Source organism: Microvirga arabica (genome assembly GCF_016811235.1).
GTDB lineage: Bacteria > Pseudomonadota > Alphaproteobacteria > Rhizobiales > Beijerinckiaceae > Microvirga > Microvirga arabica.
This window is the reverse complement of sequence record NZ_JAFBID010000011.1, coordinates 1-54,799: the sequence shown is the minus strand read 5'-3', so window position 1 is coordinate 54,799 and position 54,799 is coordinate 1. Positions and strand designations below refer to the sequence as shown.

Here is a 54,799-nt window from a genome sequence, read left to right as displayed (position 1 = left end):
CATAGTCCAGGGCCTGTTCCGTCAATGTCCAGAACGGTTCGTAGCGGCCGGCCAGCGACAGCACCCATGAATATTCGAGCTGCTTCGTGCGCCAGATCTCCGAGAAACGCACCGCATCTGGCCCGACCTGAGCCATATGGCGGCCAACGGCCGAGTGCACGTCGAACAATGTTCCATAGGCGTCGAAGATGACGGCCTTGGTTTGGGCGGGGATAAGGCTAGGGCTGCTCATGAAGGGGAGATTTTCACTAGGCGCGGACGATGGCAAGCCGGCCAATGATCAGCCCTTCTCATGGAACCCATCACAAGACTTCATGTCCCAGCCCCGAGCCCGGCGATTGACGGTTGCAGGCGCAGGCGTTTCGATAGGGCAGAATTTCTGACCGATTAAGGATGGGACACGTGGCTTGGTATTCACAAACCTGGAACTGGTTCAACGGCGCTTGGCATGAGGGCAATCCGCCCCTGATCGGGCCGCGCTCGCACGTGTCCTGGCTCGGCTCCTCGGTGTTCGACGGCGCCCGCGTGTTCGAGGGCGTGGCGCCCGACCTCGACCTGCACTGCGAGCGCGTGAACCGCTCGGCGCTGACCATCGGGCTCAAGCCCACCATGGAGCCTCGGGCCATCATGGATCTCGTCCGCGAGGGCGTGAAGAAGTTCGCGCCCGGCACGGCGCTCTATGTGAAGCCCATGTACTGGGGCGAGGCCGAGGGCTTGTCCACCATCGCGCCGGACCCGGAATCGACCCAGTTCTGCCTGTCCCTGTTCGAGGCACCGATGCCGGTGCCGGGCGGAACCTCGCTGACGAAGTCGAGCTTCCGCCGTCCGACCCTCGAATCCATGCCGACCGATGCGAAGGCCGGCGCCCTCTACCCCAACAACGCCCGCGTGATCCGCGAGGCGAAGGAAAAGGGCTTCGACAACGCGCTGGTCTGCGACGCGTTGGGCAACATCGCCGAGACCGCGACATCCAACGTGTTCATGGCCAAGGACGGCGTTGTCCATACGCCCTATCCGAACGGCACCTTCCTCAATGGCATCACCCGCCAGCGCGTGATCCAGCTCCTGCGCGACGACGGTGTGCAGGTGGTCGAGGGCACCCTGCGCTACGAGGATTTCGCCAGCGCCGACGAGATCTTCATCTCGGGCAACTATTCCAAGGTGATGCCGGTGCTGCGCATCGATTCCCGCGATCTCCAGCCCGGCCCGTTCTACCGCCGCGCCCGCGAGCTCTACTGGGCCTTCGCCCACGACAAGGGGATCCTCAAGGCGGCCTAATGGCTTTGGGGAGTTCTTCCCCAGCGTCATCAATCCGTCGTCGATCTGTCAACGGACGGACATCGGGCTTCTGCAAGAGCAGCCTCGCTTCAACAAGCAAACGAGGTTTCCCCGATGTCCGTCCGTCTTCTCGCGGCCCTGCCGCTCACCGTGCTGCTCGGCACAAGCGCCTTGGCTCAGCAGCAATTCCCGGCCGTTCTCGCCGGCCACGCGGTTCTGCCCGCCCTGAGCTTCGTTGATGCGCCGGCGGATGCTCCCGCGGATCTGAAGGTTTCGGGCAAGTTCACGACTGGCAAGCGCGTCGAGGCTCTTGGAACGATCGAGGGCACCTCGGGCGACCGGCCGACCGGCGTAAAGCTGCCTTTTCGGGGCCAACCGCTCCAGGGTCACTCAGGAATCAAGTCCGTGGGGGACGGAACGTTCTGGGTCGTCGTAGACAACGGTTTCGGCTCTAAGGCCAACTCGCCCGATGCGATGCTTTATCTCAACCGCTATCGCGTGGACTGGAACCAGGGTTCGGTCGAGCGCCTCGAAACAGTGTTCTTGCACGATCCGGACAAGAAGGTCCCGTTCCGCATCGCCAACGAGGCGAGCGAGAAGCGCTATCTCACGGGCGCCGATTTCGATCTTGAGAGCTTCCAACCCATCGGCGACAAGATCTGGATCGGCGATGAGTTCGGGCCGTACCTGATCAAGGCCGACCGCACCGGCAAGATTGAAGCCGTCTACGAGACGCTGGTCGACGGTAAGCCGGCGCGCTCGCCCGATCACTATGCGGTCACGACGCCGGCAATCCCCACCGGCGCCGTGAATTTCAACGTGCGCCGCTCCAAGGGCTATGAGGGCATGGCCGCATCCAAGGACGGCAAGTTTCTCTACGCGCTTCTCGAAGGCCCCGTCTGGGATGCCGAGAAGAAGCAGTGGGAGATCGTCGACGGTCGCGAATATCTGCGTATCTTCGAGTTCGACGTCGCTTCTGAGAAGTGGACGGGCCGCCATTGGAAATATGCTCTCGACCAGAATGGTCTCGCCATCGGCGACTTCAACATGATCGACTCCACCACGGCGCTCGTCATCGAGCGCGACAACGGCGAGGGAACTGCGGACAGGGCCTGCCCGCAGGGCGAGAAGCGTCCCGACTGCTTCCAGGACCCGGCGAAGTTCAAGCGCATCGTCAAGATCGAGCTGTCGGACGCCAACGTGAACAACGTTGTCCGCAAGATCGGCTATGTCGACCTGATGCAGATCGCCAATCCAAACAAGAAGGCCAGGAAGCCCCTCAACGACACGGTGCTGACCTTCCCGTTCTTCACCATCGAGAACGTGGATTTGGTGGATGACCGCCACATCGTTGTCGGCAACGACAACAACTTGCCCTTCTCATCGAGCCGCGAGCCGACCAAGCAGGACGATAACGAAGTCGTCCTGCTCGACGTCGCGGACCTCCTGAAGGCGCGTTGAGCGGATCCCGGCTCAACATATTTGTGATCGTGTGAAGCGGCGGTTTCCGCCGCTTCATGCCCTAAATGGCTTCGGCATCGTGCCCCACGACGGAGCCCCCGATGCGGTTTATCCTGCGAAGCCTCGTGGCCTTGAGCCTCCTGACGGCCCCTGCCGCGGCGGAATCGGTCGACTTGGAGCTGGTTTTCGCCGCCGACGGGTCCGGCTCCATCGACAATGAGGAACTGCGCCTTCAGCGCCAGGGTTGGGCCGATGCACTGACCAGCCCCGACGTGCTCAACGGCATCAAGGACGGCCCCCTCGGGGCCATTGCGGTCGCCTTCATGGAATGGGGCGGGCCGAGCTCCCAGGTGCTGATCGTCGACTGGCACGTGATCCGCGACGAGGCCAGCGCAAGGGTGTTCGCCGACAAGCTCCTGAGCGCTCCCCGAGGCGCGACCGGCTACAACTCCATCTCCAACGCCATCGACTTCTCCGTGCGACTCGTCGAGGGCAATGCCCATGAGGGCACGCGCAAGGTGATCGACGTGTCGGGGGACGGTCCGAACATGAACGGCCGCTCCCTGGAGCAGGTGAGGGCGGAGGCCCTGGCCAAGGGCTTTACCATCAACGCGCTCGCCATCCGCCGCCCCGGCAGCGGTCGTCCAGGCGGACCCGGCGGCATGTCGCTGGAGGATTATTACGCGCAGAATGTCATCGGAGGTCCCGGCTCCTTCGTCGAGATCGCCAACGAGACGCAGCCCTTTGCGCTGGCCGCGCGCCGCAAGCTCCTGACGGAGATTGCCGGCACGGGAGGCACGACGCGCCACGCCAGCCGCTAGATGGCGATGGCTTGAGGACAAGCCTGCCTGAACTGCTAGAGTTGGCCCATGGCGAATCTCGAAGACTGGATCATCGATCAGGGGCTGCACGGGTCGGACATGGCCACCCTGCTCTCTGGGGTTGCCGAGCGGCTGGTGGGCGATGGCATTCCCCTGGTCCGGGCCTATATCGCGCTGCCGACCGTCAACCCGACGATCCGCGTCTATACCCATCTGTGGACCCGCTCCGCCGGCACGGTCGTGGAAGGGGTCTCGCACGAGCGCAACGCGGATGCCTTCGAGGTGAGCCCCTTCGCCTACATGATGCGCACCGAGCAGGAGAGCTGCCATTGGCTCATCAACGGCGCGGATGCAGACCTGTTCGGCGTGTTCGAGGATGTGAGAGCCTTAGGGGGTACGGATTACCTGGCGCGTCTCATCAGCTTCGGCAACACCAGCGCGCCCGACCTGCGGGGCATTGGGGCTGCCTTCTCGACCAGCCGTCCCGAAGGCTTCCGACCGGAGGAGATCGCCCGGATCGATGCGCTCCTGCCGCTCCTGGGCCTTGCAGCCTACCGCATGACCCTGTTCGACCTCACGGTGGCGATGCTCGACACCTATGTGGGCCTCTCGGCCGGCCGGCGCGTGCTCAGCGGGGCGATCCGGCGCGGCTCCGGCACGACCATCGAGGCGGCTTTGCTCTTTGCCGATCTCAGGGGCTTCACGACACTCGCGGACACGGCGGGTCTGGATCTGATCGCCCGGCTCGACCGGCACCTGGAGGCTATGGCGGATCCGGTGGCGGAGCAGGGCGGCGAGGTTCTCAAGTTCTTGGGCGACGGTCTCCTGGCCGCTTTCCCGATCACAGAGGAGCGGTCGCATGAGAGTGCCTGCGCGGCGGCGATCCGGGCGGCGCAGGCGGCGCTCGAGCGCAACGAAGCCGTCAACCGCGAGCACGAGACGCCGCTCAGCCTCGACATCGCGCTCCATTGCGGAGACGTGTTCTACGGCAATATCGGGGCTGCCGGGCGCCTCGATTTCACGGTAATCGGTCCTGCGGTCAATGAGGCAAGCCGCACGGAGGCCCTGTGCGGCGCCCTCGATTGTTCGATCATCCTGTCCGACCGGGTTGCCTCGGTGAGCCCGGTGCCGGTCCGCTCCCTCGGCAGCCACCGCCTGCGGGGTATCGCGGCGGAGCGGGAGCTGTTCACGCTGGCAGACGTCAGCGGCGCGACAGCCTGACGCCCAGCACCTTCAGGCCTGCGAGTAGTATGCCGCCATAGAGGAGCGCGCCGGCCGTCCCGAGGATCGCAAGCAGGATCTCGCTGTTCCAGGCAGGGAGCCGGACGGTCCACTCCGACAGCGGGATCGGGGCGAACCAGGCAAAGGCCCCCAGCAGCAGGCTTGCAACGGCGACGGCGGCTGCGGTGCGGCCCAGGGTGCCGCCCGGAGCCATCCAGTCCCGCCGCAGGGCGAGAAGCACGAGGAGACCCAGATTGACCCAGATGCCGATAGCCGTGGCAAGCGCCAGGCCGACCACGCCGTAGGGGCCGGTCAGGACGATCTTCAGCGCCACGTTGACCGCCACAGCCGTGAGCGAAGCGATGAGCGGCGTCACCGTGTCGGAGCGGGCATAGAAGCTCGCCACCGCCGAGCGGATGAGCACGGCCGGGGGCAGGCCGAGGGCATAGGCCGCGAGCACCGCGCCGGAGCGCTCGGCGGCGGCGGCATCGAAGGCGCCGCGCTGGAACAGGGCCGACATGATCAGGTCGGGCATGATGACGAAGGCCACCACGAAGGGCGCCGCCAGCGCCAGGGTCAGCCCGACGGCCCTGTTCTGCGCGCCGTGGGCGCCGGTCACGTCACCGGCGGCGATGCGGCGGCTCATCTCCGGCAGCAGCACGGTGCCGGCGGCGATCCCGATCACCCCGAGAGGGAGCTGATAGATGCGTTCGGCATAGTAGAGCGAGGCGACCGCGCCTGTGGGCAGCAGCGAGGCGATGATCGTGTCGGCGAAAAGGGCAAGCTGCACGCCTGCCGAGCCGATGACCGCCGGCCCGAGCACCTTGAAGAAGTGCTTCATGGCCGGATCGAAGCGCGGTGCCGCAATCGTCGGCGCGACGCCCAGGCGCTTCGCGGAAAACCAGACCAGCAGCAGTTCGAGCACGCCTGCGACTGTGACGCCCCAGGCCGCGGCATAGCCCGCATTCGGGAAGAGGAACGCAACCGCCAAAGCCACCACGATGGAGACGTTGAGGAGCACGGGCGCGGCGGCCGCTGCTGCGAAGCGCTCATGGGCGTTGAGGATACCCGACAGGATTGTCACCAAGGTGACGAAGAGAAGGTACGGAAAGGTGATGCGGGTCAGCGTCACCGCCAGGTCGAATTTGGCCGGATCCTCCGAGAAGCCGGGAGCGAGCAGGCTCACCACCACGGGCATGCCGATGAGGGCCGCCACCAGCAGCACAACCTGCACGATCAGCATGAGTGTGCTGATGCGGCTCGCGAATGAGCGGGCGGGCGCGGCGCCCCCCCGTTCGAGCACGCCCGCATAGGTGGGCAGGAAGGCGCTGTTGAACGCACCCTCGCTGAAGATCGCCCGAAAGTGGTTGGGGATGCGGGAGGCGACCACGAAGGCGTCGGCGATGGGACCTACGCCCATGACGGCCGCCAGCACCACGTCACGGATGAAGCCTGTGAGACGGGAAACGAGCGTCCAGCCGCCGACGGAAAGGATCTTCTTGAACATCGATCAGGCCCGGCGCAGGCGATAGGTGTCGGGAACGATGTCGCTCGACACCTCCGCCGCGCCGCCGACCCGCTCGGCCACCACATAAAGTGGCCGCCGCTTCACCTCGGCGAAGATGCGGCCGACATATTCGCCGACGATCCCTAGCGACATGAGCTGGATGCCGGAGAAGAACATGATCGACACGATCAGGCTCGGAAAGCCGGGGAGGTCGGTGCCGAACAGGAGCGTGCGGACCATGAAGAACAGGGCGGTGGCGATCGCCAGGAACGAGACCAGGAAGCCGATATAGGTCCAGATCCGCAGCGGCACGGTGGAGAAGGCTGCAATGCCGTCGAAGGCGAAGCGGAAGAGTTTGCGGAAGCTCCATTTGGTGGTGCCGAAGCGGCGTTCCTCCACCACGAAGGGTACACCCGTAGCCTTGAAGCCGATCCAGGCATAGAGGCCCTTCGAGAAGCGCGCCTTCTCGCCGAGGGTCCTGAGAGCGTCGACCCCCTTCCGGTCGATGAGCCGGAAGTCGCCTGCGCCCTCGGGCAGTGGGATCTCGCCGAAGCGGGCGAAGAGCTTGTAGAAGGCCTGGGCGAAGCCGCGTTTCGCCCGGGTCTCATCCGAGCGGTCCGTGCGCTGGCCGTAGACCATGAGGAAGCCCTCCCGCCAGCGTTCCACGAAGGCTTCGATCATCTCCGGCGGGTGCTGGAGGTCGGCATCCATGATCACCACCGCGTCGCCGCGGGCATGGTCGAGCCCCGCCGCGATGGCGATCTCCTTGCCGAAATTGCGGCTGAAGGAGACGGCCCCGATCCGGGGCTCGGTGCGGCTGACGTCCCGGATGAGGTCCAGGGTGTCGTCCCGGCTGCCGTCATCCACGAAAACCACCTCCCAATCCTGGGTGATGCGGCTGAGGACCGGCAGCAGGCGCTCGCAGAGCGGCGCGATGTTGGCGCTCTCGTTGTGGACCGGGATGATGACGCTGAGCTTGGGCGACGCCACTGGAAAAACCCTTGATTGTCGGGCCGCATCAAGAGCCGAGTTTGCAGCTTTGCTCAAGAGCCTCCGCGTAATTTTGCAGCGAATCGAAGCGGATGGGCGGCCTCTTATTGCCGCATGATCTATCCAGAAAACCGGTTCCCACTTTTCTGGATCATGCTCTAGGGTGCGGCAAAGCCGATTTCAGGTACATTCATGAGATCCTCACGCAACGTCATCCTCTGCGCTGACGATTTCGGCCTTGCCGATGGGGTGAGCCGGGGCATCGTCGAACTGGCCGAGATGGGGCGCCTTTCGGCCACGGGGGCCATGACCAACATGCCCGGCTGGCGGCGAGCTGCGGGCGATCTGAAGCCCCTTCAGGACCGGATCGCGATAGGCCTCCACCTCAACCTCACGGCGGGATTGCCCCTGGGGCCGATGCCACAACTGGCTCCGTCCGGTGTTTTTCCCAATCTGAAGGACCTGCTGCCGAAGGCGCTCAAGCGCCAACTTCCGGCGGACGAGATCGCGCAGGAGATCGAGCGTCAGCTTGACGCCTTCGTGGAGGTTCTAGGCCAGCCGCCTGCGTTCGTGGACGGCCATCAGCACGTGCATGTTCTGCCGGCGATCAGGCCCGCGTTGATCCAGGCTCTGGCGAAGAGGGGCTATGCCGAACGTGTCTGGCTGCGCGACCCTTCCGACAAGGTCGCGGCGATCCTGCGCCGCCCTATCGGGCGCAGCAAGGCGCTGGTTGTCAAATCCCTGGCCCGCGGCTTCGCCAAGGCGGCTCATGCGGCAGGCTTCGAGACGAACAAAGGCTTCTCGGGATTCGCCCCGCTTGATCTCTCGGTGTCGGCTGAAAGCGTCTTCGAGGAGGCGTTCTCGACGCTTGGGCCTCGTCCCCTCGTTATGTGTCATCCGGGCTATGTGGACGAGGAGCTGCGGGCACTCGATCCGGCGGTGGAGAGCCGCCTTGCGGAGCTGGAATATCTGAAATCCGATGCCTTCGATGACTTGCTTGCCGAGCGGCGTTTGAGGCTCGCTCCAGCCTTCTGAGCCGGAATAAGGCCGCAATTTCCCATGAAATTGGGGAGATTACCTGTGGTCAGAATGTGTAGCCGTGCAGGCTTATCCGAGGGCTGAGGGGCCAAGGGAGCAAGCCGATGCAGGAGGCGTCCTCCGTCAACGAGACTGAGCGGCTGGCAGCGCTTGCCCTCTACCAGGTTCTCGACACGCCTCCTGAATTCGCCTTCGATGCCGTGACCGAGCTCGCAGCGGAGATCTGCAGCTGTCCCGTGGCAATCGTCAGCCTGATCGATGAGCGGCGGCAATGGTTCAAGTCCAAGTATGGCCTGCCTGCCGATTTCACTGAATGCCCGCGGGAGATCACTGTCTGCAATTCTACGGTTTGCTCCAATGACCTCGTCTATGTGCCCGATCTGACCGCTCATGAGCGGTTCAAGCACGTCGGCGTGGTCACGGGCGAGCCGCACCTGCGCTTTTACTGCGGAATGCCGCTGATCTCGCGCGAAGGGTATGGCCTGGGCACCTTGTGTGTCGTGGCCTTCGAACCGCGGGAGCTGCGCCCGTCCCAGCGTGAGGCCGTGCGCCGTCTCGCACAGCAGGCCATGGCCCTGCTCGAATTGCGGCGCCAGCTTCTGGAGCGCAACGCCCTGTTGACGGAACTGGCTCATGCCAAGGCCGCGGCCGAGGAGGCGCGGGACCAGTCCGAACGACTGCTGCGCAACATCCTGCCGGAGCCGGTGGCCCGCGAGTTGCAGCGCCATGGGAAGGTCGAGCCTCGCTTTCATGAGGCGACCACCATCCTCTTCGCGGATTTCAAGAAATTCACGCTGCTGACGGAAAGCCTCGACCCCGCACGGCTGATCGATCAGCTCGACCAGAATTTCGGGCGCTTCGACGAGATTGCGGTCGCCAACCGGCTGGAGACCATCAAGACCATCGGCGATGCCTATCTCTGCGCAGGCGGATTGCCCGTGCCCAGCCGCAGCCATGCCATCGACACCTGCCTGGCGGCCGTGCAGATGCAAGCCTATATCCAGAGCGCCAACCGCCAGCGCGAAAAGTTTCGCCTCGCACCCTGGGAGCTGAGGATCGGCATCAACTCAGGCCCGGTGATCGCCGGCATCGTCGGTCATCGCCGCTTCACCTATGACATCTGGGGCAATGCGGTGAATGTTGCGCAGCGCCTCGAGGAGGCCTGCGAGCCGGGGCGTGTCAACATTTCGGCGAGCACGTTCCATCATGTCTCTCGCCTGTTCGAGGCCGAGGCACGTGGATCGGTTGGCGTCAAACATATCGGCGCCATCGATATGTACTTCCTCAACCGCATCCGGCCCGAGTTCAGTGCCGATGCGGAGGGATGCACGCCCAATGCGGAGTTCTGGCGCGCGAGCGGCGCGGGCTGAAACGAAAACGGGCCTCCGAAGAGGCCCGTCTGACGCAGCTTTATATCGCTTACTTCGAGGCCTGCTCGAACATCTCCTCGACATGCTCCCAGTTCACGAGATTGTCGAGGAAGGCCTTGACGTAGTCGGGACGGCGGTTGCGGTAGTCGATGTAATAGGAATGCTCCCACACGTCGCAGCCGAGGATCGGCTGGGCGCCGTGGACCAGCGGGTTCTCGCCGTTCGGGGTCTTCATGACGGTGATCTTGCCGTCCTTGAGCGCGAGCCAGGCCCAGCCCGAGCCGAACTGGCTGACGCCGGCCTGGATGAAGTCTTCCTTCATCTTGTCGACCGAGCCGAGATCCTCGACGATCTTCTTCTCGAGCTTGCCCGGTAGGGCACCGCCGCCATTGGGCTTCATCCACATCCAGAAGTGGATGTGGTTGTAATGCTGGCCGGCATTGTTGAAGAGGGCCTGGTTCTTGCCGTAGGAGCCCTTCACGACCTCCTCGACGCTCTTGCCCTCGAATTCCGTGCCTTTCAGCAGGTTGTTGCCGGTGTTGACGTAGGCCGCATGGTGCTTGTCGTGGTGAAACTCCAGGGTTTCGCGCGACATGTAGGGCTGCAGGGCGTCATAGGCATAGGGCAGTTCGGGCAGGGTGAACGACATCGGCGTCTCCTTTGGATTGAGCGACCGGGGGCATCGGACCCGAAAGTAATGGCGACTTTGGGGTCGATCCGATGCCGGTCACTTGCGACCGCGCATCGCCGGATGCGCTTGAGGGTTAGTTAAAGCGCAGAGCGCCTAAGAGCAACGGTCAAGCTCCAGACTTTTTTCTGCTCAAGCTTCACAGCCGGTTGTCTTTTGCCTATAGAAGCATAGCTTTTCCGCAGTAATCCTTGGTTTGCGTATGATGGAGACGGCATGATCATCGCTCTTCTGGCCCTCGCTCTTGCGATGATCCTCGGCGGATTGCTGGCTGCTTTCTTCGGATGGGATATCGTTCTGGTCGAACGCGGCTGGACGATGGTGATCGCAGGCAGCATCACGGCTGCAAGCGGCGCGCTGCTGCTCGGCATCGCGGCGGCGGTTTCCAAGCTGGCGAAGATCGAAAAGCGGCTCACCGAGCGGCAGGCCAGTTTCGGAGGCGATGAGTTCGGCCTGGGCCATCGTGCGCCCGGAGCGCTGGCCGGTGCAGGGCTTGTCGGCGGGCTCGCCGTTGCCGAGGCAGCCGGTGCCTTCGAGGAGCGTACCGACGAGGCTAGTGCGGACGAAAGCCAGCCGACCCTGCCCCTCTTCGAGGAACAGGAGAAACGCGAGCAGGATGAGCCCCAGGACAAGCCCATGGTGGCTGCCGCCGAGTGGCCCAGCGACAGGGATGCAGCCCCTGTCATCCCATTCCCGCCGCGAACCACCCCGGTGGCCCTGCCTGTCGAGGATGAGCAGGAGCAGGACCTCAAGGTCCCGGATTTCCTCCTGGCCGACCGGCAGCGCACCGATGAGGACGCGCAACTCGTTGCCGAACCGGGTCTCGACATCGACGTGCCTGAGCAGGAAGATGAACGGGAGCCCGAGAGCCTCGATCGCGACCGGAGCGAAGAGCTTCTCGAGGCTGTTTCGGATGTGGAGCCCGAGCGGGAGCCGCAGCTGGATCGCGAACCTGCCGCCGCGGAGACCGATCAGGAAGCCTTTGCCGAAAACGAGACCACGTCCGGCGAAGAGGGGCCGGCCACGATCATCGGCACCTACAATTCCGGCGACAACAAATACGTCATGTTCTCGGATGGCTCGATCGAGGCTCAGACCCCGAGCGGCACCTTCCGCTTCCAGTCGCTCGACGAGCTGAAGGAGTTCATTGCGGCCGGCGGCGAAGGCAATTCGTCGGCTAGCCTTTGAAGAGCGGAGCCAGGGCGCGGAAGTCGTCCGTCGCCGCCCGCTCCATCCATTCGAACGCCACCATCTCCGTCGTCACCCAGTGGCATCCTGCATGCAGCAGGCGCGCGCAGGCGGCACTGACGCTATGAGGCGAGCGGCTCGACACCGCATCGGCCACCACGAAGACCTCGAAGCCTGACGTCTTGAACTCCAGCGCCGTCTGCAGAACGCAGACATGCGCCTCGGCTCCGCAGATCACGAGGTGATCCCGGCCGCTGCCTCTTAAAGCGGCGATCCGCTCCGCAATCGAAGGCTCCCGGGCGGCCGAGAAGGTGGTCTTCGACAGGGTGACGGCCTCATTGGGGAGCGCCTCCGTCACCGATGGAAGAGTGGCTCCGAGCCCCTTGGGGTATTGCTCCGTCACCGTCACGGGAACCGCAAGCCGCTTGGCCGATTCGAGCAGGATACCCAGATTGCGGATGAGGCTTTCGCCCCCGTGGATGGCAGGCATCAGGCGGGCCTGAACATCGACGACCACAAGGTGCGAGCGGCTTGCGTTCATCAGCATGGCGTCATTGATCCGGGTTAAAGAGAGGCGGTGCACCGGGGATCGGCAAGGTCATGGTGAAGCGCAGGCCCTCTTCGGGGAAATCCATCGAGACGTCCGCCTGAAGCTGCGTCGCCAGAACTCTTTGCAGCAGGCGAGATCCGAAGCCCTGGCGGGTGGGGGCGCTCACCCGCGGCCCGCCATGCTCGGTCCAGGCAAAGTGCAGGATCGGCCGCTCCTCGCCCGGCTCCACCCGCCAGCGCACCTCTACCTGACCGCCAAAGGTCGACAGGGCTCCGTGCTTGGCCGCGTTGGTGGTGAGCTCATGAATGGCCATCCCGATGGGCACCGCTGCTTCCGAGGGCAGCTCCACGTGCGGGCCATCGAAGACGATGCGGTTTCTCGCCTCGTCCGCGTAGGGGCCGAGTTCGGTCTGGATCAGATCCTCGAGAGCCGCTTTCTGCCACAGATCCTCGGTGAGCAGGTTGTGGGTGCGGGCGAGCGAGACGATGCGGCCGACGAAGCCCTGGTAGAACTCGTCGATGCTCGATGCCGTGCGGGCGGTGGAGCCGACGATGGCCTGCACGGTGGCGAGCGTGTTCTTGACCCGGTGGTGCAGCTCACGGATCAAAAGCTGCTGCCGCTCCTCGACCTGTTTGCTCTCGGTAATATCTTGAACGATGCCACTCGTGACGAGGGTTCCGTCCTGGGCGTGAGAGGTGTTCCCCTGAGAGGCGATCCAAACCAGGGCGTCATCGTTGAAGCGCCTGATCCTGTACTGCACATTGTACGGTATGCGAGCCGCCTTGGCGTTCTGCTTCACGTGAGACGTTCGAGTGAGATCCGCCGGATGGACTCTGCTCTGAAGCTGTTCGCCCGTGATGCTAGCCCCGCCGGGCAGGCCGAGGATCTCGGCTGCCCGGTCGGACAGGTTGATGAGCTGAGTGGCACTATCATAGATCCAGTCACCCATCTTGGCGGATTGCAACGCGAGGCGAAGCTGCTCCTCGCTTTTGCGCAAGGCGTCCTGGGTTACTTTCAGATCGTGGATGTCGACGCTCGTGCCAACCCACCCCTTGAACTCCCCCGACGGCGTGTGGATGGGAGCGCCTTGAATCAGATGCCAGCGATAGACACCCTCGTGCGAACGGTAGCGAGCTTCCGTGGTGTAGGGCGTATGCTGGGTTACGACCGGCACGAGTTCATCTTGCATGCGCGCCATGTCGTCGGGATGAATGGCGGTCATCCAACTATGGCCGAGCGCCTCCTCGGGAGACAGGCCGGAATAGGTGACCCACCGTTCATTCGTGTAGATGAGCTCGGTCCTGGGGTTGAGGATCCAGACCAGCGCCGGCAGCGACTCTGCAATCAGTCGGAAGCGGGCATCGGTTTCACGTAAGCCGATCTCGGCACGCGCTTTCTCGACGGCTGTCCAGGTGCGCTCGGCCACGTCTTCGGCGAGCGCGAGATCGTCCGTCGACCAAACACGCGGTTCGGCCGAATGCATGTAGAGGATCGCCGTCAGTTTCTCGTCCTTGAGCAGGGGGACGGCAAGAGCAGATCTTGCATTGATCGTGCTGTAGGCCGCCTGAACCTCCGGCTTGTCGGCGCGCGGATCGTTCCTGATATCCTCGACATAGATAGGGCGCCCCTGCCTGAGCTCCGCCATCATGGTCGGAAGAAAATCGTAAAGGCGATAGGCACGGCCCTCGTTGCCGATGACACCCTTGGACCATTCCCGCTCGACAAGAATGATCCCACGCGTGTCGTCAACCTCGCCATAGCCCGCGCAATCAACCTTCAGGAACCGGCCCAGGCTCTGGGCCGTCGCCTCCATGATCGCATCGGGGTCCGCGAGGCTGCGCAGCTGATCGTTCAGCTGCAGGAGAAACTCCTGACGCTTCTGAGCGAGGTGGATCTCTTCCTTGATCTTCTCCCGTTCGGTGATGTCCTGAACCACCCCGAGGATGCGGATGGGCTTGTCGCCCTCGAAGACCGCACCGCCCTGAACCTGAACGCGAATGATCCGGCCGTCCGGTCTGATGATCCGATGATCGATGTTGAACGGCGTTCTTGTCCTGAGGCCGAAAGAGATAGCCTGGCGGACCCTTTCGAGATCGGCCGGGTGGAACATGTTTTCCAGCCGGTCATAGGTCAGCTCGGCATCCGACGGCAATCCTAAGCTGGCCTTGAAGGTCGCAGTGCCGACCATCACGTTGGTCTCAAGATTGCGATCCCAGGCACTCAGCTTGCCGATCTCAAGAGCCATCTGCAGTTTGCCGCTGGCGACGCGGTAAGCTGTTTCGGTCTCATGCAAGGTCCTCTCCAGCTCCGCCACGCGCTGCATGAGGTCATTGTCTTGGGACGTGCTCCTCCCTCCCTTCCGAAGGGAGGGCACACCATTCACCGGCTTTTGATCTTGAGCATTCACGGTTTTGGAGCGCCTTGATTACAGGTCATATGTCTCGTAACCCTCTGCAAAGATATAGGGTTTCGGGTCAAGTCTGGAACCCCCCGATGCACTTCAGCGCGAAGGTATAAGCCAGAGCGACTTCCTCGAGACGATCAAAGCGTCCGGCGGCGCCCGCGTGTCCGGCTTCCATGTTAAGCTTGAACAGGATCGGGCCGCCGCCCGTCATGGTGGACCGGAGCCGCGCCACCCACTTCGCCGGTTCCCAATAGGTGACTCGCGGGTCGGTCAGGCCTGCAAGCGCCAGGATCGCCGGATAGGCCTGAGGCTTCACATTGTCGTAGGGCGAATAGGACAAGATCGTGCGGAAGGCGGCTTCGTCCGCGGCCGGGTTGCCCCATTCCGGCCATTCCGGCGGGTTCAGGGGCAGTTCGCTGTCGAGCATGGTGTTGAGAACGTCGACGAAAGGCACCTCGGCGATGATCCCGGCGAAGAGGTCGGGCGCCAGATTGGCCACCGCGCCCATGAGCATGCCGCCGGCGCTGCCGCCATGGGCGACGATGCGGCCGCGGGAGGTGTAGCCGGCCTGGACCAGGGCCTCACCGCAGGCGATAAAATCCGTGAACGTGTTGGACTTCTTCTCGCGCTTGCCGTCCATGTACCAGCGCCAGCCCTTTTCCGTTCCGCCGCGGATATGCGCGATGGCATAGACGAAGCCCCGGTCGACGAGGGACAGGATCCCGGTGCGAAAGCTCGCCGGCATGGACATGCCGTAGGAGCCATAGCCGTAGAGCAGGCAGGGCGCGGATCCGTCGAGGGTAACCTCGCGCCGGTGAACGACGGAGACCGGCACCCGCTCTCCGTCGGGAGCCGTGGCGAACAGGCGGCGGGTAACGTAGTCGGCGGGGTTGTGGCCGCTCGGCACCTCCTGGCGCTTACGCAGCGTGCGTTCGCCGGTGCGCAGGTTGTAGTCGATCACCTCGCTTGGGGTGGTCATCGACGAGTAGTGATAGCGGATCACGTCCGTGTCGAACTCGTACCCCGCGGTGAACCCCAGCGAGTAAGCCTCCTCGGCGAAGGCGATGCTCTCCTCCCGGCCTGTTGCGAATTCCCGGAGGACGATGCGGGGATTCGCGTCCTCCCGCTCGAGGCGCACGAGATAGCGGGCGAGCGCCACGTGGGAGAGGATCATCGTGCCCGGACGATAGGGCACCAGATCGCGCCAGTGCTCGCGTCCCGGTGCGGCGACGGGAGCGGTAACGATCTTGAAGTCCTCAGACCCGTCTGCATTGGTCAGGATGATGAGATCGTCGCCATGGTGCTCCACATCGTATTTGAGATGCAGAGTACGCGGCTCGACCACCCGCGGCGCGGCCGACGGATCGGTCCGGTCGAGGAGCCAGATTTCGGAGGTTTCGTGGTCGCTCGCCTCGATGAGCACGAAGGCATCCGACTGGGTGGTGCCCAGCTTTACGAAGAAGCCCGGATCCTTCTCCTCGTAGACGATCTGGTCCTGATCGGAGCCGGTGCCAAGGCGATGAAGCCTGACCCGGACCGGGCGGTGGTTCTCGTCGAGTTCCACATAGAAGAATCCTGACGAGTCGTTGAGCCACACGGTGCCGCCGGAGGTCTGTGCCACCTCGTCAGGCAGATCGGTGCCGCTCTCCAGGTCGCGGACGCGGATCGTGAAGTATTCCGAGCCCTTGATGTCGGCGCCCCAGGCCAAGAGCCTGTGATCGGGCGAGTGATCCGCTCCGCCGAGATCGAAGAAGGGATGGCCCTCGGCCTCCCGGTCGCCGTCGAGCATGATCATTTCAGGCCCGCCCTCGCGCGGCTGGCGGCAGACCAGCGGGTGCTGCCCGCCCTCGCGGTAGCGGTTGAAATAAGCGTAAGGCCCGTCCGGTTCCGGAACGCTGGAATCGTCCTCCTTGATGCGCCCGCGCATCTCGGCCACGAGGCGCGCCTGGAACTCCTCCGTGCCGGCGAAGGCCGCGGCCGCGTAGGCATTCTCCTGTTCAAGGCAGGCCCGGATCTCCGGATCGAGGACGGCGGGATTCTTGAGAACCTCTTTCCAATTCTCCGCCTTCAGCCAGGCATAGTCGTCCCGAACCCGAGCCCCATGCATCTCGAAGACATGCGGTTTTGCGGAAATCGACGGCACAGCAGGCAAGGGATGGAAGGGGAGGCGCTCGGGTTTCATGAAATCTTCCGGTGAGGGCATTGGGCAGGGATTATGCACAGATAACTCGGATTTCCCATGGAGGGTCCGCATGGGACCCGATAGGGGCCCGAATGTTCTGTCGAAGTGCCTTTTTAGTTACTTCTTTGGCTCCGAGGCATGAAAACCATGTGATCGTGAGCCTAACCTATGAACACAGGCATTAACTTTTGCTCCAGGGTTTATTGCACAGTGAAAGATGATACGAAGTTTTCCAAAGTTTTCCTTTTGAACATCTTGCATTGAGGCTGAATTTGCCATACTTGGACGAGCAAGCACGATTTCTGTGCAAGTACGGTGCGGTTCTAGGAAGAGGCAAGCATTGCTTCAGACGAGAATGCTCAAAGATAGGTTGAAAAGCTTTTTTGAGCTGTTCTAAAGAGCCGGAAAGGAAGAAAATCAAAATGAGCGACAACATCGCTGCTTCGAACTACATTGAGCTGGCTGCCGACATCGTTTCCGCCTATGTCAGCAATAATTCTGTTCCTTCATCCGATCTTCCGACTCTGATCAATGAGGTTCATACGGCTCTTCTGCGTGTCGGGGGCGGCACGGTGGAAGCCCCGGTCGAGGCGCCCAAGCCCGCGATTCCGGTGAAGAAATCCGTGACCCCGGATTACATCGTCTGCCTTGAGGACGGAAAGAAGTTCAAGTCGCTGAAGCGCCATCTGCGCACGCAGTACAACATGACCCCCGAGCAGTACCGCGAGAAGTGGGGCCTGCCCGTCGATTACCCGATGGTGGCTCCCAACTACGCCAAGGCCCGCTCGGAGCTCGCCAAGGAAATGGGCCTCGGCCAGCAGCGCCGGAAGCGCCGTTCCTCGCGCAGCGCCAGCTAATCGACTTTCATACGTTGAAATCAGCCGCCCCTCGGGCGGCTTTTTTCATTCCGGGGCTCGGCCGGTCTTAACCCTTTGCGCGAAGCGGCTTCGATACGCCGCCGGACTGGTGCCGAGGCGCGAGCGGAAGTGATGGCGCAGGGTTGCTGCGGAGCCGAACCCGGTTGCGCCGGCAATATCCTCGATTGAGGTCCGGGTCGTCTCCAGCAATTCGCGGGCGCGGATCAGGCGCTCTCCGAGCAGCCACTCGCCCGGCGGCAGGCCTGTTGCAGCCTTGAAGCGGCGCAGGAACGTCCGCGTGCTCATGCCTGCCTCTGCGGCCAGTCTGTCGATGGGCTGCTCTTCGCTGAGCCGCTGCCGCATCCGGTCGAACAGGGGAGCGAATCTCGCCCCCTCCCGGGCCGGTGGAACAGGACGCTCGATGAACTGCGCCTGGCCGCCCTCCCGATGCGGCGGCACCACGAGGCGGCGGGCGAGCCGGTTGGCGATCTCGGGGCCGAAATCACTGCGCACCACATGCAGGCAGAGATCGATTCCGGCCGCGCTGCCGGCGGATGTGAGCAGCCGGCCCTGGTCCACATAGAGAACGTCCGGCTCGACCCTGATCTCGGGATAGGCTTTCGAGAGTTGCTCCACGTAATGCCAGTGTGTCGTTGCGCGACGTCCCGACAGGAGGCCCGTGGCGGCGAGTGCAAAGACCCCGGAGCAGATCGACATCAGCCGTGCGCCGCGCGCATGAGCCTTCTGCAACGCCTCGACGAGCGTCGGCGGAACAGGTTCAGCGGAGGCTCCGCGCCAGCCGGGAATCACGATGGTGTCCGCCTGCTCCAGAAGTTCGAGGCCGCCATCAGCCATGATCTGGAAGCCGCCGATGGCGCGCAAAGGGCCGGGCTCGATGGCGCAGACGGCGAAGCGATACCAGTCCGGTCCCATCTCCGGACGCGGCAGCCCGAAGACTTCGACAGCGATGCCGAATTCGAAAGTACTCAGGCGATCGTAGGCGAGGGCGACGACGAGGCGGTTTGGCATGATGTTTACGTCTGTTGGCGGGAGCGCCACTTTTCACCATGACGCGTGTACGGAACTCTGGCCATGGCTTTTCCACAAGGAGGATCTCATGCCAGCCAGTTCCGTCGCGGCCATTCCAGCGGCCGCACCTGCCATCGCACAGGCGCATTTCGCCGCCCGCCTTTCGCTCGAGACCGACTGCGCCGATGTGCACGACGCATTCGTGAGCGGCCAAGCCGACTTCGTGCTTCTCGACGTGCGCGGGCCCAAGGCTTATGCGCGCAGCCATGTTCCGGGCGCCCTCAACCTTCCGCATCGGGAGATCACGGTAGAGCGGATGTCCGCCTGGCCGGACACGACGCTGTTCGTGGTTTACTGCGCCGGGCCACATTGCAATGGCGCCGACAGGGGCGCGCTGCGCTTGGCGCAACTCGGACGCCCGGTGAAGCTCATGCTCGGTGGGATGACGGGTTGGGCCGACGAGGGGTTTCCCTTTGCAGAGGGCGTTGAACCGGGGTCGCTTGAAGTCCTGTCGGCAGCATAAAAAGGCGCGATCCCTCGCTGGAAATGCGGGGGATCATTGCGGCCTTTGTGCGGGCGGATCCGGCGCTGTCCGCGTTATCCTCAGTCTTATCAACAGTTTTGAATCGCGTTGACAACTAGGAATATGCCCCCACTATCGAAGGAGGAAGGGGTACCCCTTCCATACTTTATTTGTAGGAACAAAACATGAACATAGAAGACGGCGATGCGGTTCATCAAAGTATTGCCGCGGCAGACTTTTCAGCACCGGGGAAGGCCGGTTTGAAGAGGCGTAGAGGACGTGCGAGGAGCAGGGTGGTGCCGGACATTGCACAACCGGCAGGCGATTCCCTGTCCCGTGAGGCGAGGCGCCTGCTCGGGGCACTCGGCCAAGCGGAGACCTGGGCGTTCGTCGATCCGACGGACCCATCGAGCGTGCTTATCCACAGGCGCCAGGGCAGCGTCTCGGTCGGGGCAGGGCGCTTTGCATCGGCCTCCGCGGACGCCCTCGTGCGCGCGGATCTCGCGGGCTGGCAGCAGGCGGCCTTGGGCCGCCGGACTCTGCGGCTGACCTCGGCCGGCGAAGCCCATCTGCGCCGCATCACCTCGCCCGATGCGGACCTCGCTTTCCTGCATCAGCATCGCGAGACGGAGGCCGCGACGGTCGAGACTGCCACGGGCACGTCCCGTGTGCGGATCGACACGGAGGAGAGCCCTCTCGACTGGCTGCGCCGGCGCCGGGATCGCAACGGCGAACCGATGATCGACGAGGCAGCCTATCAGGCCGGGGAACGGCTTCGCACGGACATCATGCTCGCAGGACTCCTGCCGGGCGTAACCGCGCGCTGGGACGCGATGCCGAGGGCGGGCGGCCCTGCTTCGCCGGGCGAGGCCATCGACCGGATGGTTGCGGCCCGCCAGAGGCTCCGCCACGCCTTCGATGCCATCGGGGGCGATTTCAGCGACCTGCTGCTCGACCTCTGCGGCTTCCTCAAAGGGCTGGAGCAGATCGAGCGGGAGCATCAATGGCCTGCGCGGTCCGCCAAGGTGGTAATCCGCCTCGCGCTGGGGCGCCTCGCGGAGCATTACGGCATCGAGTCGCAAGCACGTGGCCCGGCTGCCTCGCGGGGCATCCGCACATGGCAGGCGGTGGTGATCGAGGGCGGGCGGATGTGAGGGCAGCTGCTCTCTTACTCATTCCCGTCATGGCCGGGCTTGTCCCGGCCATCTCGATTGGAAGAGCAGTGAGCCATATGGATCGAGATCACCGGCACAAGGCCGGTGATGACGACAGAGGGTGTTAAGAGCCAGTCAGCGCCATCTGCGCATCGCGGCGGATGCGCTCGACCATGGATCTGACGCCGTTCGACCGTTGCGGCGTCAGATGCTCCGAGAGGCCGAGCTCCTTGAACAGGCCAAGCGCATCCGTGGAAAGCGCCTCGGATGCGCTCTTGCCGTTGTAGAGGGAGATCAGGAGCGCCACGAGGCCGCGCACGATATGGGCGTCGCTGTCGCCCAGCAGATGCAGAACCGGCTGGCCGCCGGAGGATTGCACATCCGTCTGGAGCCAGACCTGGCTGGCGCAGCCCTGCACCTTGTTGACGTCGCTATGGGCGTCGTCCGGCAGCGGCTGCATCATCCGGCCGAGCTCGATGAGGTAGCGATAACGCTCCTCCCAGTCGTCGAGCAGCTCAAAGTTGGAGACGATTTCGTCGATGGTCGGCAGCATGGAAAACCTGTGATGTCTGCCGCTCATATAGCCATCGGCCCGTCCTTTGGCGACGGGTGCGCTGGAATTTACGTGCGCGGCTTCGATGCGGCCAGCGCGCGGTCCTCCGGCTTCAGGGTATCGGCCGGCCTGGAGGCGTCCGCGAGGGGCAAGCCCGACGACGTCAGAATCTTGTCGACCACGGCCTGCTTGGCGCTGTCGGGCAGGGCCTTCCACACGGTCTCCAGATGGCCGGGGCCCTCGTGTGCGGACGGCACGGAAGGAGCCACCGGCTCGGCGGTTTTCGGCGTGAACAGCGCTTCGAGGGCAGCGGTGCCTTCGCCTTGCTGGCGAACCGGCGAGTAGTAGAAAATGGCGCCGACGATCAGGATGAAACGGAGAATGGACAACATCGTGGTGACTGGATGGCCTGGAGCGAACAATGATGCAGCATCATAACGGACTCGGTGCCTTCCGCGTAGGCGTGCCACGGGAAACCTGCAAACAGGATGAATGAAACCTTGCTGCTCTTTCCCAGCGCCAAGCTGTTGCAACTTCAATGAAAATTCAGGCAATCTTCGCTGCCCCTCGGCCGGCGGGCGCCGGAATCGGTGCTGGCTGTAATCTCCCTGGTCGAAGGGCTGCGGCAATTAGGTTTCGTTTAAGCGGCCTCTGTCAGGCTCCGTACCAGAAGGACAACAAGCGGAGCGCGCCGCGGGCTTGTCCTTTGGCTTAAGTGGTCCAAAACGACCTCATCCTTTGAGAACGGAACGATCCCTTGCGTGACGCTTTTGTCGATCCGCCCGATGACGATCTGGACCTTCCCGCCGTGGTGCGGCGCAAGGCGCCGACAAGGCCGCCGCAGCGGCGCGCCGCAAAGCCCTCGCGCAGGCCGGGCATGGCCGAGCAGGCTGCCGCTTTCGTGTTCGGTCACCCGCGGCACATTCTCGCCGCCCTGTTCCTGACCGGATGCGGAGGAGCGATTGCCTGGAACGCGCTGGCGCTGCAGAGCAGCCGCCATCCCGCGCCCCTTTTCAACACGCGCGAGATCGTGCTCGCACCCGAGCCTTCTCCCGAGGTTGGGACCGATCAGCCCTTGCCTCCCGTGCGTCCCGGGGCCGAACTCACCGAGCAGTCGTCGACGGGGCCGAATCCGCATGCCTTCGTGCCGCATGCAGTCGCACCTGAGGCGAGTGCCGCCGGCCCAGCGCCGAAGCCTGCGGGGCGCAACCCGATCACGGAAATGATCCGCAACGGCGGCCAGCCCGCGCCGGCTGCCGCGCCTCCCGCACGCGCTCAGCAGCCTGCGCCCGCGGCGGCACCCCCGGCACGCACCGCCGCGCGCGATCCGATCGCGGACATGATCCGCATGGGCGGGCCTGTGCCGGTGCCGCCCGGCAATGTGGGCCGGCCGGACCCCGGCGACACGGTCCTCGCGGGACAGCGCGCCCTCGCGCGGCTCGGCTACAGCGTGAAGGTGGATGGCGTGATGGGCTCCGGAACGCGGCAGGCCATCGAGCGCTTCGAGCAGGATAAGCGTCTGCCCGTGACGGGCGAGTTCAACGCGCGCACCCTGCGTGAGTTGTCCAGCGCATCCGGCATCGCGGTTCAGTAGTGGCGCGCCTCCGCTCAGACTTCTGGGTCTCCGCCTATCTCCGCCGCTGCTCGGTGGAAGGTCTCGACGCAGCCCTGCGCAAGCGCGGGGCGGCCGAGGCCGGAGCGATCTTCGTGAAGGTGGATCATCTCGACGGCACTGCAAGCCTGTACGGCCCCGCGCCGCAGCTCTTCCTCGACGACAGCGGCGAGCGGCTCTTCGCCCCCATCCTGCAGGGCGTCATGCCCCTCGACGTAGAGGAGCGCATGACCCGCGAGCTGCGCTTCGATCCCGACCTCTGGCTCGTCGAGGTCGACGACCGCCAAGGCCGCCATCTCCTCGATCTTGCGCCGGGCGACTAGTTTCGGCGATCCATCCGTTTCAGAGGGCTCTGCCGACCGTCATCGTCGACCTGAATTCTTCATCGCTGTCGATGAAGGCTGCCTCAGTGCCGGCCCCGACTGCGTCAAAGAACCGGCTGACGAAGCATCGAAAGGCCGCGCAGAGAGCGATGTCGCAGATCTGCCGGTCCGAGAATCCTGCTGAACGCAGCCGCTCGATATCGGCTTCCGAGATGCGCGATGCATCGGTCGCGACTTTCTCGGCATAGGACAGCATCTCGACGTCCTTCACGGACAAGTTTGCTGTCCGGAAGTCATTGTGAACGGCAAGGACGGCGTCCTTCGATCCGAGATCTTCGATGAGTTGCTTGCTGTAGACCTGCGAGCAGTAAGTTGACGGGATGTGCTTTGCGGCAATGAGCGTGATCAGACGCCATTCGCGCAGGCCAAGAGAAAAGCCGGCGCGGATCCTGTCCGAGAAGTCCGTGTAAATCGGCAGCAGGTCCGGGCGGGCGGTGAAGCACTTCGCCGCCTCCATGACAAACCCGAGCTGTGCTCTCTGGCGCTCGTAAATCTCGGCGATTCTGCCGGTTGCCTGCTCTTCCTCAATCGTTTCCAGGAACATCCGACCACCCTCCGGTCCATCCCACAGCATGAGGAATCCTAACAGAAGTCCAGCCCGGGCGGCATCCTCCTCAGAACGGGACAGCGCATCCGCGGGCGATGCTGCGGCGGCTTAGGCCTGATGCTCTCGCGACAGCGCTCTCACGCCCAGGACCGACTCGACGAGCGCAAGGGCAATCGGGCCGGGGACGTCCCGTACCTCGCGCACCAGTTCCCTGACCGCCGAGAGCGGATAGGCAAGGGCAGGGTGAAGGCTGAGGAAGATCTGCGTCGCATCCCTCCTGCTCATGCCGAGCGCCTTCAACGCGAGTGCCAGCAGGCGGTGCCTTCCGACCTCGAGCACCCGCCACTTCGTCCAAGAGGGAATGCAGAGGAAGGTGGAGAGAAGCGCCTCCAGCCGCTCCACATCGCCCCGGCGGCTGACCGCCAGAAGTTCTGCAATGTCATCTGCGGTAAGGATGCACGACAGCGCAATGCGCCGCCGGGCCAGCAGGGCGGCGATGTCGTCACGGATTGCAGCACGTCGCGTGGCGTCGGCCGCGAGATAAAGGGTTGCTGCATCGCTCGACGAAAGATCGTCGCGCCCGAGAAGGATGCGGGCAAGGGTAGGCCGGCAGCGTGCGCGCTGCACCAGGAGCTTGAACGAGCCTGTGTCGGGCGCAACGGCAGGATTGGCCGCAAGGGCCTCGGCAACAGGCTCCTCGCCCAGAAGCAGCAGCTTTCGGATTGTTGCGGGATCGAGATCGAGACGTGCTGCGAGCCGCAGGCGACCTGCAGGCGTTGCGATCTGCCGGCGGTTCCCCGTCTCAGGCGGATGCGCGGCGTGCTGGAGCACGACCGCCCGTGCGTCGGGGGAATGCTGAACAAGATAGTCGAGAACGGATGCCGGCGCATCGGCACAGGGCGCGAGGATGCGGGCGAGCGCCAGGAGAGTGGCTGCGTCCGCGCGCGGCAGGGAGCCGAGCATGAGCGTCTCGAAGGTTTCGATGCTCTCCCGGTCGCGGGCTGGCGCGGCGACAAACATCTCCGCGTTCACTTTCAGGAGAGCGGCGCGCATGTCCGGTGTTGCGCTCTCGGAGAATCCGAAACCCGACAGGCCCGACCAAAGATCCGGGTTCGTAGAGGACGCCATACACAACTCGCTTGAACGCAACTGTGCGGAGGCTAGGGCGCGTATCTTAGCGCATCTTTAACGGGCGTCCGTTGCCCAGAATGTGAGCGATCAGAAGTGGAACATAAGCGCGGCCGTGACTGTTGTTTTCATGTCAGGCTGGGCCTTTTTCGACATGGTCCAGGCCGGTGGAAACCATCTGTTAACCATAGGCATCTTTTTGTGAGTCAGTCGTCGAGGCAGCCAGTGGCACCATAGTAGAGGAGGGCAAGATGCAAGACGTCTGGACGAGGTCGCCGGGAGTGGTGATCGCATTCCCGGATATTTCGGAGCGGCCGCCGCGTCCGCATCTGTCGGCGAACGAACCCAGGGGCGAGATCCTTCTCTTCACGGGTGTTCGCTATGAGAGGCCAGCTCCCAATCCTGGTCCTTCCCGCCCATTGCTGTCCAACGGCCGCGGCCGTCGCCGTTCCTGATCGTTAGAATTTTTTCATTGCCGAAGTGACGCCGTTAGGCGTCGTTCCGAGGTTGGCTAAATCGCGCACCATCAGCGCTGCATCCGGTCCATAGCTCGCGAGCTTTGCCCCCAGGCCCGGAACAGCGACCACGCGAAAGCCTGCCTTCTCCCAGAAGACTTGAGACTTGTTGACGGCAACGAGCGACAGGTTGTCGAAGCCAGCCTCGCGCGCATGGGCCAACAAGCGGTCCGTGATCCGTGCCGCATAGCCCTTGCCCCGCGCCTCGGGCAGAAGGGCAACGTCGTGGATGTAATAGGTGGTGGCTGAAGGTGGAATCGCGCCGAGAAGTCGGTTCAGAGGCGGCGGCTCCGCGAAGCGCCAGGGATGGGTGAGGGCATAACCGATGGCGCGCTCATCCTCGACCAGCATAAAGCATCCTTGTGGATAGAGGCGCTGCCGCTCCGCCAGAACCTCAGGATCCTCCGGGTGGCTGACATGGATCGCATCCGCCAGGGTCTGAACCTGACACAGGTCCTGCGGGGTCATCGGCCGCCAGGACATGCCTTTTAAGCGTCCTGCTCGGCCGTGCAGGAAACCGCCTTCGCCATCTCTTCCGCCTGAGGCCGCAGGCTGGGAGCGGGCGCGACGACGCGCACGATCACGAAGCCCTGCACCTCGGGTGCAACGATCCGCACGTCGCGGGACGGGGCGTTCTCATCCTCTGCGGCCCTGGCCTCGTCGAGCTGACGCGCCGTCATGGCAACGATGTCGAGTTCGCCGCGCACGGCGGCACGATCCGTCACGGCAAAGAACACGCCGCCCGTCTCCTTGTGGAAGGAGAAGGACAGCGGGAGCGAGCCCGTACGGGTGGCGACCCGCATCGGCCCGTTGCGCAGGTCGAAGGCGCAGGTTGCGACCGCCGCAGCGGGATCGGGATTGGGCAGCCAGGTATTCTCGCCGCCGGGTGCGCTGACGATCTGAGCCTTGTCGGTGGTCAGGGTCGACTGCACCTTGGAGAAGGCATCCTGATCGGCCAGATAGGGGCTGCCCAAGATCGCCGCGATATGGATGCCCACGGCGAGGACGAGTCCGCACAGGGTGGCGATGACGAAACGGCCGAATCCTCTCATGCGCCGCACTCCAGCCGCTGGATGACGGGCATGTCGGTCTCCTCGAGATTGGCTCCCGCCGCGCCCGGAGGATCGTAGAGGCGCAGCACCACCGTGAAGGCGCCACCCGCAGGAAGCTGGAGCCAGTTGCCCGGCTGCACATTCCGCGACAGAGCAATGGAGAAACGGTCCTGACCGTCGCGAAGCACCTCGGCGGACGTGAAGCTCCCGCGCCTGAGTTCAGTGCTCGGCAGGCGGCCGGCTTGGTCATACACGGTGAGAGTCCAGACACGGGCAACGGGTGCGACCGGACCAATGTTGTAGGAGCAGGCCGTGTCGAGGGGCCTGCCGTCATTGTCCACACTGGCCGTGAAGCCCATCCCTTCGCCCGCGGCGAGGGGGACGTCGCTTCTGCGGGCGATGATGGCCCGCATATAGGGGTCGGCCCCAGGGGCACCGAGCCGGGGCCAAGCCTGCCACGGGCCCAGCCGGAGGCTGCCGAAGGGCGGGCTGCCATTGATCGCCCAATAGGCCGAACCCAGGCCAAGCCCCAGCGCCAGAAGCAGCGTGTAGACGACCAGGATGGCTGTGGGAACTCGGCGGATGGACACGGACAGGGATGGCCTCGATGGCGCGCGCATCGAAGCGGCCGCAGGGGCGTTCGTCAAGAGAGCCTCACTCTGCATGGTCAGGGCATGGCAACCTGGCGGGGAGTATTCACAGCCGCCGAGCTGCGTGGCGCTTCCGGAGCCTTGCCCGTCGTGACAGAGCGGTCGACCGACTGGAACAGGGTGCCGATCCCGCCGAGAACCTCATAGGACCTGCGCGACAGGGTGCCGGCCAGGAAAGCCTGCGAGGGCGATTGAGCCTGGTCCGCTGCCGGACGGTTCGCGGAGGCGACGCGGTTGGCATTGGCCGGGCTTGCACCGGGGATCGGGCGGATCTCCAGGTTCTGGTGCGCGACTTTCATCACTTCCTGCCATGTCATGGCGGGAAGCGTGCCACCGGTCATGTCGTTCATCGGCGTGGAATCGTCGTTGCCGTACCAGACGCTGGCCACGAGGTTGCCCGTGTAGCCCACGAACCAGGCGTCCTTGTAGCCGTTCGTGGTGCCGGTCTTGCCGGCGGCCGGGATGCCCTCGATGATGGCGCGCTTGCCGGTGCCTTCCTCGACCACCTTGTTCAGCATGAAGTTCATGTCCTGCACCACGCGGGTGTCGAGCACCTGCTTGGGCGGGGTGTCCCGGTCACGGCTGAAGATGACCTCGCCGGAGGAGTTGCGCACCTCCCAGGCGGCATAAGGATCGGCGCGCTTGCCGCCATTGGCGAAGACCGCGTAGGCGGCCGCCATGTCGATGACGGTGACTTCAGCGGCGCCGATGGGCAGGGAGCTGGAGTCCGTAAGCGGATGCGTCAGGCCCATGCGCTTGGCCGTATCGACGATCACGGCGCGACCGGCTTTGGCGTTGCCCTTGCCGATCTCGAGCGACATGCGGACGGGAATCGAATTGATCGAGCGCGCCAGGGCAGACGTCAGGGACATGGAGCCAGAGAAGGAGCGGTTGTAGTTCTGGGGGCACCAATTGCCCAGGCAGATCGGCTGGTCGACTACGTTCGAGTTCGGCCGCAGCTTCGGATTGGTAGTCATGGCCGCCGCGTAGACGAACGGCTTGAAGGACGAGCCCGGCTGGCGCAGGCCGCCGGTGGCGCGGTTGAACTGGCTCTGGCCGTAATCGCGCCCGCCCACAATGGCGCGCACGGCGCCGTCGACATCCATGACCACGAGAGCGCCCTGGCCCGCCTTGTACTGGCGTCCGTGCTGACGAAGCATGTTCTCGAGGGTCTGTTCCGCATGGCGCTGCAGGGCGGTATCGAGGGGCGTTTTCACGATCAGCACGCGCTCATTGCCGAACTTCTTCTGCGATGCCTGGAGCTTCACCTGCTCGAAAGCCCAGTCGAGGTAGAAGTCCGGCGTCGTCTCGCGCTCCCGGTTCACAGGGGTGGCCGGATTGCGCCGTGCGATCTGGATCTGGCCCTCGGTCAGGAAGCCGGCCTCGACCATGTTGCGCAGCACCTCGTTCGCACGGGCGCGGGCGGCCGGCAGGTTGATGTGCGGGGCATATTTGGTCGGCGCCTTGAACAGGCCGGCCAGCATGGCGGATTCCGCCAGTGTCAGGTCCTTGGCCGGCTTGGCGAAGTAATACTCCGCCGCCGCCACGGCACCGTGAGCGCCGCCGCCCATATAGGCACGGTCGAGATAGAGCTTGAGGATCTCGTCCTTGGTGAGGTGAAACTCGAGCCAGAGCGCCAGAAACGCCTCCTTGATCTTGCGCTCGAGGGAGCGCTCGTTGGTCAAGAAGAGGTTCTTCGCCAGCTGCTGGGTGATGGAGGAGCCGCCCTGGACCACGCCGCCGCCCTGGGCATTGACCAGGAGGGCGCGGAAGGTGCCGATGGGATCGATGCCCCAGTGGTCGTAGAAGCGCCGGTCCTCGGTCGCCAGCGCTGCCTTGATCAGGTGATCGGGGAAATCCTCAAGCTTGTAGGAATCGTCGAGGTTCAGGCCGCGCCGCCCGACCTCCTGGCCGTAGCGGTCGAGGAAGGTGACGGCGAGGTCCTGGGTCTTGAGCCAGTCGTCCTCAGTTTCCCGGAAAGCCGGGAGGGCGAGCGCCAGCATGACCACGGCGCCGGCCGCGCCGAGGGTGGTCGCCTCGCTCGTCAGGTCGAGCAGAACACGGGGAGCGCCGCGAAACCGCAGGCACTTCATCTTTTCCGAATACCAATCCCATGCGCTCCCGAGGCCGCTGCGGCCCTGGAACAGGGCCGAATTGAGCCAGGCATCGAACGCGAGCGCGGCACGCTTGATCCGTGTCGTGAAAGGGAGGGGAGGCTGCTGGCTCACGGCGGTCCTTCGGGGCAGGTCGGCTGGCCCGACCTGGGTCATATTATGATCGTTCGGTATCCTAGCGGCAACGCTGAAGCGCGGCGAGGCTGATATATATAACTCCGAACCTTGTTTGTAGGTTCACGGAGATTTACCTCTTAGGGGCTAAAAGTCTGCGATCCGTGCGGTTTAGCACTTTCCTTCAAACCGCCTCAAAGAGACGTCAAAGCGCCCACATGCCAAATGCCGCACCCGTGATCCGCTCCCAGCCGGAGGAGCAGCCCTTCTGGCGCGTGAAAACCCTCGAAGCCATGAGCATCGAGGAGTGGGAGAGCCTGTGCGACGGCTGCGGCCGCTGCTGCCTCGTCAAGCTTGAGGACGAGGATACGGCCGAGGTGATGTACACCAATGTGGGCTGCACCCTCCTGGACGATCAGACCTGCCGCTGCCGCGATTACCCGAACCGTCAGGCCAAGGTGGCCGATTGCGTGCGCCTGACGCCGCAGGCCGTGCGCAGCCTGTCATGGCTGCCCCAGACCTGCGCCTATCGCCTGCTGGCGGAAGGCCAGGACCTCTACTGGTGGCACCCGCTCGTCTCCGGCGACCCGGAGACCGTGCACGCGGCAGGCATCTCCGTCCGCGACCGGGTGGCCGGGCCTGAGGAAAACTTCAGCATCGCAGAACTCCTGGAGCGCATCACCGATTGGCCGATGGAGCATCCCGAGGATTGAGGGGCGGCTTCCCTCGTCAGAAGGACCCTCCGGTCCTGAAGCCGCCTCCACCGAAGGATCCGCCCGTTCCGAAGCCGCCCGGCTGAGGGAAGGGGATGCCGCCGCCGAATCCGGAATCCCAGGGGCTGGGGCCGTGATGGAAACCGCCGCGCAGCACCTGCCCGAGAATGGCTCCCCCAATAGCCCCGGTGAGGACGCCCCCGAGCACGTTGCCGAGCGCGGCCTCGTTGCCGAAGGTGCCGTAGGGGGTGTCGTAGCCCTGGCTGCGCAACTCCTCCCATTCCTGTTCGATCATCGCCCGCCGCTGGGCCGTCTCCTTGAGCTGGCGGTGGGCGTCCACCGCTTGGCGCAGCGCCCGGTTGATCATCACGTCGGTGGCCTGAATGCGGCGCACGAGCGCCTCGTCCTGGGGCGTGGGAGTGCGCAGGGCTTCCTCGTAGAGTTGGTTGAGGTCCTCGCGCTCGTCAGCGGCGGCCAGCACCGCGACGGCTTCCCGGTAGGGCGCGTCCCCTTCCAGCACCGAGGCATCGTGGGTGCGGTCCAACTCGGCGAGGGCCGACCGGGCCTCGGCAAGGCTCCGCTCGGCATCATCCACGGCCTCCTTGTTCTGTGCGGCCTTTTCCTCCAGCGGCGGGATGCCGGCGGCCACGAGCGCCTGGCGCTCAAGCGCGGTTAGCCGGCTCCGTACGGTTCTGAGGTCATCGATGATGCGGCGGGCGTGCTCCCGCAGCCTTTCCGGGATCTCGTTGAGCAGGGCGTAGTTGGCCCTGGCCTTGTCGTAGCCGACAACCCGCGCCACGAGGCGGTCCATATACCGGGTGAACGGGCCAGCCCGGTAGGCGGCCGTGCCGAACTTGCGCCTCCACAGGTACATGAACAGCGGATCGGCCTCATAGGGGCGGCGCTTCTCGTCCCGGTCGGTTTCCGCCTGCACCGCCTTCTTCTCCGCCTGCTGGGCCTGTCCGGTGATCTCGGCCACCCTGGCACGGGACGCGATCCATTCGGGATCGACGCTGACCTTGGCCTCCACATCCCGGCGCAGGGATTCGACTTGGGCCAAGGCCTGCTCCAGCGCATCCACGGCGGCCTGCCGCTGTCCTTCCGCCTGTCTCACCCGCTCTTCGGCCTGGCGGCGGCGCTCGGTCAGCTGCCGCAGGGCTTCCTGGCGGCTGTTGAGCACGCTCAAGGCCTGACGTTCTGCGGCATCGAGCTGTCCGACGACCTGCTCCTGCCTGATCGCGTCGAGCTTCAGCCGCGCCAGCTCGCGGAAGGCTTCCGTGCGCTGGATCCGCAAGCGCCCGACCTCCTCGGTGGCGCGGGTATAGGCGAGCTCGCACTTCGCCTCCTGCTCACGGGCCTTCTCGATGACCTGCTCGATCTGCGCGAGTGCCTGACGTCCCGAAATCATCGCCTTACCATTGTGTGATCGCGCCTCCGAGAACCGGCATCTGATAGTCCACGTCGAGCTGGCCCCGGCGCTTCTCGCCCAGGCGGTTGCGCTGCACGATGCCGTCGTCGTTCTTGTCCCGCTGCACCTGCATGGCCGTGGTCTCGCTCACGCGCACGCCCCACTTGGATGCGTTCACCGTGCGGCCATCCTCCTCGCTCGTGACCGGCAGGCTGAGAATCCGTCCGTCCGGGGCAACCGGCTCAACGATCAGATAGTAGTTTCGGCCAGCCGGATTGCGCTCCGGCACCCGCCACACGCCGGAGGGCTCCCCGGGCCGGGAGACGATGCGCAGCACGTATTCTCGCCGCAGTTCCGCGCGCAGGACCTCCAGGTCGTTGAGGGCCTGCCGGGCCCCGTCGGCGTCGCCACGAGCGACGGCGGCTTGCCCGTCCGCGAGCAGGCGGTCGGCCCTTTCCTTCGCGGCCGGCACCTGGGTCTCCCGCAGCACGTCCTCATGGCCTTGCGTCAGGGCGACCGGCAGCCGTTCGGCCAGTTCGATCTGGTTCCTCTCGGCCTGCGCCTGCTCCTGCGCGACTCGCTGGCGGGCGGGCTCGACCACGCCGAACTGGTAGGCACCCCAGCCGAAGGCCAGCAGGGCCAAAAGCGTCAGCAGGCGCCGTCCGATCCGCCCGCGGTTCACCCAGGCCCGCGCCACCGTGCGGGAGAAGCTGGGGCCGGGGGGCGTATAGACGAAGCGCTGCTCTTTCAGAGCCTGTACGCCCTCCTGCAGGATCCGGTCGGGGACCTCAATGCCCTGTCCCCGATAGATTTCACGCAGGCGCTGCAGCAGCTGGGCGTCGCGGTCGCCTTCGCTGAGCTCGCGGCTGACGAGGTTCTCCTGGTGGCGGAGCGTATCCACCACGTCCATCGCGAGCATCACCTCGTCGAGGTTCCGAGAGGCGGGGTCGGGGGCGCTCGCGGGCGGTGTGGCGACCATCTCAGCCATTGGCCGGCAGCGCCTGTCCTTCCGCCACGAGACGCGCGATGCGCCGCTTGCCGTCCTCAACCGCGTCGCGGATCTCGGCGGAGTTCTGCGTCGCGAGGCGGCGCATCTCGCCGATGATCTCCTGCGAGCGTTCCTGGAATGTGATCACCGAATCGACGAGCTTCTTGACCGCATCGGCCCGGATGGTCGGCCCGTAACCCGCCCTCACGGCGGCCTCGCCGACCTGATCGCCGATCTCGGCCAGCACCTCCAGGCTGCGGGAGACGCCTTCCTTCATCTCGTTCAGGGTCTGTGTCGACTCGTTCAGGCCGAACATGCCGGTGAACGAGGCCTTGAGCGCCGTGAACACGGAATCGTTGGTGGAGAAGAACGTGACGGCCTGGGCATAGACGCGTTCCTTGGCGTTCGTCATTTGCATCAGCCGCGCCATGATTACTTCGGAGGTGTTGTAGCTGACGGTCAGGTTGTCCGAGAGATCCTTGGCGATCTGGTAGCGCTTCTCCTCGTCCTGGGTGCGCCGGAGCTGTTCGTCGCGGGTGAGCTCGAGGCGGGCGCGCTCGGCCACCTCCGTACCCTTGAAGTTGACAACCGTGTCGGAAGCACGCTGCAGGTCCGCCTTGGCGGCCTCAAGCTTCTGCTCGGCGGTTCGCAGAACCTCGAGAGCCATGACCTCGGCATGCTTGAGGGCACCGCGGAAATCGCGGTAGGCATCGAGGATGATCTGCTCGCGCTCGATCTGATCCTTGGTGGAGCGGGTCACGTCGAGATAGACTTCCTTGATCCTGTCGAAGCGGTCGGCGACATCGCCGCGCGAAATCTTCATCCAGACATTGTTGATGCGCTCGAAGAGATCGATCTTCTGGTCGTCGAGCTGATCGACCATCTTCTTGGTATCGTCGCGGATGGAGTTGAAGGATTCCGTGATCTCGCGGTAGCGCTCGCCGATCTCCATGGCCTGCGTCTGCTCGCGCACCACCTCGTTGAACACGCTGGTCTGGCCCAGGGTGCGGGCGATGATCACGATGCGGTCCTGATCCAGATCCGAGATCTTTTCCAAAAGCCCGTTGATCGGCGCATCCATGGCCTGAGGTGGGATGATCCCGAGCTCCCGCAGGGCGGACGTGGCCTTGTCGAGATACTGCAGGGGCGTTTTGACGACGATGTCGGACATGAGATCTCCTCCAAACCAGAGCGCGGCCTCTCAGCCGCTCTGAGGATTGTCAGTGCAGTGCATGATCGGGCGGCTGTGAAAGCACAGCGGTCTAATGTGTAATCGGATCGAGGGTTCCAGGGCGCGCCGCCTGCGGGGCCCTGGCTTCTCTCGGCGATGAAGCGTGGGTCGTAAGCCTAGGAGCTGGTTTCCTGCGACTTGCTGCTTTCATCCTCACCCGGGACATCCGTGTGCTCGCCGAGGGTCTCCCGGACATAGAGCTTCTTCACCAGGACGTAGGTGACCACGGCGAGAGGGAAGCCGAAGATCAGGCCGAGCGTGCCGAACAGAACGCTGCCGATGAGAATGGCGAAGAGGGCCAGGGCCGGCGGGATGCTGATCATGCTTCTGGCCACCAGCGGGAAGATCACGTTGCCCTCGATCTGCTGGATTGCCAGCATGGCGAGAACGGTCCAGAGCGCGGCTTCCCCGCTGACGCTGAAGGCGATCAGCACGGCAGGAAGCGCGCCGAGAATGGGACCGAGGAAGGGGATGAAGTCCGCCAGGCCCGCGATGAGCCCGAGAGCCAGGGCCGAGGGCAGTCCGATCAGCCAATAGGCGATGGTCGACAGAACCGCCACGCACGCCATGGCGATCAGCTGAGACGTCAGCCACAGGCGCAGGGCCTGACCCGACGCGTGCAGCGAGTCCTCGACCCGCTCATGATGGCGGATCGGGAACAGCTTGACGAAGCCTTGCCGGTAAACGCGCGGAGCCGCCGCGATATAGATGCCGGCGATCACCACCAGGATGAAGTCCGCCAACCCGTCGAGAATGGCGCCGCCGACGCCTGCAAGACGTGCCGCCATGCTCCCGCTCGAAGCATTGTTCATCATTTCGGAAAGGTCGTCGCTGACAGAGCCGAGGCCGAGATTTTTGGCAAAGTTGTCGACCGCGAAAGGCAGCCGCTCCACCACGTTGGAGAACTGAGCCCGGACCTGCGTTCCGAACAGGGCCATCATGGCCAGGAAAGCCACGAAGATGAGAAGGGTCGCAACCGTGAGGCTCCACCGGCTGGGAACCCGCAGATAGCGCTCCAAGGCCTCGGAGGCGGCATGCAGGAGAAGGGCGACCAGGATGGCCCCGAAAGCCAGCAGAAGGACGTCCGACAATTGCCAGAGCAGAAGCGCGAACAGGCCAAGGCCGAGTGCAATGAGGATCTTACGGATGAATTCCGCGTCTCTCATGATCCCTAGGCGGGAACGGCCCCGGTCATCCATCGTTTACGCCCTCTCCACTTGCGCATTGACAATGGAAACGGCGAAGCTCGGTTCCGAGGTTTCATGCGAGCGTATTCATAAAGCACTTGTGGATTAGCTCGCCTGAACTTGACCGTATAAATTGAAATTTATTCCCAACATTGTGGAACGTTATGAAAAATTCATGGTTGTTCTGCCATGGAGGGAAGTCAAATGACATCGAATGTCATCTGTTTTATTCTCGGTACGGTATTTCCGCTTGCTACGGTAGGCTGGCTTTTCGTTCACTGAATGGAAAGCAGCTCATCGCGTCCAGTTGAAGTATTCTGTACAGCCAATTCTGATCGATGCTTATGCAAAACCCGCCTGATAGGTTCAGGCGGGTTTTGCATGCCCTAAGCGGTGATTGTGCCTAGCCGGCGAGGTCCGTGCAGGACAGATGCCCCGAATGCCCACGCTTAGGGATGTTCTGGGGTGTTTACTTCGACGCGACAGCGGCGCGCTTGGTCAACGCTTTCTGGAGCGAGGAGGGGAGGTCGATCCCTGTCAGTCGCCAGGTGGTGCCGCTCAGGCGCAAGGTGACCCTGAACTGCCGGTCTCGGGGTTCGTCCGGCGTGAGAGGGATCGTGATGGCTCGGAAGCCCTGCGATTCAGACAGGATGAAGATCCGCCAGGCTTGCTGCAGGGAACCCGGGTCGAGGCTGATTGCCGGCCCGGCGGCGCCCTCCGGCTGGATCTGCTGTAGTTGCCCGTCTTCGAGAAGATCGATCAGGGCCTGGGGCGTGACAAGTTCCTCCAGAGCCGGGTTCAGAGTGGTTGCTCCGGCTTGGGCAGCCAGTTGCCGGTCGCGTTCGCTGATGTCCTGGGTCTTCAGGTATTCCCCCAGGATCTGGCGGGCGAGGGAGACGCGCAGGGCGTTGAAATTCACGCGCTCGCTGATGCGCGCAACGTCCCTGGCCTGGACGGCCTTGGACAGGTCGTAGAGCGCAACGAAGGGCGAGACCATGAAGATGGCCCAGCCTAAGAGCAGTAGGAAGCTGATGCGAAAGGTCCAGCGCATCGTCTCATCAGGGTGAGAGGGCAGGGTATCGTCCGCACGGGGCAGGGCGACCGGTGAGCCGCTTCAGGTAAGGATGCTTCCGGCAATAAAAAAGGGCGACCATGTGATCGCCCTTTCTTGAGTTTCCGGCTGGGCTGAAGATCAGCCGCGGGCGCGGGCCCGGATCATGAAGGTGTCGAAGGCGTATTCGGCCACTTGGAACCAGAGGTATTCCTCGTTGCGGAAGCCGCGGACGCTCTCGTAGATCTTCTTGAAGTCGGCATTCTTGCCCGAGACCTCGTCATAAACCTCGTTGGCGGCCTTGTAGGCGGCTTCGAGGATCTCCTGCGAGAACGGACGCAGCTGGGTGCCGGCGCCGAGCAGACGGCGCAGGGCCGCCGGGTTGCGGGCGTCGTACTTGGCCAGCATGTCGTTGTTGGCATAGCTCGAAGCCGTGGTCAGGATGGCCTGATATGCCTTGGGCAATTCACGCCATTTTGCCTGATTGACGAACAGGTGGATCGACGGGCCGCCTTCCCAGAAGCCGGGATAGTAGTAGTACGGCGCGACCTTCGCGAAGCCGAGCTTCTCGTCGTCGTAGGGGCCGACCCACTCGGCGGCGTCGATGGTGCCGCGCTCGAGCGACGGATAGATATCGCCGCCCGGGATCTGCTGCGGCACGACGCCGAGCTTCTGCATCACCTGACCGGCGAGGCCGGCGATGCGCATCTTCAGACCCTGCAGGTCCTGAACGGTCTTGATCTCCTTGCGGAACCAGCCGCCCATCTGCACGCCGGTGTTGCCCGCGGGCATGCCGTACATGTTGTGCTTGGCATAGAACTCGTTGAGCAGATCGTTGCCGCCGCCGTGATAGAGCCAGGCGTTCTGCTGGCGGCCATTGAGGCCGAACGGCAGGGCGGTGCCGATGGCGAAAGTCGGATCCTTGCCGAAATAGTAGTAGGAGCAGGTGTGACCCAGCTCGACGGTGCCGCCGCCGACCGCGTCCGCGATCTGAGCCGTACCGACGATTTCACCGGCTGCGAAGGGCTGGATCTGGAACTTGCCGTCGGTGGCTTCCGACACGTACTTGGCGATGGTCTCAGCCGCGCCGTAGATGGTGTCGAGCGACTTCGGGAAGCCGGACTGCAGGCGCCACTTCACTTCCGGTGCCGACTGGGCGATCGCCGGAGCGGCGACCGCGGTCGAGGCGGCGCCGACCGCCGTGGCCTGCAAAAACTGACGACGTTTCATAAAGCTAACTCCTCCCTCTGGGGTCGTGACTTCGTCACTTGCGCCCCATTGACACTAAATCCGGTTCCCTCTGCAAGAACTGTCGAGCCTGTATCGACTAATGACCTATGCGCTACTTGAAAACGTGTTAGGTCTGCCTAGGAAAGCGGCACGTCGATCGTGCACACCACCCCTTCGGGCCGGTAGACCAGGCGCACCTCGCCGTTGAGCTCGCGCGCGAGGCCATCCTGGATCAGGCGCGAGCCGAACCCCTTGCGCGAGGGCGGGGAGACGGTCGGTCCGCCGTGCTCCTCCCAGCGCATGGCAAGGCGCGGCCCGGATGCCGCCTCGACGGTTGACCAGGACACTCGCACGCGGCCCTCTGGAGCCCCCAAGGCGCCGTACTTGGCCGCATTGGTGCACAGCTCGTGCATGGCCATCGAGAGGCTCAGGGCCATGGAGGGGCTCACGCGAAGGTCCTGCCCTTCGATCCGGATTCGGCTGCCCTCCTCCGAGAGGTCCCGGTAGGGCGCGAAGGCCTGGGCGACGATCTCCACGAGGCCCGCGCCTTCCCAGTTCTCCCGGGTGAGGATGTCATGGCCCCGGGCAACGGCGTGGAGACGGGCCTCGAACGTGGCGTAGAGGGCGGGCAACTCCCGCGCGCTGCCCGCGCCCCGCGCCCGGAAGCTCTGGGACGCCAGGGACTGGACGGTCGCCAGGGTATTTTTCACCCGGTGGTTCAGCTCGTTGAGCAGGAGCCGCAGGTGCTCCTCCGAGCGCTTGTGCTCGGTGATGTCGATCTGGATGCCGTCCCAGACGATGGCGCCATTGTCCAGACGCCGGGGGGTGGTGATGATGCGGTGCCAGCGCGTCTCGCCGGTTTTCGCATGCCTGATCTCAAACTCCTCCTCGCATTCCGTGAGATCGCGAAGGCTCTCCAGCCGCCGCGCGAGCATGCGCTCCCGGTGCTGCGGCAGCACGAGGCTGTAGAGAAGATCGGGATTGGCCTGGGCTTCCTCCGCGGGAATCCCCGTGAGCCTCTCGCAGGTCTTCGAGACGTAGAGCACCTTGCGTTCGTGATAGGCTGCCGAATGGCTCGTCTGATAGAACATGCAGGCAGGCGCGTTGTTCGCCAGCGCGCTCAGGCGCGCCTCGCTGGCGCGCAGTTCCTCCTCAGCCTGTCGCCGCTCCGTCCAGTCGCGGAAGCTGACGCCGATGCCCCCGTTATAGGGAAAGACGTGGAATTCCAGGTGCCGCCCGGGCCGTCCGACCGCTTCGGCCTCGAAGGACAGGGGGCGGCCGGTGAGGAAAACCTCCTCGTAGCGGCGGCGCAGGTCCGTGCCCTCGGATTCGGGAAACATGCTCCAGATGACCTTGTGGAGCATCGCCTGGCGGGGCAGGCCGAAATAGGTTTCCGCCGCCCGGTTGATGTAGCCGAAGCGCCAATGGGCATCGAGGGAGTAGAAGGCGTCGCCAATACCCTCCAGGACCACCGAAAGCTGGGCATTGACCTTGGCCTCGACCGTGCGGGCCAGGGCCTGCTGCAGGGCGTCGTTCAGCGCTCCTCGCGGGCTGGCGGAGATCGATGCCACAAATTCGCTTGTGAGCTGCTCCAGATCGATGGATGCAGCCGAGGCCGGGTTGGACATGGTCATGATCTGAAACATAATCACGGTTTCACATCGTGAGCAATGTGCCCCCGGCTCATGCAATCAAGTTTTGAAGCCTATGGTGCGAATCCGCACGCCGGAACCGCTCAGGACGATCAGGATTCGGTCTGAACGGAGTTCTTGTCGAACGAGGCGTTCTTGGGAATGCTGAAGGCCTCGGCGGCGCAGATCAGGGTGAACAGGGCGATAACGCCCACGATCTCGGCGAAGCTGACAAGGGTGGAAGACAGATCGCCTGCATAGGCAAACGCGCCCGAGACGAGCGCGACAACGACAGCCCAAAACATCATGGGCCCTCTCCCCGGCTAAGCTTGATGCGGCTACACAACGCCCAACTAGCTCAAAAGTTCCTAAAGCCAAGCTAAAATATTCCTTGGCTGTCGGTTTTCGGCAAGAGGCGGTACTCTACTATGGATAAGGTCCATGACGGTTTTTTGAAGGCCTGTCCATGCGCCCCCTGATCGACCGGATCGTGCCCGATCTCCAGCCACCCGATAAGCCTATGCTGGACGAGGCCCGACGGGCCTCCTCGCACCACCGGCAGGCCGCTCACGGGAGCCTCCTCGAACGCATCCCCGCCCTGCACGCCGTCGAGCAGAGCCCACCCGCCAACCCGCTGCCCTGGCCCGGTTCCCTCAGGATCGCGGCGTTCAATGCCCAGCGCCTCAAGGACAGGCGGGCGGCCCGGCGTCTCATGGAGCAGGCCGGGGCGCAGGTCACGCTGCTCAGCGAGGCTGATGTCGGCATGGCGCGGTCCGGCAACGCCCACACGGTCCGCGACCTGACCGCCGGATCGGGGGAGGGCTATCTCTATGGGGTTGAATTCGTGGAGCTCGACCTCGGCAGCGCGGACGAGGTCGAGCAATGCGCCGGCCAAAGCAATGCCCACGGCCTGCACGGCAATGCCATCGTGGCGGGCCTTGCCCTGGAGCGCCCCTGGCTGATCCCGCTCGAGGAAAACGGCCTGTGGTTTCCCGGCATCAACGGCTTCCAGAGGCGCATCGGCGGGCGGATGGCGCTCGCCGTCCGCGTGGCGCAGGCGCCCCGGCCGCTCTGGATCGTGAGCACGCATCTGGAAAGCAAGACCGACCCTGCCGACCGGCAGGCGCAGATCCAGGCTCTGCTGCGGGCCCTGGAGGTCATCGCCCCGGGAGAGGCCTGCGTGATCGGCGGCGACTTCAACACCAAGGCCCTGCCGCGCGGCGAGGACGAGCGCCACCTCCTGCTGGACGCGCCCGAGCGCACCGAGCCGCTCTTCGCCGATCTGCGCGATGCCGGCTTCGAATGGCAGCATGCGAACCTCGCTTTGCCGACGCAGACAACGGGCCCCACAAACAAGCACGAGCCGCCTTTCGGCAAACTCGACTGGCTTGTGGTGCGCGGGCTCGAGGCCGGCAATCCGCAGGTGATCCCGGCGGTGGACGAACAGGGCAGCGCGGTGTCGGACCACGAGATGATCGCCGTGGATGTCAGGATCGCTTGAAGCTGGCGCACCCTGTGACGCCGGCTTGCCGGTTCCTCAGAGCAGCCCGCTGGTGATGCCCGCCCTTGCGAGTGCATTGTTAGCATCTTCATGTGGCCGGCTCTGGCCGGTTTCAGGTGCGCTGACGAGAGTGCGAAGCCGGATCACGTTGATCGGTAGAAGGATGACATGCAGGACGAGGACGGGCATGAATGGACCCATGGCGCCATAGCCGATGAAGCAGACATTGGCCCCGATCGCCATGATGCGCATCGGCAGCATCGCCCTCTGCGCGAAGGTGGCCAATGTCAGCCCCGACGCGGCATATCCAAAAGCGTCGATCAGGCCTAACATCATGATCGTGCTCCTTAGACGATTTCACAGGCTTAAAGGGTTCGACCAAGATCTGCCCGGCCGCCCCATCAATGGTCCAGCAGAGCACCGGTGTTCGGGCTGGGGTCCGCCGGCGCTCCATTCTCCCGCCGTCCGAGCACCGCGCGCTTCCAGGCCGTCAGTCCCACGATGAGGGCGCAACAGAGCGTATTGGCTGCAAAGACCGCCGCCATGCGCCAGTCACTCACGACGAGGATTGCATAGGCGACCGTGGAAAGATGAGAGATACCGAACAGGCTCCAGGTCGCATAGGAGATGGCGGTTGCGCCCTGCGTGTCGCGGCCGATCTTCACGATCTGCGGGAGATAGGCGAAGACCCGGGCCGTGTTGCAGGCGGTGAACAGGAGCAGGGCGGCCTCGGCGGACGTGACCGGCATGATCAATCCGCAGCATGCGCGCTGAAGGGGCAGTAGGACAGAACTTCGTCGCGGGTCGCCATGATCCTGTAGGCAACCCTGTTGAGCGTGTCGGCCCCGAAGCGGTCATAGAGAGAAGCTGCGGCGGTGCGAGGCTCGGGCACGTAGCTGCGTCCCATGAGATGCAGGGCGGCAGCGCCTTCTTCGGAGCCGAACTTGCTTGCGAAGTAGAGGCCCTGGCAGTTGCAGCCGGACAGGTCGGACTCGGCGATGGACCTGCATTCGCCCGCGACGTCCAGCGTCGTCTCGGCGGCATGGGTCGGCGATGCCGTCATGGCGAGGCCGAACAGGGCGATCATCAGCGCATGTTTCATCGATCTGCTCCTTGAGGCAGTTCCGTTTGCCGGATGCGAGGCGACCCGAAGGTTGCTTCCCCTCGTCGAACCGTTTCGAATCAAGCAAAATGAGCGCTCGCGGATGATCATGATTCGAGCGCATCCGCGCGTCCTCCACCGTTTGGGGGAGGAGCGCCGCTTCGGGCCCCGATAGCCTGCAGTCATGTGTTCGGGCGCACGTCGCCGCCAGTGCCAGCTTCGGAGGAATCCATGAAGCCGGATGAAGCCTTCTCCGACCTGATCGGACGCATCTACGACTGCGCCCTCGATACGAGTTTGTGGCCGACGGCTCTAGGAGAGATCACCGAGGCTCTCGGCGGCGTCATGGCCGATCTGGTTGTGTCCCATCCACTCGAGAGGACGCAGAAGTTCACCATTCTCTACAACTGGCCCAAAGATCAGATCGCTCTTGCGCAAGCCAATGCGCCCATCAATCCTGGGCTGTCGCTGGGACTGACGGCGCCATTGTGCAAGGTCTTCTGCAGTTCGCGCGACCTCGACATCGAGGCATTTCATCGAAGCCGCTACTGGCAAAACTGCTTTGCCGGTCGCGGCCTCTATGACTATGTCGTCACTCCGATTACGAGAACGGTAACCAGCTTCTCCACCTGGGGCGTTGTCGGCAGCGAGGCCAAAGGTCCTTACACGGACGAGGAGATCGAGCTTGCGCGCCTTCTCTCGCCGCACATCAAGCGTGCCGTCGAAATCTCCGGCGTCATCGGCCAACAGAGGGTGGAGGCCGGCACGCTGCGGGCGGCCCTCGAGGCGCTGGCGACGCCGGCTCTGATCATCGAGCCTAACGGCGCGATCTTGTTCTGCAACCAGGCTGCCGACAGGGAGTTGGCCTCGCGGCAGGTGCTGCGCGAGCACAAGGGCCGCCTGAGGGCGGTGACGCAGGATGCGATGAAGCTGCTGGCCGGGCTGTCGCTCCCGGACGCCAGCAGGAATACTAAAGGACATGATGCTTTCCTGACGGATGCCACAGGGCGTACCCTGCACGCGACCTGGGCCGAACTGGAGCAGGCGGGAGAGGAGATCGGCAGCCCCATGCTGCTGCTCCTGCGCGAGCCTGAGGCCGCGCTCACGACGCCGCTGTTGAGCGCAGCCAGCCTGTATAAGCTCACGACGGCGGAGATCCAGGTGCTGGGACAGGTCCTCCACGGGCATGCTCTGACCGACACGGCTGAAATACTCGGTCTTGCTCGGTCCACGGTGAAGACGCACCTGGACGCGATCTACCGCAAGACGCAGACGAACCGACAGTCCGAACTGGTCGCTCGCATCATGAGCCTGGCGTCACCCCTGCGGCAGTGAGGGCAATGAAGCGATACGTGATGTTCCCCGTCAAATAGGGACATTTCGTCCGCTCATGGAATCAAGGAAAACTCTCCGATTTAGCGCGCTTCTGTTCTGAGTTTAGTCTTTGAAAGGTGACATTGTCCTTATCGTCCGCATCTGCCTGGAGCATCTGCGGACAAGCTTGCAGTCCATCAGCTTGTTGGTCTGGTCTAATAAGGAAAAATCCACCTTGACAGCGTGACGCTCTTAGAGTACAAAACGTGAACAATAACGAAGTGTGAATGAAGCGCCCCCGCCGCATTCACCCCGTCGGCCAAACCTCCACCGCCCCGGCGCCCCCGCCCGGGCGGTTTTTTGTTGGCTTCTCCATGGTCCAGAGAATTGAGATCACTGACGAGCAGAGGCAGCAGGCCTGGGAGTTCTATATCCGCGAGCCGAAGATGAGCCTGCCCGAGATCGAGCGTTACCTCAATGTCGGCAGCAATACCTTCCTGCGGATGCGCAGGCGCTGGGGCTGGCCGCCGCGTCAGGGCGCCCGCATCGAGAAGGTCTCAGGCCCCGCCGTGAAAGATGACGTCGCTCTCGCCCAAAGTGCCACGATCGCTGCAGCATCGGTGAGCGACGCGGCCCGCGCCCTGGCCCAGGCCACGCGAGTGCAGATCGACGCACTCATGGACGAGCAGCGCAGGGGCCAGGCCAAGGATCACGACAAGACGGCCTGCAGGCTCGCGTCTTATGCGAAGACGCTCGCAGCCGCCCGGGCTCTTCTGGAACAGGAAAGTTCTAAGCTCGATGACACCGAGCCCCATGACAATAGACCCCGGCGCAGCCTGCACGAGCTCCGCGAGGAGCTTGCTCGCCACCTTGACCGGGTTATCGCGGAGGAGGAGGCTCGCGGACGCGACGGCCTTCTTATCTGAGGCCGAACTCCGCAGCATCCTCCGCTTCTGGCCGATCCGCTGCCGGCCCGAGCAGCGCATGCCGGGCCTGGCTCGGGAACACGATCCCTGGACGATCTGGCTCATCCTCGGCGGACGCGGCGCGGGCAAGACCCGCACCGGTGCCGAATGGGTGCGCGGCATTGCCCTGGGCGATCCCGATTTCGGCACGGGTGCCTCCCGGCGCATCGCGCTTGTGGGCGAGACATTCTCGGATGCACGCAACGTGATGGTGGAGGGGCCGGCCGGCATTCTCGCCGTTCATGCGCGGGACGAGCGGCCCACCTGGTCGCCTTCCTTGCGCAAGCTCAAATGGCCGAACGGCGCGGTCGCGCAGGTGTTCTCGGCCGAGGATCCGGATTCGCTGCGCGGTCCGCAATTCGAGGCCGCCTGGGCGGACGAGCTCGCCAAGTGGAAGCACGTGGAGGAGACCTGGGACATGCTGCAGTTCGGCCTGCGCCTCGGCGCTCATCCGCGCCAGATGGTGACGACCACGCCGCGCCCGATCCCGATCCTCAAGCGCTTTCTCGCCGACCCGTCGGTGGCGGTGTCGCGGGTGCGGACCGCCGAGAATGCCGAGAATCTGGCGCCCGCCTTTCTCGACGCCGTGGTGCGCCGCTATGCTGGCACGCGGCTCGGCCGGCAGGAGCTCGACGGCGACATCGTCGAGGATCGTCCCGATGCCCTGTGGACGCGCGATGTGCTCGAGGACAATCGGGCCGAGTCCGCGCCGCCGCTGATGCGCATCGTCGTGGCGGTCGATCCGCCGGCCTCGTCGTCGAAACGCGCCGATGCCTGCGGGATCGTGGCGGCCGGCATCGACGAGGGCGGCACGGCCTATGTGCTGGAGGATGCGACGGCGTCAGGCCTGAAGCCGCCCGAATGGGCTGCCAAGGCCGTGGCCCTGTATCGACGGCTGCAGGCCGATGCGCTCGTGGTCGAGACGAACCAGGGCGGCGAGATGGTGGGCAACGTGATCCGCGAGGTCGACTCGTCCGTGCCCGTGGTGAGCGTGCGCGCCACGCGTGGCAAGTATCTGCGCGCCGAGCCGGTCTCCGTGCTCTACGCGCAGAACCGCGTGCGCCATGTGGGCGCGCTGCCGGAGCTGGAGGACGAGCTGTTCGATTTAGGCCCCGGCGGCCTCACCTCCGGCCGCTCGCCCGACCGCATGGACGCGCTGGTCTGGGCGCTCACTGAACTGATGCTGCGCGAACGCCGCGAGCCGCGGGTGAGGGTGTTATGAAAAAGAACGCCCCAGCCGAAGGGTGGTGTTCACGCACATCTCCAGCCGGGGCGCCGTGGCTACCGTAGGGGCAACAAGTAAAGCCACTTGGTATAAGCTAAGCCGTTGAAGAAAATCCTCAAGGATTCTGATGGGGTGAACCTTTCGCGCCGGCGTGATCTCGGAAGGATATGGCGGCCTGCGCCGTTGTACGTCGCCAGGGAGATCATGGCTGCAGGGCTGGGGCGGATGGCAGTCCATCCGTGCCGATCCGCCCCGCCATCTGCCTCGTGCCGCCCCATAGGGGAAAGACGGCAGAGCTCGAAATTCGATGGTCGCGCCAGCCGGTCCGAGGAAAGCGTCCCGGCTGGCGCGTGAATGTCGCCGGATGCCCCGCAACATCTCAAGACTACCCTGGGGTATGTGACGCGCCAATGACGAGCGGGCCGAATGTGCCTGCTTTGCGGTCACCGGTTGCGGAAGTTGTCGGCATGCTGAAGCGACGGGAGGCAGAGGCCGGTTTTTTGAAGGGCAATGAACCTTCCCTTCGTCATGGCCGCACTTGTTGCGGCCATCCACGTCTTCAACCGCGGCAAAGACGTGGATCCCCGGAACAAGTCCGGGGATGACGGGAGAGTGTCTTCTCCTCGTCTAACGCATTCAACACTCTTCATCCCTCACGCCCCACCAAGGCAGGACCACTTCATGCTGAATCGTTTGACCCGCTGGCTCCAGGCTCCGCCGGATGCCAAGGCCTCGCGTGCTCAAGGAGCCATTGCGCTCTACGTTGCCGGTCGCCCCGTGTGGACGCCGCGCGATTACGGGGCGCTGGCCCGCGAAGGCTTCCAGAAGAATGCAATCGTGCACCGCGCGGTGCGCCTGGTGAGCGAGGCGGCCGCGTCCCTGCCGCTGGTGCTCATGAGCGAGGGCAGGGAGCATCCCACGCATCCGCTGCTGGCGCTGCTGGCGCGCCCCAATGCGCGGGAAGGCGGGCAGCGCTTCCTCGAGAGTCTCTACGGGCACCTGATGGTGTCGGGCAACGTCTATGTGGAGGCGGTGAGCCTCGACGGCGCGCCGCACGAGCTGCATTGCTTAAGGCCCGACCGCATGCGCGTAGTGCCCGATGGGGACGGCTGGCCGGCCGCTTACGAATATGCGGTCGGCACACAGGCCGTGCGCTTCCCGATCCGTGACGAGGCATTGCAGCCGATCCTGCATCTCACGCTGTTCCATCCGGCGGACGATCACTACGGTTTGTCCCCCATGGAGGCAGCCGCCACAGCGCTCGACATCCACAACGCGGCGGGCGCCTGGAACAAGGCGCTTCTCGACAACGCGGCGCGTCCCTCCGGCGCGCTGGTCTTCGGCGGTGCGACTCTCACCGATGCGCAGTTCGATAGGCTGAAAGGAGAGCTGGAGACCAATTATCAGGGCGCCGGCAATGCGGGCCGCCCGCTGCTGCTTGAGGGCGGGCTCGATTGGAAGCCGCTGTCGCTCTCGCCGAAGGACATGGATTTCGTGGAAGCGAAAGCCGCCGCCGCGCGGGAGATCGCGCTCGCCTTCGGCGTGCCGCCGCTGCTGCTCGGCCTGCCCGGCGACAGCACGCACGCCAACTACGCGGAAGCCAACCGCGCCTTCTACCGCCAGACGGTGATCCCGCTGGTCAAGCGCACGGCGGAAGCGCTCGCTCACTGGCTCGCACCGGCCTATCGCGAGATGCTGCAGCTTGAGCCCGACCTCGATGCGATTGAGGCTTTGGCGGATGAACGCGAAAGCCTCTGGCGGCGCGTGTCGGCGGCGGCGTTCTTGTCAGACGACGAGAAGCGCGAAGCAGTGGGCTATGGGCGTGCGGAAGCCGTGAAGGCGAGGCGGGGATGATTGCTTGCGATGAAGCGCTCCTTTGTCATCCCCGGACTTGTTCCAGGGATCCACGTCTTAACCCTTTAAAACGTGGATGGCCGGGACAGGCCCGGCCATGACGAGGTTGATGTCATCCAGGATGGAGCGCAGCGAGGATCCGAGATAGCGCTCACTGACGGCCTTCGAGAATGCAGTGCCTCCCCCAAAAACTCCAACGGAGCTTTTCACGAGAACAAATCATGAACTCATTCGACCAGATCACCGAAGCCGTCATCCGGCGCGGGGATCTTGCCCATCTGGCCCTGTTCGTCTGGGCCAGCGGAGCCTCCGCCTTGCTTGCCATGACCCTGCGCGACCTGTTCGCGGCCAACCGCCGGTTCGATGCGTTGGTGCGCGAGCTGTCCCTGTTCAACCGCCGCCATTCGGGAGACCCCACATGACCCGCCTCTCATCCCGCGCGCCGCGCAAGCCGAAGGCCGCGCGGGAAAGCCAGACCCGCGCCACGCTCGTGTTCCGCGACTTCGTGCGCCAGCTCGAAAAGCTCGATGCGAAACCCGCGCAATCGGCACGCGGGGCCGCGCGATGATGGTGGCAGCACCCAGTGTCCGGGAGCGCAAGTTCCTGCCCGAGCCCGTGAGCGGCGTCGATGCGGAGGGCGTGTTCGAAGGCTATGCGAGCCTGTTCGGCGAGGCCGATCTCGGCAAGGACATGGTGATGCCCGGCGCCTTCCGCGACTCCTTGAAGAAACGTGGCGCCGCGCAGGTGCGCCTGCTGTGGCAGCACGATCCGGCGCAGCCCATCGGGCGCTGGCTCTCCATCGCGGAGGACCTGCGCGGCCTGCGCGTGCGCGGCCGGCTCAACCTCGCGGTTGGCCGAGCGCGGGACATCCATGCTCTCATGCGCGACGGGGCGGTCGACGGGCTCTCCATCGGCTTTCGCGTCGAGCGGGCGAGAGCCGAGCGGCCGACCGGGTTGCGTCGCCTGGAGCGGCTCGACCTGTGGGAGATCTCGGTCGTGACCTTTCCGATGCTGCCCGGCGCGCGGGTCGAGACCGTCAAGCAGGCGGCTCCGAAGCTCGCCACCCATATTCGCAGCACCGCCGTTAGACTGTTTTCCTGAACCTTGTCCGTGGGAGCGCGTTAGCTGAAAGCCCGCATCGACGCGGAGGCTGCGGGCCCTTTCCTCACGCGAGAGGTGTCTGTTCTTCGCTTGTCTCGGGAGGTTCTCATGAAGAAGCTTGCTTTCGTTGCGCTGATCGGCCTTGCGGCGGCGGCCTGCACGACCACGGAAGAGCGGGTGGGCGGTGCGGCTGTCGGCGCCGGCGTCGGCGCAGTTGCCGGTCCCGTGGGTGCCGTGGTTGGCGCCGGCGTCGGTGCGGCGGCCGGTCCGGCCGTGTCCGATACGGTGCAGGCTAACACGCGCCCGGTTCGCCGCACGACCCGCCGCCGCTAACGCGCCGGCTCTGCCAAGCCCTCATCCTGAGGAGGACCGCAGGTCCGTCTCGAAGGATGCTTCAGTGCTCTCTGGATCCTCCTTCGAGACGCCGCTTGCAGCGGCTCCTCAGGATGAGGCCAGAGGTCCCCATTCCCGTCATTGGGAAACAACGGGCCCGCCACTCGGCGGGCCTTTTCTTTGATCTCTTTGAAACCTATGGATTGTGATGATTCCTGTTGTTGAAACCAAAGCCGTGTCCGACGATGTCGCCTCGGCCTTCGAGGATTTCGCCCGCGCCTTCGAGGCGTTCAAGGACGCCAACGACACGCGCCTGTCCGAAATCGAGACCAGGCTCGCGAGCGACGTGGTGACGGACGAGAAGCTCGCCCGCATCGACACCGCCCTCGACGACGCCAAGCGCCGGCTCGACCGCCTCGCCCTCGATCGCTCCCGTCCGCCCCTGGGAGGCAACCCCGACACCCAGCGCGATCCGGCCCAGGCCGAGCACAAGAGTGCGTTCCATGCTTATGTCCGCAGCGGCGAGGCCACGGGTCTCAAGCGGCTGGAGGAGAAGGCGCTCTCGGCGGGCTCCGGGCCCGACGGCGGCTATCTCGTGCCCGATACGGTCGAGCGCGAGGTGCTGCGCCGTCTCGCCAACGTGTCGCCGATCCGCGCCATCTCGTCGGTACGGGTGATCTCGGGAGGACAATACAAGCGCGCCTTCTCCACCGCGGGCCCGGCCACCGGCTGGGTCGGCGAGACGGGCGCGCGTCCGCAGACGGCAAGCCCCACGCTGTCCGAGATGAGCTTTCCGGCTATGGAGCTATACGCCATGCCGGCGGCCACCCAGACCCTGCTCGACGACGCGGTGGTCGATATCGAGAGCTGGATCGCCGAGGAGGTGGAATCCGCCTTCGCCGAGCAGGAAAGCGCCGCCTTCGTCACCGGCGACGGCGTCAACAAGCCGAAGGGCTTTCTCGCAACTGAGACGGTCGAGAACGAAATTTGGGAATGGGGGCGCCTCGGCACGGTGAACACCGGGGGCGCGGCCTTCCCGACGTCAAACCCGTCCGACGTGCTGGTGGACCTGATCTACACGCTGAAATCCGGCTACCGCCAGAACGCCGCGTTTGTCATGAACCGCAAGACGCAGAGCGCCATCCGCCGCTTCAAGGACGATAACGGCCAGTATCTCTGGGCGCCGCCCGCGAGCATCGGCCAGGCTGCGACCCTGATGGGCTTTCCCGTCGTCGAAGCGGAGGACATGCCGGACATCGCGCTCAATGCCTGCCCCATCGCGTTCGGCGACTTCAAGCGCGGCTGTCTGGTCGTCGACCGCGCCGGCCTGCGCGTGCTGCGCGATCCTTACTCCGCCAAGCCTTACGTGCTGTTCTACACCACCAAGCGCGTGGGCGGCGGCGTGCAGGATTACGCGGCGATCAAGCTGCTGAAGTTCGCGGCGTAGGATCCGGTGTCATCCCCGGCGAGCCGAAGGCGAGGGAAGCGGATCCATAGCGCAGCGTGCGCAAGTGGATTCCCTTCCCCTTCGCGGCGCTTCAGCCGGGAATGACACCCACCACGTCATCCCCGGACTTGTTCCGGGGATCCACGTCTTTGCAACGCTGTGGTTCTCAAGACGTGGATGGCCGGGACTGATCCCCGGATCAAGTCCGGGGACGGCCATGACGGAGTGGGCGTCGTTCCCGTGAGCGCAGCGAGGTAGGGATTCGCTCACAGGTGCCTGGGCAGCTCAATTCCCCGTCCAGGCGGCATTGAGGCTCTGCATGCTGCCCGTGATCCAGCGCAGGTGCTCGACCACGGGCGTCACGGCCGTGAGGCCGCCGCAGGCGCTGGGGGTGCGGGTGCGCAAGGCGCCGCTCGACCAGCTCGTGATGCCGTAGAGCTGATAGCCGCTCCCTGTGGCGGCGAGGATCGGGCCGCCGGAATCGCCCCGGCAGGCACCCGCGCCCGTAGTCTCGGCGAGGCGATTGCGGTCGGCCACGATGAGGACGCGGTTTGCGACCTCGATGGGACCGAGCGAGACGAGGTTGGTCTGGCGCAGCGTCCGGGCCGTGCCGCGGGCTCGCTCCGAGAGAACGCCGTAGCCGGCAATCGTCACCTGATCGCCCACATCGATGCGGCCCGCCTGGGTGGGATCGAGGGGCAGGAATTCAGGGCCGAGGGGCCGGTCCAGTTTGACCACGGCGAGATCGATGCCGGGCTGGGTGCGCGGCGTGGTGCCGGGCACGAAGGTCGGGTGGATGGCGAGCGCGGCGACGTTGAAGCGCTGGGGCCTCAGGGCCCGGTTGAGCGCGGTGACGCGATAGGCGGCGCGGTCGATCACGCAGTGGGCGGCGGTCAGCACCAGATCGCGCCCGACGATCACGCCGGAGCAGAGCTCGCCCAGCGAGTTCTCGATGGACACCACCGAGCGGCGCAGCCCATTCGGATCGCGCGATGCGACTCCCTGCAGGATGGCCCAGGCGGGGCTCGCGGCGAGGGTGAAGGCGGCAAGAGCAAGGGGGAGCAGGGCGCGCATGGAGGATGATGCCGTGAGGGAGAAATGTGTTTTAAGGCAAGGCTTCGCCCGCAAGGATAGTTCCGACCGTTTACGAAAATCTAACCGCCGTTGCCGCTCCACAACGCTGCACGGTTCCAACCTTTCAGAATCCCGTCGATCCACGCGCGCTGCGGGCCCACCAGGATGCCCTGCGTGATGCCTCCGCAGCTGCGGCCCCTGGCCGGCGCTGACCAACTTGTGATCGCCGCCACCGTCGCGCCGGACGCCATCGGCCCGCCGGAATCGCCCTGGCACGCGCTCGCCGTGCCGGAGCCCTCGGCCCAGAGCAGGATACGGCTCGGGCCATACGGCTCGACGGCCGTGAGGGACGCGGTGCGGAAGGTGCCGGTGCTCTTCGCATCGCCATCGCGGGCAAGGCCGTAGCCGCCGATCGTGACGAAGGTGTTCTCGGGCACCTTCACGGCGCTGAGCGTCGCCTGCTCGAAGCGCGCGGGCAGGGCTTCGGGAATGCGCACGAGCGCGAGATCGATGGAGCGCTGGCGCGTCTCGATGGCCTTCGCGTTGTAGCCGGGATGCACGGCCTTCGCGGCGGGCACGATCAGCACGGGCTCGCCCGCCTCGTCGCGGAAATGCACCCGGTGCTCGGCGGCGCCCGTCACGCAATGGGCGGCGGTGAGCACTACGTCGGATGCCAGCACCACGGCGCTGCACACGCCGCCGTTCGAACTCAACACCATCACGCTCCGGCGCGACAGCGGGCCCTCGTCGGGCTGGCCGCCGACGATGGCCTGCGCCCCCGTGGCGAACAGGACCAGGGCGAGAGAGAGCGTGAGCGGACGTTTCATGACAGCACAAGGATCCTTTGTTCCGATGATTCCCATATTCGTCAGCGGCCCCGCCGTCGAGCCCGTCAGCCTCGCCGAAATGAAGGCCTACCTGCGCGTGGATGACGATGACAGTGCGCAGGATGACCTGATTTCCGGCCTCATCAAGGCGTCCCGGCTTATGATCGAGGCGGTCTCCCGCCGAATTCTCATCGAGCAAAGCTGGCGCGTGGTGCTCGACCGCTGGCCGCGCGACGGCGTGCTCCTGCTGCCGCTCTCGCCGCTGATCGCCGTGGATTCGATCGGGATCGCGGACGTCTCGGGCACCCTGACCGAGCTGCCGGACGATGCCTTCGAAGCGGATGGCCTAAGCGACCTGCCGCGCATCGCGGTCCCGGATGCGCCGGAGCCTGGAAAGCCGCGCAACGGCATCGTCATCGCGCTGCGCGCCGGCTATGGAGCCACGCCTGAGGCGGTGCCCGCGACCCTGAAGCTCGCTATCCGCATCCTCGTGGCCCATTGGTTCGAGAACCGCGGCGACGTGGCAGGCAGCCAGATCCTGCCGCCGCAGGCTCTTTCGCTTGTGGCGCCATTTCAGCGGGCGCGGCTGTAGCTGCTGCGGTTTGTCATCCGGCGCAGGCGGGAATGACACCCTCCTGTTTCCAAAACTCCCTCGTCATCCCCGGATTTGTTCCGGGGATCCACGGTTTTCCTTTCCATCTCTCCAGCCTCATCCTGAGGAGCAGCGCAGCTGCGTCTCGAAAGATCGTCCAGAGATCACTGGAGCCTCCTTCGAGACGATCGCTTACACGACCTCCCCAGGATGAGGTCGAGTGTTGTTCGACCGGGTCAATTCCCACGCAAAGACCATTCCCATGACAACCAAATCTCTCCCCATCGGCGCGCGCTCGCGCCGGTTCGTGCTCGAGCTGCCGCTGGAGCGGCCCGATGGCTTCGGGGGCGTCATCCGCTCTTATGCGCCGGGGCCCGAGGTGTGGGGCGCCATCGAGATGCTCTCCAGCCATGAGCGCGTGCGCGCCGACCGGCCGGAGCAGAGCCTCACCCACCGCATCACCCTGCGCTACCGCGAGGGCGTGACGGGGGCCATGCGGCTCACCGTCGGCCTGCGCCGCTTCGCCATCCGGGCGGCCTCCGATCCCGACGGATCGAAGCGCGATCTCGTCTGCCTCGTCGAGGAGGTGAGGGCATGACGAGCCCGGTGCTGGCCCTTCGCCGCGCGATCATCGATGCGGCGTCAGCGGACACGGAGCTGCGCACTCTCATGGGCGGATCTTTGCGCCTCTACGACGAACCGCCGCGCGGGGCCGAGCCGCTCTATGCGCTGTTCGGCGACGTCAAGGCCGAGGACTGGTCCACCGATCTCGATCGCGGCCACGCGCAGAGCATAGACATCGTGGTCTGGTCGGAGGAGGGCGGCGCCCGCACGGCGCTCATGGCCGCGGACCGCTTCTTCGCGATCCTCGACGATGCGCCGCTGACGCTTGACGGCCACCGCCTCGTCAACCTGCGCGTCACCGAACTCGCCTCCGGGCGCGACAAGGACACCGGCCTCGCCCGCGTGACGCTTCGCCTGCGTACGGTGACGGAGGTGGCGTGAGGTCGTGCCTGCATAGCACTGTCATTCCGGGATCTCGCTACGCTCGCCCCGGAATGACAGTGGAAACGTATTTACTCCTCTCAACAAAGGACATCCCATGCCTGCTCAGAAGGGCAAGGATCTGCTCATCAAGATCGGCGACGGCGGCAACGCCTTCGTCACTGTGGCGGGTCTGCGCACGCGCCAGATCGCCTTCAATGCCGAGACCGTCGACGTGACCCACGCGGAATCCGCCGGGCGCTGGCGCGAGCTTCTGGCGGGTGTCGGCGTGCGCCGCGCCAGCATCTCCGGCTCCGGCGTGTTCAAGGACGAAGCGTCGGACGCACGCATGCGCCAGGTCTTCTTCGACGGCGATATTCTTACCTATCAGATCGTCATTCCCGATTTTGGCCGCATCGAGGGCCCGTTCCAGATCACGAGCCTGGAATACCGCGGCGGCCATGCGGGCGAGGTGACATTCGAAATGGCCTTCGAATCCGCCGGCGCGCTCGCCTTCGTGGCGATATAGGAGGAATCATGCCCAACAGACGACGGGGCGAGATGGCGCTGCAACTCGGCGACACGCGCTACACCCTCTGCCTCGCGCTCGGCGCGCTCGCGGAGCTGGAGGATCCCTTCGGCGTGCAGGACCTCATGGCGCTCTCGGAGCGCTTCGGCACCGGGCGCCTGTCGAGCCGCGACCTGCTCACGTTGCTCGCCGTCGCGTTGCGCGGTGGCGGTCAACCATTAAGCGATGCGGAGGTGGCGAACCTGCCGCTGCACGACGGTGTCGAGCCCGTGGCTGAGGCGCTGGCCAACCTCCTCGTCATGACCTTTGGCGGAGGCGAGACATCGCCAAACCCTCCGTCATCCCAGGAGACGAGCGCGAGCCAAGTGCCTTCCCCTTGGACGATGCGTTTACGCTCGGATTAAGCATTCTGCGGTGGAGTCCGGAGATTTTCTGGAGTGCGACTCCTCGCGAGTTGCTTGCAGCCTGGGAGGGATTGAGTGGTGGGCGAAGAATCGAGCCTGCGTCGAGCGGCGATCTCAGGAGGTTGATGGAGGCGTTTCCAGATGGCGACACGATCAAAGATAAAGAGACGGGCTGAAGATGACGCCGTTGCGCCTGAGGCATTCAACCTCCAGATCTTCCTTCATCTCGTCCTGAGCGCAGGCGGTCGAGGCAATCGTCAGGAGCATACCAAGAAATGTCTGACACAGCATGCGGAGGTTTGTCGGACGTTCCTTGGGTAGGAGATGGAATCGTTGTTCACTGCGCCTCGTTCCGTCAAAGCTCGTGACCCTTCGCCTTCATGCACGTCCTAAAAACTGTTGAGCGGGTACTCCAAGGCCGTGCGAGGCGGTGCCGTATAGATGATCTTCAATGCACCGGCATAGTACTCGTCGATAGCCTTGTTGACACGAAGGTCTGCGGTTCGCGGCAACTCCGTATCTTGTCACGTTTGCGCGCATCCGGCCAAGCCAACGATGGTTAGGGCTGAAACGCGCATTTGAATTCGTTTCATGATTGTTGAGCCTCGTATGGCGGACAACAATTCTCTCAAACGGCAGATGACGACGTAATGGAAAAGGAGGGTGAAACGGGCCGCCAGCTCAACACTCTCATCGGCCTCTCCGATTAATCTGGTCCTCTGATCCGAGAAACTTGATGCCCTTCGCTTCAAGGCAAAGGATAAAGATCTTCCGATAGGTATCGCCAGTGATGTCCCCGTATTTTCTTGGAGCAACGGCTTTCGCCGCTTCGAATCTACATTCCTTACCGGCCTGCTCAAACTGCTGATCGTTTAACGCACCCGCATCAAAAACCAGATCTGGCTTTCTGCTGGGGTGGTGCAGGCACTCAGAAGTATCGCTGTAATGAAGATAAGAGTGGGTCGAATTATGGTCCCGAACGCAAAGAAGTTCCCAGACGAATCGGGTGGAGAACCAATTGCCGCTGATCGAACGCGCCAGCTCAACACCCTCATCGGCCTCTCCGAACGGTTTGGTGAATCCCTCTCCAATGCTTTTGCTAAGAGCCTGTTTGAGAATGTCGCACGGGGTCGGATTGGGATAGTCTCGAGTCCACATGAGCCGGATGTGGACCAAAGA

The 54,799-nt window shown here is 64.5% G+C and carries 60 protein-coding genes (1 of these 60 cut by a window edge); 29 read left to right on the top strand and 31 right to left on the bottom strand.

The genetic code is table 11. The features are described from left to right. A protein-coding gene (locus tag JQC81_RS08320; RefSeq protein WP_203271343.1) for a haloacid dehalogenase type II crosses the window boundary here: on the bottom strand, positions 1-232 show its 5' end (the start). The gene continues 446 nt to the left of window position 1, outside the view; only the first 232 of its 678 coding nucleotides appear in the window; the start codon lies at positions 230-232; its stop codon lies beyond the left edge, outside the window. A 170-nt stretch (positions 233-402) separates the two neighbouring features. Here JQC81_RS08320 and JQC81_RS08315 point away from each other — a divergent pair, with 170 nt between their 5' ends. The 4 genes from JQC81_RS08315 to JQC81_RS08300 all read left to right on the top strand — a co-directional run bounded on the left by JQC81_RS08315 (position 403) and on the right by JQC81_RS08300 (position 4,781). Then, a complete protein-coding gene (locus JQC81_RS08315) occupies positions 403-1,278 on the top strand; it encodes a branched-chain amino acid aminotransferase (protein WP_312887493.1) in 876 nt (291 codons plus the stop codon). 114 nt (positions 1,279-1,392) lie between these two features. Continuing rightward, the gene (locus JQC81_RS08310) at positions 1,393-2,739 is read left to right on the top strand and encodes an esterase-like activity of phytase family protein (RefSeq protein ID WP_203271341.1); all 1,347 of its coding nucleotides are present in this window, start codon (positions 1,393-1,395) and stop codon (positions 2,737-2,739) included. 101 nt (positions 2,740-2,840) lie between these two features. Continuing rightward, the gene (locus JQC81_RS08305) at positions 2,841-3,560 is read left to right on the top strand and encodes a DUF1194 domain-containing protein (protein WP_203271340.1); all 720 of its coding nucleotides are present in this window, start codon (positions 2,841-2,843) and stop codon (positions 3,558-3,560) included. Between the two features lie 48 nt (positions 3,561-3,608). Continuing rightward, positions 3,609-4,781, top strand: coding sequence for an adenylate/guanylate cyclase domain-containing protein (locus JQC81_RS08300; RefSeq protein WP_203271339.1), 1,173 nt, complete (start codon positions 3,609-3,611; stop codon positions 4,779-4,781). On the opposite strand, the gene murJ is transcribed toward JQC81_RS08300, so the two are convergent. Both murJ and JQC81_RS08290 read right to left on the bottom strand, forming a co-directional pair. Then, positions 4,762-6,288, bottom strand: coding sequence for a murein biosynthesis integral membrane protein MurJ (gene murJ, locus JQC81_RS08295; protein WP_203271338.1), 1,527 nt, complete (start codon positions 6,286-6,288; stop codon positions 4,762-4,764). The genes JQC81_RS08300 and murJ overlap by 20 nt on opposite strands. Positions 6,289-6,291: 3 nt before the next feature. Continuing rightward, a complete protein-coding gene (locus JQC81_RS08290; RefSeq protein ID WP_203271337.1) occupies positions 6,292-7,278 on the bottom strand; it encodes a glycosyltransferase family 2 protein in 987 nt (328 codons plus the stop codon). A gap of 192 nt (positions 7,279-7,470) precedes the next feature. On the opposite strand from JQC81_RS08290, the gene JQC81_RS08285 reads away from it, so the two are divergent. Next, the gene (locus tag JQC81_RS08285) at positions 7,471-8,313 is read left to right on the top strand and encodes a ChbG/HpnK family deacetylase (RefSeq protein WP_203271336.1); all 843 of its coding nucleotides are present in this window, start codon (positions 7,471-7,473) and stop codon (positions 8,311-8,313) included. Positions 8,314-8,420: 107 nt separating this feature from the next. Continuing rightward, a complete protein-coding gene (locus JQC81_RS08280) occupies positions 8,421-9,686 on the top strand; it encodes an adenylate/guanylate cyclase domain-containing protein (protein ID WP_203271335.1) in 1,266 nt (421 codons plus the stop codon). A gap of 49 nt (positions 9,687-9,735) precedes the next feature. Here JQC81_RS08280 and JQC81_RS08275 read toward each other — a convergent pair whose 3' ends face one another. Then, complete coding sequence (locus JQC81_RS08275) at positions 9,736-10,335, bottom strand: superoxide dismutase (protein ID WP_036359472.1); 600 nt, start codon at positions 10,333-10,335, stop codon at positions 9,736-9,738. Between the two features lie 255 nt (positions 10,336-10,590). On the opposite strand from JQC81_RS08275, the gene JQC81_RS08270 reads away from it, so the two are divergent. Further along, positions 10,591-11,562, top strand: a complete 972-nt coding sequence (locus JQC81_RS08270; protein WP_203271399.1) for a hypothetical protein — start codon at positions 10,591-10,593, stop codon at positions 11,560-11,562. On the opposite strand, the gene JQC81_RS08265 is transcribed toward JQC81_RS08270, so the two are convergent. The 3 genes from JQC81_RS08265 to JQC81_RS08255 form a co-directional block, all read right to left on the bottom strand. Beyond that, on the bottom strand, positions 11,552-12,109 hold the full coding sequence (locus tag JQC81_RS08265) for a hydrolase (protein ID WP_203271334.1): 558 nt from the start codon (positions 12,107-12,109) through the stop codon (positions 11,552-11,554). The genes JQC81_RS08270 and JQC81_RS08265 overlap by 11 nt on opposite strands. Before the next feature lie 4 nt (positions 12,110-12,113). Next, positions 12,114-14,405 carry a PAS domain S-box protein gene (locus tag JQC81_RS08260; RefSeq protein WP_203271333.1) on the bottom strand — a complete coding sequence of 764 codons (2,292 nt, stop codon included), beginning with the start codon at positions 14,403-14,405 and terminating at the stop codon, positions 12,114-12,116. Positions 14,406-14,586: 181 nt separating this feature from the next. After that, positions 14,587-16,698: a S9 family peptidase gene (locus tag JQC81_RS08255; protein WP_203271332.1), complete on the bottom strand. Its 2,112-nt coding sequence runs from the start codon at positions 16,696-16,698 to the stop codon at positions 14,587-14,589. A gap of 422 nt (positions 16,699-17,120) precedes the next feature. On the opposite strand from JQC81_RS08255, the gene JQC81_RS08250 reads away from it, so the two are divergent. Next, the gene (locus tag JQC81_RS08250) at positions 17,121-17,555 is read left to right on the top strand and encodes a Ros/MucR family transcriptional regulator (protein ID WP_199049482.1); all 435 of its coding nucleotides are present in this window, start codon (positions 17,121-17,123) and stop codon (positions 17,553-17,555) included. Positions 17,556-17,600: 45 nt separating this feature from the next. On the opposite strand, the gene ftrA is transcribed toward JQC81_RS08250, so the two are convergent. Beyond that, complete coding sequence (gene ftrA, locus JQC81_RS08245; RefSeq protein WP_203271331.1) at positions 17,601-18,584, bottom strand: transcriptional regulator FtrA; 984 nt, start codon at positions 18,582-18,584, stop codon at positions 17,601-17,603. An 88-nt stretch (positions 18,585-18,672) separates the two neighbouring features. Between ftrA and JQC81_RS08240 the strand changes: the two genes are divergently transcribed. Continuing rightward, on the top strand, positions 18,673-19,107 hold the full coding sequence (locus JQC81_RS08240) for a rhodanese-like domain-containing protein (protein WP_203271330.1): 435 nt from the start codon (positions 18,673-18,675) through the stop codon (positions 19,105-19,107). A 296-nt stretch (positions 19,108-19,403) separates the two neighbouring features. Further along, complete coding sequence (locus tag JQC81_RS08235) at positions 19,404-20,261, top strand: DUF6456 domain-containing protein (RefSeq protein ID WP_312887492.1); 858 nt, start codon at positions 19,404-19,406, stop codon at positions 20,259-20,261. Positions 20,262-20,385: 124 nt separating this feature from the next. On the opposite strand, the gene JQC81_RS08230 is transcribed toward JQC81_RS08235, so the two are convergent. After that, positions 20,386-20,841, bottom strand: coding sequence for a SufE family protein (locus tag JQC81_RS08230; RefSeq protein ID WP_246520307.1), 456 nt, complete (start codon positions 20,839-20,841; stop codon positions 20,386-20,388). 41 nt (positions 20,842-20,882) lie between these two features. After that, positions 20,883-21,206: a hypothetical protein gene (locus JQC81_RS08225; protein WP_203271329.1), complete on the bottom strand. Its 324-nt coding sequence runs from the start codon at positions 21,204-21,206 to the stop codon at positions 20,883-20,885. Positions 21,207-21,571: 365 nt separating this feature from the next. On the opposite strand from JQC81_RS08225, the gene JQC81_RS08220 reads away from it, so the two are divergent. Together JQC81_RS08220 and JQC81_RS08215 are read left to right on the top strand one after the other, a co-directional pair. Then, a complete protein-coding gene (locus JQC81_RS08220) occupies positions 21,572-22,408 on the top strand; it encodes a peptidoglycan-binding domain-containing protein (RefSeq protein ID WP_203271328.1) in 837 nt (278 codons plus the stop codon). After that, entirely contained in the window at positions 22,408-22,749 is a 342-nt protein-coding gene (locus tag JQC81_RS08215; protein ID WP_203271327.1) for a DUF1491 family protein, read from the top strand. Before JQC81_RS08220 ends, JQC81_RS08215 begins: the two co-directional genes overlap by 1 nt. A gap of 19 nt (positions 22,750-22,768) precedes the next feature. Here JQC81_RS08215 and JQC81_RS08210 read toward each other — a convergent pair whose 3' ends face one another. From JQC81_RS08210 to JQC81_RS08185, 6 genes are all read right to left on the bottom strand, one after another. Further along, a complete protein-coding gene (locus JQC81_RS08210; protein WP_246520306.1) occupies positions 22,769-23,383 on the bottom strand; it encodes a carboxymuconolactone decarboxylase family protein in 615 nt (204 codons plus the stop codon). Between the two features lie 81 nt (positions 23,384-23,464). Then, complete coding sequence (locus JQC81_RS08205) at positions 23,465-24,484, bottom strand: DUF2336 domain-containing protein (RefSeq protein ID WP_203271326.1); 1,020 nt, start codon at positions 24,482-24,484, stop codon at positions 23,465-23,467. A gap of 458 nt (positions 24,485-24,942) precedes the next feature. Then, the gene (locus JQC81_RS08200) at positions 24,943-25,482 is read right to left on the bottom strand and encodes a GNAT family N-acetyltransferase (RefSeq protein ID WP_203271325.1); all 540 of its coding nucleotides are present in this window, start codon (positions 25,480-25,482) and stop codon (positions 24,943-24,945) included. 5 nt (positions 25,483-25,487) lie between these two features. Next, a complete protein-coding gene (locus tag JQC81_RS08195; RefSeq protein WP_203271324.1) occupies positions 25,488-26,051 on the bottom strand; it encodes a DUF1254 domain-containing protein in 564 nt (187 codons plus the stop codon). Further along, positions 26,048-26,698, bottom strand: coding sequence for a DUF1214 domain-containing protein (locus JQC81_RS08190; RefSeq protein ID WP_246520305.1), 651 nt, complete (start codon positions 26,696-26,698; stop codon positions 26,048-26,050). The genes JQC81_RS08195 and JQC81_RS08190 overlap by 4 nt, the downstream gene beginning before the upstream one ends. Positions 26,699-26,718: 20 nt before the next feature. Beyond that, complete coding sequence (locus JQC81_RS08185) at positions 26,719-28,971, bottom strand: transglycosylase domain-containing protein (RefSeq protein WP_203271322.1); 2,253 nt, start codon at positions 28,969-28,971, stop codon at positions 26,719-26,721. 176 nt (positions 28,972-29,147) lie between these two features. Here JQC81_RS08185 and JQC81_RS08180 point away from each other — a divergent pair, with 176 nt between their 5' ends. Continuing rightward, positions 29,148-29,642 carry a YcgN family cysteine cluster protein gene (locus JQC81_RS08180; RefSeq protein ID WP_203271321.1) on the top strand — a complete coding sequence of 165 codons (495 nt, stop codon included), beginning with the start codon at positions 29,148-29,150 and terminating at the stop codon, positions 29,640-29,642. Positions 29,643-29,658: 16 nt separating this feature from the next. Here JQC81_RS08180 and JQC81_RS08175 read toward each other — a convergent pair whose 3' ends face one another. The 8 genes from JQC81_RS08175 to JQC81_RS08140 all read right to left on the bottom strand — a co-directional run bounded on the left by JQC81_RS08175 (position 29,659) and on the right by JQC81_RS08140 (position 38,676). Next, a complete protein-coding gene (locus JQC81_RS08175) occupies positions 29,659-31,050 on the bottom strand; it encodes a coiled-coil domain-containing protein (protein ID WP_203271320.1) in 1,392 nt (463 codons plus the stop codon). A gap of 4 nt (positions 31,051-31,054) precedes the next feature. Then, positions 31,055-32,029, bottom strand: coding sequence for a DUF6384 family protein (locus JQC81_RS08170; protein ID WP_203271392.1), 975 nt, complete (start codon positions 32,027-32,029; stop codon positions 31,055-31,057). Between the two features lies 1 nt (position 32,030). Continuing rightward, entirely contained in the window at positions 32,031-33,209 is a 1,179-nt protein-coding gene (locus JQC81_RS08165; RefSeq protein WP_203271319.1) for an RLV_5639 family protein, read from the bottom strand. A gap of 176 nt (positions 33,210-33,385) precedes the next feature. Continuing rightward, positions 33,386-34,468, bottom strand: a complete 1,083-nt coding sequence (locus JQC81_RS08160; RefSeq protein ID WP_203271318.1) for an AI-2E family transporter — start codon at positions 34,466-34,468, stop codon at positions 33,386-33,388. A gap of 457 nt (positions 34,469-34,925) precedes the next feature. Beyond that, positions 34,926-35,507 (bottom strand): DUF2939 domain-containing protein, encoded by a 582-nt coding sequence (locus tag JQC81_RS08155; RefSeq protein WP_203271317.1) that lies wholly within the window; start codon positions 35,505-35,507, stop codon positions 34,926-34,928. A 141-nt stretch (positions 35,508-35,648) separates the two neighbouring features. Further along, positions 35,649-36,737, bottom strand: coding sequence for a TRAP transporter substrate-binding protein (locus tag JQC81_RS08150; RefSeq protein WP_203271316.1), 1,089 nt, complete (start codon positions 36,735-36,737; stop codon positions 35,649-35,651). 137 nt (positions 36,738-36,874) lie between these two features. After that, complete coding sequence (locus JQC81_RS08145) at positions 36,875-38,383, bottom strand: sensor histidine kinase (RefSeq protein ID WP_246520310.1); 1,509 nt, start codon at positions 38,381-38,383, stop codon at positions 36,875-36,877. 98 nt (positions 38,384-38,481) lie between these two features. Continuing rightward, entirely contained in the window at positions 38,482-38,676 is a 195-nt protein-coding gene (locus JQC81_RS08140) for a hypothetical protein (RefSeq protein ID WP_203271314.1), read from the bottom strand. Between the two features lie 158 nt (positions 38,677-38,834). Between JQC81_RS08140 and JQC81_RS08135 the strand changes: the two genes are divergently transcribed. Further along, the gene (locus tag JQC81_RS08135) at positions 38,835-39,869 is read left to right on the top strand and encodes an endonuclease/exonuclease/phosphatase family protein (protein ID WP_203271313.1); all 1,035 of its coding nucleotides are present in this window, start codon (positions 38,835-38,837) and stop codon (positions 39,867-39,869) included. Positions 39,870-39,905: 36 nt separating this feature from the next. On the opposite strand, the gene JQC81_RS08130 is transcribed toward JQC81_RS08135, so the two are convergent. From JQC81_RS08130 to JQC81_RS08120, 3 genes are all read right to left on the bottom strand, one after another. Further along, entirely contained in the window at positions 39,906-40,205 is a 300-nt protein-coding gene (locus tag JQC81_RS08130; protein ID WP_203271312.1) for a hypothetical protein, read from the bottom strand. A 65-nt stretch (positions 40,206-40,270) separates the two neighbouring features. Next, positions 40,271-40,618 carry a hypothetical protein gene (locus JQC81_RS08125; protein ID WP_203271311.1) on the bottom strand — a complete coding sequence of 116 codons (348 nt, stop codon included), beginning with the start codon at positions 40,616-40,618 and terminating at the stop codon, positions 40,271-40,273. A 2-nt stretch (positions 40,619-40,620) separates the two neighbouring features. Continuing rightward, positions 40,621-40,971, bottom strand: a complete 351-nt coding sequence (locus tag JQC81_RS08120; RefSeq protein ID WP_203271310.1) for a hypothetical protein — start codon at positions 40,969-40,971, stop codon at positions 40,621-40,623. A gap of 231 nt (positions 40,972-41,202) precedes the next feature. Here JQC81_RS08120 and JQC81_RS08115 point away from each other — a divergent pair, with 231 nt between their 5' ends. The 9 genes from JQC81_RS08115 (at position 41,203) to JQC81_RS08075 (ending at position 49,210) form a co-directional block, all read left to right on the top strand. Then, positions 41,203-42,306: a helix-turn-helix transcriptional regulator gene (locus JQC81_RS08115; protein ID WP_203271309.1), complete on the top strand. Its 1,104-nt coding sequence runs from the start codon at positions 41,203-41,205 to the stop codon at positions 42,304-42,306. A 266-nt stretch (positions 42,307-42,572) separates the two neighbouring features. After that, entirely contained in the window at positions 42,573-43,211 is a 639-nt protein-coding gene (locus JQC81_RS08110) for a hypothetical protein (RefSeq protein ID WP_203271308.1), read from the top strand. A 58-nt stretch (positions 43,212-43,269) separates the two neighbouring features. After that, on the top strand, positions 43,270-44,472 hold the full coding sequence (locus JQC81_RS08105; RefSeq protein ID WP_203271307.1) for a DNA-packaging protein: 1,203 nt from the start codon (positions 43,270-43,272) through the stop codon (positions 44,470-44,472). A gap of 684 nt (positions 44,473-45,156) precedes the next feature. Beyond that, on the top strand, positions 45,157-46,329 hold the full coding sequence (locus JQC81_RS08100; protein ID WP_203271306.1) for a phage portal protein: 1,173 nt from the start codon (positions 45,157-45,159) through the stop codon (positions 46,327-46,329). Between the two features lie 221 nt (positions 46,330-46,550). Then, a complete protein-coding gene (locus JQC81_RS08095; protein WP_203271305.1) occupies positions 46,551-46,751 on the top strand; it encodes a hypothetical protein in 201 nt (66 codons plus the stop codon). Then, positions 46,748-46,897, top strand: coding sequence for a hypothetical protein (locus JQC81_RS08090; protein ID WP_203271304.1), 150 nt, complete (start codon positions 46,748-46,750; stop codon positions 46,895-46,897). The genes JQC81_RS08095 and JQC81_RS08090 overlap by 4 nt, the downstream gene beginning before the upstream one ends. Continuing rightward, the gene (locus JQC81_RS08085) at positions 46,894-47,430 is read left to right on the top strand and encodes an HK97 family phage prohead protease (protein WP_312887491.1); all 537 of its coding nucleotides are present in this window, start codon (positions 46,894-46,896) and stop codon (positions 47,428-47,430) included. Before JQC81_RS08090 ends, JQC81_RS08085 begins: the two co-directional genes overlap by 4 nt. A 108-nt stretch (positions 47,431-47,538) precedes the next feature. After that, complete coding sequence (locus tag JQC81_RS08080; protein ID WP_190845840.1) at positions 47,539-47,763, top strand: hypothetical protein; 225 nt, start codon at positions 47,539-47,541, stop codon at positions 47,761-47,763. A 208-nt stretch (positions 47,764-47,971) separates the two neighbouring features. Further along, positions 47,972-49,210, top strand: a complete 1,239-nt coding sequence (locus tag JQC81_RS08075; RefSeq protein ID WP_203271303.1) for a phage major capsid protein — start codon at positions 47,972-47,974, stop codon at positions 49,208-49,210. A gap of 285 nt (positions 49,211-49,495) precedes the next feature. On the opposite strand, the gene JQC81_RS08070 is transcribed toward JQC81_RS08075, so the two are convergent. Beyond that, a complete protein-coding gene (locus JQC81_RS08070) occupies positions 49,496-50,284 on the bottom strand; it encodes a S1 family peptidase (protein WP_203271302.1) in 789 nt (262 codons plus the stop codon). Between the two features lie 80 nt (positions 50,285-50,364). After that, entirely contained in the window at positions 50,365-51,147 is a 783-nt protein-coding gene (locus JQC81_RS08065; protein WP_246520303.1) for a S1 family peptidase, read from the bottom strand. Here JQC81_RS08065 and JQC81_RS08060 point away from each other — a divergent pair. From JQC81_RS08060 to JQC81_RS08035, 6 genes are all read left to right on the top strand, one after another. Further along, positions 51,137-51,703 carry a head-tail connector protein gene (locus JQC81_RS08060; protein ID WP_203271301.1) on the top strand — a complete coding sequence of 189 codons (567 nt, stop codon included), beginning with the start codon at positions 51,137-51,139 and terminating at the stop codon, positions 51,701-51,703. The two genes, JQC81_RS08065 and JQC81_RS08060, sit on opposite strands and share 11 nt — an antisense overlap. A gap of 262 nt (positions 51,704-51,965) precedes the next feature. Continuing rightward, the gene (locus tag JQC81_RS08055; RefSeq protein ID WP_203271300.1) at positions 51,966-52,301 is read left to right on the top strand and encodes a phage head closure protein; all 336 of its coding nucleotides are present in this window, start codon (positions 51,966-51,968) and stop codon (positions 52,299-52,301) included. Next, entirely contained in the window at positions 52,298-52,708 is a 411-nt protein-coding gene (locus tag JQC81_RS08050) for a DUF3168 domain-containing protein (RefSeq protein WP_203271299.1), read from the top strand. The genes JQC81_RS08055 and JQC81_RS08050 overlap by 4 nt, the downstream gene beginning before the upstream one ends. Positions 52,709-52,805: 97 nt before the next feature. Beyond that, positions 52,806-53,216: a phage major tail protein, TP901-1 family gene (locus tag JQC81_RS08045; protein WP_203271298.1), complete on the top strand. Its 411-nt coding sequence runs from the start codon at positions 52,806-52,808 to the stop codon at positions 53,214-53,216. Positions 53,217-53,224: 8 nt separating this feature from the next. Further along, positions 53,225-53,620 (top strand): gene transfer agent family protein, encoded by a 396-nt coding sequence (locus tag JQC81_RS08040; RefSeq protein WP_203271297.1) that lies wholly within the window; start codon positions 53,225-53,227, stop codon positions 53,618-53,620. Further along, on the top strand, positions 53,593-53,796 hold the full coding sequence (locus JQC81_RS08035; RefSeq protein ID WP_210347107.1) for a phage tail assembly chaperone: 204 nt from the start codon (positions 53,593-53,595) through the stop codon (positions 53,794-53,796). The genes JQC81_RS08040 and JQC81_RS08035 overlap by 28 nt, the downstream gene beginning before the upstream one ends. A gap of 213 nt (positions 53,797-54,009) precedes the next feature. Here JQC81_RS08035 and JQC81_RS33805 read toward each other — a convergent pair whose 3' ends face one another. Continuing rightward, positions 54,010-54,132 carry a hypothetical protein gene (locus JQC81_RS33805; protein ID WP_281400245.1) on the bottom strand — a complete coding sequence of 41 codons (123 nt, stop codon included), beginning with the start codon at positions 54,130-54,132 and terminating at the stop codon, positions 54,010-54,012. A 178-nt stretch (positions 54,133-54,310) separates the two neighbouring features. Next, positions 54,311-54,799: hypothetical protein (locus JQC81_RS08030; protein ID WP_203271296.1), on the bottom strand; the 489-nt coding region annotated here is incomplete at its 5' end.

Coding starts and splice junctions, on each gene's coding strand:
- JQC81_RS08250 (WP_199049482.1), top strand. CDS start 17,121: ATGAGCGACAACATCGCTGCTTCGAACTACATTGAGCTGGCTGCCGAC.
- JQC81_RS08310 (WP_203271341.1), top strand. CDS start 1,393: ATGTCCGTCCGTCTTCTCGCGGCCCTGCCGCTCACCGTGCTGCTCGGC.
- JQC81_RS08135 (WP_203271313.1), top strand. CDS start 38,835: ATGCGCCCCCTGATCGACCGGATCGTGCCCGATCTCCAGCCACCCGAT.
- JQC81_RS08230 (WP_246520307.1), bottom strand. CDS start 20,841: ATGAGCGGCAGACATCACAGGTTTTCCATGCTGCCGACCATCGACGAA.
- JQC81_RS08160 (WP_203271318.1), bottom strand. CDS start 34,468: ATGGATGACCGGGGCCGTTCCCGCCTAGGGATCATGAGAGACGCGGAA.
- JQC81_RS08045 (WP_203271298.1), top strand. CDS start 52,806: ATGCCTGCTCAGAAGGGCAAGGATCTGCTCATCAAGATCGGCGACGGC.
- JQC81_RS08225 (WP_203271329.1), bottom strand. CDS start 21,206: ATGTTGTCCATTCTCCGTTTCATCCTGATCGTCGGCGCCATTTTCTAC.
- JQC81_RS08205 (WP_203271326.1), bottom strand. CDS start 24,484: ATGGCGTCCTCTACGAACCCGGATCTTTGGTCGGGCCTGTCGGGTTTC.
- JQC81_RS08145 (WP_246520310.1), bottom strand. CDS start 38,383: ATGTTTCAGATCATGACCATGTCCAACCCGGCCTCGGCTGCATCCATC.
- JQC81_RS08170 (WP_203271392.1), bottom strand. CDS start 32,029: ATGGTCGCCACACCGCCCGCGAGCGCCCCCGACCCCGCCTCTCGGAAC.
- JQC81_RS08090 (WP_203271304.1), top strand. CDS start 46,748: ATGACCCGCCTCTCATCCCGCGCGCCGCGCAAGCCGAAGGCCGCGCGG.
- JQC81_RS08165 (WP_203271319.1), bottom strand. CDS start 33,209: ATGTCCGACATCGTCGTCAAAACGCCCCTGCAGTATCTCGACAAGGCC.
- JQC81_RS08070 (WP_203271302.1), bottom strand. CDS start 50,284: ATGCGCGCCCTGCTCCCCCTTGCTCTTGCCGCCTTCACCCTCGCCGCG.
- JQC81_RS08285 (WP_203271336.1), top strand. CDS start 7,471: ATGAGATCCTCACGCAACGTCATCCTCTGCGCTGACGATTTCGGCCTT.
- JQC81_RS08115 (WP_203271309.1), top strand. CDS start 41,203: ATGAAGCCGGATGAAGCCTTCTCCGACCTGATCGGACGCATCTACGAC.
- JQC81_RS08040 (WP_203271297.1), top strand. CDS start 53,225: ATGCCCAACAGACGACGGGGCGAGATGGCGCTGCAACTCGGCGACACG.
- JQC81_RS08095 (WP_203271305.1), top strand. CDS start 46,551: ATGAACTCATTCGACCAGATCACCGAAGCCGTCATCCGGCGCGGGGAT.
- JQC81_RS08125 (WP_203271311.1), bottom strand. CDS start 40,618: ATGCCGGTCACGTCCGCCGAGGCCGCCCTGCTCCTGTTCACCGCCTGC.
- JQC81_RS08105 (WP_203271307.1), top strand. CDS start 43,270: ATGCCGGGCCTGGCTCGGGAACACGATCCCTGGACGATCTGGCTCATC.
- JQC81_RS08150 (WP_203271316.1), bottom strand. CDS start 36,737: ATGAAACGTCGTCAGTTTTTGCAGGCCACGGCGGTCGGCGCCGCCTCG.
- JQC81_RS08055 (WP_203271300.1), top strand. CDS start 51,966: ATGACAACCAAATCTCTCCCCATCGGCGCGCGCTCGCGCCGGTTCGTG.
- JQC81_RS08100 (WP_203271306.1), top strand. CDS start 45,157: ATGCTGAATCGTTTGACCCGCTGGCTCCAGGCTCCGCCGGATGCCAAG.
- JQC81_RS08065 (WP_246520303.1), bottom strand. CDS start 51,147: ATGGGAATCATCGGAACAAAGGATCCTTGTGCTGTCATGAAACGTCCG.
- JQC81_RS08300 (WP_203271339.1), top strand. CDS start 3,609: ATGGCGAATCTCGAAGACTGGATCATCGATCAGGGGCTGCACGGGTCG.
- JQC81_RS08180 (WP_203271321.1), top strand. CDS start 29,148: ATGCCAAATGCCGCACCCGTGATCCGCTCCCAGCCGGAGGAGCAGCCC.
- JQC81_RS08270 (WP_203271399.1), top strand. CDS start 10,591: ATGATCATCGCTCTTCTGGCCCTCGCTCTTGCGATGATCCTCGGCGGA.
- JQC81_RS08080 (WP_190845840.1), top strand. CDS start 47,539: ATGAAGAAGCTTGCTTTCGTTGCGCTGATCGGCCTTGCGGCGGCGGCC.
- JQC81_RS08305 (WP_203271340.1), top strand. CDS start 2,841: ATGCGGTTTATCCTGCGAAGCCTCGTGGCCTTGAGCCTCCTGACGGCC.
- JQC81_RS08280 (WP_203271335.1), top strand. CDS start 8,421: ATGCAGGAGGCGTCCTCCGTCAACGAGACTGAGCGGCTGGCAGCGCTT.
- ftrA (WP_203271331.1), bottom strand. CDS start 18,584: ATGCCAAACCGCCTCGTCGTCGCCCTCGCCTACGATCGCCTGAGTACT.
- JQC81_RS08140 (WP_203271314.1), bottom strand. CDS start 38,676: ATGATGTTTTGGGCTGTCGTTGTCGCGCTCGTCTCGGGCGCGTTTGCC.
- JQC81_RS08175 (WP_203271320.1), bottom strand. CDS start 31,050: ATGATTTCGGGACGTCAGGCACTCGCGCAGATCGAGCAGGTCATCGAG.
- JQC81_RS08240 (WP_203271330.1), top strand. CDS start 18,673: ATGCCAGCCAGTTCCGTCGCGGCCATTCCAGCGGCCGCACCTGCCATC.
- JQC81_RS08110 (WP_203271308.1), top strand. CDS start 42,573: ATGAAGCGCCCCCGCCGCATTCACCCCGTCGGCCAAACCTCCACCGCC.
- JQC81_RS08200 (WP_203271325.1), bottom strand. CDS start 25,482: ATGTCCTGGCGGCCGATGACCCCGCAGGACCTGTGTCAGGTTCAGACC.
- JQC81_RS08060 (WP_203271301.1), top strand. CDS start 51,137: ATGATTCCCATATTCGTCAGCGGCCCCGCCGTCGAGCCCGTCAGCCTC.
- JQC81_RS08085 (WP_312887491.1), top strand. CDS start 46,894: ATGATGGTGGCAGCACCCAGTGTCCGGGAGCGCAAGTTCCTGCCCGAG.
- JQC81_RS08075 (WP_203271303.1), top strand. CDS start 47,972: ATGATTCCTGTTGTTGAAACCAAAGCCGTGTCCGACGATGTCGCCTCG.
- JQC81_RS08050 (WP_203271299.1), top strand. CDS start 52,298: ATGACGAGCCCGGTGCTGGCCCTTCGCCGCGCGATCATCGATGCGGCG.
- JQC81_RS08185 (WP_203271322.1), bottom strand. CDS start 28,971: ATGACCCAGGTCGGGCCAGCCGACCTGCCCCGAAGGACCGCCGTGAGC.
- JQC81_RS08275 (WP_036359472.1), bottom strand. CDS start 10,335: ATGTCGTTCACCCTGCCCGAACTGCCCTATGCCTATGACGCCCTGCAG.
- JQC81_RS08210 (WP_246520306.1), bottom strand. CDS start 23,383: ATGCTGTGGGATGGACCGGAGGGTGGTCGGATGTTCCTGGAAACGATT.
- JQC81_RS08255 (WP_203271332.1), bottom strand. CDS start 16,698: ATGAAACCCGAGCGCCTCCCCTTCCATCCCTTGCCTGCTGTGCCGTCG.
- murJ (WP_203271338.1), bottom strand. CDS start 6,288: ATGTTCAAGAAGATCCTTTCCGTCGGCGGCTGGACGCTCGTTTCCCGT.
- JQC81_RS08120 (WP_203271310.1), bottom strand. CDS start 40,971: ATGAAACATGCGCTGATGATCGCCCTGTTCGGCCTCGCCATGACGGCA.
- JQC81_RS08130 (WP_203271312.1), bottom strand. CDS start 40,205: ATGATGTTAGGCCTGATCGACGCTTTTGGATATGCCGCGTCGGGGCTG.
- JQC81_RS08265 (WP_203271334.1), bottom strand. CDS start 12,109: ATGCTGATGAACGCAAGCCGCTCGCACCTTGTGGTCGTCGATGTTCAG.
- JQC81_RS08195 (WP_203271324.1), bottom strand. CDS start 26,051: ATGAGAGGATTCGGCCGTTTCGTCATCGCCACCCTGTGCGGACTCGTC.
- JQC81_RS08155 (WP_203271317.1), bottom strand. CDS start 35,507: ATGCGCTGGACCTTTCGCATCAGCTTCCTACTGCTCTTAGGCTGGGCC.